General features: G+C 59.6%; 52 protein-coding genes, 1 tRNA gene and 1 pseudogene (1 of these 54 cut by a window edge). 15 read left to right on the top strand and 39 right to left on the bottom strand.

The window, feature by feature from the left end; genetic code table 11:
- Positions 1-16: 16 nt before the first annotated feature.
- Entirely contained in the window at positions 17-1,030 is a 1,014-nt protein-coding gene (locus HB680_RS29520; RefSeq protein WP_213941841.1) for an ABC transporter substrate-binding protein, read from the bottom strand.
- A gap of 398 nt (positions 1,031-1,428) precedes the next feature.
- Between HB680_RS29520 and HB680_RS29525 the strand changes: the two genes are divergently transcribed.
- The 3 genes from HB680_RS29525 to HB680_RS29535 are packed head-to-tail and all read left to right on the top strand — an operon-like array spanning position 1,429 to position 5,464.
- Positions 1,429-3,027 carry an ABC transporter permease subunit gene (locus HB680_RS29525; RefSeq protein ID WP_213941842.1) on the top strand — a complete coding sequence of 533 codons (1,599 nt, stop codon included), beginning with the start codon at positions 1,429-1,431 and terminating at the stop codon, positions 3,025-3,027.
- Positions 3,024-3,839, top strand: a complete 816-nt coding sequence (locus HB680_RS29530; protein WP_213941843.1) for an ABC transporter ATP-binding protein — start codon at positions 3,024-3,026, stop codon at positions 3,837-3,839. The genes HB680_RS29525 and HB680_RS29530 overlap by 4 nt, the downstream gene beginning before the upstream one ends.
- A 14-nt stretch (positions 3,840-3,853) precedes the next feature.
- Positions 3,854-5,464, top strand: a complete 1,611-nt coding sequence (locus HB680_RS29535) for an arylsulfatase (RefSeq protein ID WP_213941844.1) — start codon at positions 3,854-3,856, stop codon at positions 5,462-5,464.
- Positions 5,465-5,582: 118 nt separating this feature from the next.
- Here the strand turns inward: HB680_RS29535 and HB680_RS29540 are convergent, their stop codons facing one another.
- Positions 5,583-6,656, bottom strand: a complete 1,074-nt coding sequence (locus HB680_RS29540) for a fatty acid desaturase (RefSeq protein ID WP_213941845.1) — start codon at positions 6,654-6,656, stop codon at positions 5,583-5,585.
- A gap of 100 nt (positions 6,657-6,756) precedes the next feature.
- Between HB680_RS29540 and HB680_RS29545 the strand changes: the two genes are divergently transcribed.
- Positions 6,757-7,761: an AraC family transcriptional regulator gene (locus HB680_RS29545; protein WP_213941846.1), complete on the top strand. Its 1,005-nt coding sequence runs from the start codon at positions 6,757-6,759 to the stop codon at positions 7,759-7,761.
- Between the two features lie 144 nt (positions 7,762-7,905).
- On the opposite strand, the gene HB680_RS29550 is transcribed toward HB680_RS29545, so the two are convergent.
- From HB680_RS29550 to HB680_RS29565, 4 genes are all read right to left on the bottom strand, one after another.
- Positions 7,906-9,138 carry a type II toxin-antitoxin system HipA family toxin gene (locus tag HB680_RS29550; RefSeq protein WP_213941847.1) on the bottom strand — a complete coding sequence of 411 codons (1,233 nt, stop codon included), beginning with the start codon at positions 9,136-9,138 and terminating at the stop codon, positions 7,906-7,908.
- On the bottom strand, positions 9,131-9,379 hold the full coding sequence (locus HB680_RS29555) for a helix-turn-helix transcriptional regulator (RefSeq protein WP_213941848.1): 249 nt from the start codon (positions 9,377-9,379) through the stop codon (positions 9,131-9,133). Before HB680_RS29555 ends, HB680_RS29550 begins: the two co-directional genes overlap by 8 nt.
- A 112-nt stretch (positions 9,380-9,491) precedes the next feature.
- Positions 9,492-9,857: a response regulator gene (locus HB680_RS29560; RefSeq protein ID WP_149658989.1), complete on the bottom strand. Its 366-nt coding sequence runs from the start codon at positions 9,855-9,857 to the stop codon at positions 9,492-9,494.
- Positions 9,858-10,042: 185 nt separating this feature from the next.
- Positions 10,043-10,729, bottom strand: a complete 687-nt coding sequence (locus HB680_RS29565) for a Crp/Fnr family transcriptional regulator (RefSeq protein ID WP_213941849.1) — start codon at positions 10,727-10,729, stop codon at positions 10,043-10,045.
- Between the two features lie 85 nt (positions 10,730-10,814).
- On the opposite strand from HB680_RS29565, the gene HB680_RS29570 reads away from it, so the two are divergent.
- Entirely contained in the window at positions 10,815-11,333 is a 519-nt protein-coding gene (locus tag HB680_RS29570) for an Mpo1-like protein (RefSeq protein WP_213941850.1), read from the top strand.
- 90 nt (positions 11,334-11,423) lie between these two features.
- On the opposite strand, the gene HB680_RS29575 is transcribed toward HB680_RS29570, so the two are convergent.
- The 6 genes from HB680_RS29575 to dibA all read right to left on the bottom strand — a co-directional run bounded on the left by HB680_RS29575 (position 11,424) and on the right by dibA (position 17,846).
- The gene (locus HB680_RS29575; RefSeq protein WP_213941851.1) at positions 11,424-12,413 is read right to left on the bottom strand and encodes a sulfate ABC transporter ATP-binding protein; all 990 of its coding nucleotides are present in this window, start codon (positions 12,411-12,413) and stop codon (positions 11,424-11,426) included.
- A gap of 3 nt (positions 12,414-12,416) precedes the next feature.
- Positions 12,417-13,289: a sulfate ABC transporter permease subunit CysW gene (cysW, locus tag HB680_RS29580; protein WP_054050211.1), complete on the bottom strand. Its 873-nt coding sequence runs from the start codon at positions 13,287-13,289 to the stop codon at positions 12,417-12,419.
- A gap of 13 nt (positions 13,290-13,302) precedes the next feature.
- Positions 13,303-14,121: a sulfate ABC transporter permease subunit CysT gene (gene cysT, locus HB680_RS29585; protein ID WP_123402746.1), complete on the bottom strand. Its 819-nt coding sequence runs from the start codon at positions 14,119-14,121 to the stop codon at positions 13,303-13,305.
- Between the two features lie 175 nt (positions 14,122-14,296).
- Positions 14,297-15,310, bottom strand: coding sequence for a sulfate ABC transporter substrate-binding protein (locus tag HB680_RS29590; protein ID WP_213941852.1), 1,014 nt, complete (start codon positions 15,308-15,310; stop codon positions 14,297-14,299).
- Between the two features lie 152 nt (positions 15,311-15,462).
- Positions 15,463-15,645 carry a sulfur starvation response protein OscA gene (gene oscA / locus HB680_RS29595; protein ID WP_054050217.1) on the bottom strand — a complete coding sequence of 61 codons (183 nt, stop codon included), beginning with the start codon at positions 15,643-15,645 and terminating at the stop codon, positions 15,463-15,465.
- A 275-nt stretch (positions 15,646-15,920) separates the two neighbouring features.
- Positions 15,921-17,846 carry a phosphodiesterase DibA gene (dibA, locus tag HB680_RS29600; protein WP_213941853.1) on the bottom strand — a complete coding sequence of 642 codons (1,926 nt, stop codon included), beginning with the start codon at positions 17,844-17,846 and terminating at the stop codon, positions 15,921-15,923.
- Between the two features lie 147 nt (positions 17,847-17,993).
- On the opposite strand from dibA, the gene desA reads away from it, so the two are divergent.
- Both desA and HB680_RS29610 read left to right on the top strand, forming a co-directional pair.
- Positions 17,994-19,178 carry a delta-9 fatty acid desaturase DesA gene (desA, locus tag HB680_RS29605; RefSeq protein WP_123515975.1) on the top strand — a complete coding sequence of 395 codons (1,185 nt, stop codon included), beginning with the start codon at positions 17,994-17,996 and terminating at the stop codon, positions 19,176-19,178.
- A 285-nt stretch (positions 19,179-19,463) separates the two neighbouring features.
- Positions 19,464-20,453 (top strand): sensor domain-containing diguanylate cyclase, encoded by a 990-nt coding sequence (locus HB680_RS29610; RefSeq protein ID WP_213941854.1) that lies wholly within the window; start codon positions 19,464-19,466, stop codon positions 20,451-20,453.
- 127 nt (positions 20,454-20,580) lie between these two features.
- On the opposite strand, the gene HB680_RS29615 is transcribed toward HB680_RS29610, so the two are convergent.
- The 3 genes from HB680_RS29615 to gabD all read right to left on the bottom strand — a co-directional run bounded on the left by HB680_RS29615 (position 20,581) and on the right by gabD (position 24,851).
- Positions 20,581-21,795: a response regulator gene (locus HB680_RS29615; RefSeq protein WP_213941855.1), complete on the bottom strand. Its 1,215-nt coding sequence runs from the start codon at positions 21,793-21,795 to the stop codon at positions 20,581-20,583.
- Between the two features lie 137 nt (positions 21,796-21,932).
- The gene (gene gabT, locus HB680_RS29620; protein WP_134419251.1) at positions 21,933-23,210 is read right to left on the bottom strand and encodes a 4-aminobutyrate--2-oxoglutarate transaminase; all 1,278 of its coding nucleotides are present in this window, start codon (positions 23,208-23,210) and stop codon (positions 21,933-21,935) included.
- 198 nt (positions 23,211-23,408) lie between these two features.
- Entirely contained in the window at positions 23,409-24,851 is a 1,443-nt protein-coding gene (gabD, locus tag HB680_RS29625) for an NADP-dependent succinate-semialdehyde dehydrogenase (RefSeq protein ID WP_054050229.1), read from the bottom strand.
- 348 nt (positions 24,852-25,199) lie between these two features.
- On the opposite strand from gabD, the gene HB680_RS29630 reads away from it, so the two are divergent.
- The 3 genes from HB680_RS29630 (at position 25,200) to HB680_RS29640 (ending at position 28,195) form a co-directional block, all read left to right on the top strand.
- A tRNA-Arg gene (locus HB680_RS29630) sits at positions 25,200-25,276 on the top strand.
- 579 nt (positions 25,277-25,855) lie between these two features.
- Positions 25,856-26,878 (top strand): hypothetical protein, encoded by a 1,023-nt coding sequence (locus HB680_RS29635; protein ID WP_213941856.1) that lies wholly within the window; start codon positions 25,856-25,858, stop codon positions 26,876-26,878.
- Between the two features lie 1,023 nt (positions 26,879-27,901).
- Positions 27,902-28,195 carry a DUF3077 domain-containing protein gene (locus tag HB680_RS29640; RefSeq protein WP_213941857.1) on the top strand — a complete coding sequence of 98 codons (294 nt, stop codon included), beginning with the start codon at positions 27,902-27,904 and terminating at the stop codon, positions 28,193-28,195.
- Between the two features lie 277 nt (positions 28,196-28,472).
- Here the strand turns inward: HB680_RS29640 and HB680_RS29645 are convergent, their stop codons facing one another.
- The 5 genes from HB680_RS29645 to HB680_RS29665 all read right to left on the bottom strand — a co-directional run bounded on the left by HB680_RS29645 (position 28,473) and on the right by HB680_RS29665 (position 32,356).
- A complete protein-coding gene (locus tag HB680_RS29645; protein WP_083471387.1) occupies positions 28,473-28,745 on the bottom strand; it encodes a hypothetical protein in 273 nt (90 codons plus the stop codon).
- A gap of 20 nt (positions 28,746-28,765) precedes the next feature.
- A complete protein-coding gene (locus tag HB680_RS29650; RefSeq protein WP_213941858.1) occupies positions 28,766-29,386 on the bottom strand; it encodes a hypothetical protein in 621 nt (206 codons plus the stop codon).
- The gene (locus HB680_RS29655; RefSeq protein WP_213941859.1) at positions 29,383-29,964 is read right to left on the bottom strand and encodes an RNA polymerase sigma factor; all 582 of its coding nucleotides are present in this window, start codon (positions 29,962-29,964) and stop codon (positions 29,383-29,385) included. The genes HB680_RS29650 and HB680_RS29655 overlap by 4 nt, the downstream gene beginning before the upstream one ends.
- Before the next feature lie 17 nt (positions 29,965-29,981).
- Positions 29,982-31,706 (bottom strand): VWA domain-containing protein, encoded by a 1,725-nt coding sequence (locus HB680_RS29660; RefSeq protein ID WP_213941860.1) that lies wholly within the window; start codon positions 31,704-31,706, stop codon positions 29,982-29,984.
- 89 nt (positions 31,707-31,795) lie between these two features.
- A complete protein-coding gene (locus tag HB680_RS29665; protein WP_213941861.1) occupies positions 31,796-32,356 on the bottom strand; it encodes a YbhB/YbcL family Raf kinase inhibitor-like protein in 561 nt (186 codons plus the stop codon).
- A 141-nt stretch (positions 32,357-32,497) separates the two neighbouring features.
- Between HB680_RS29665 and HB680_RS29670 the strand changes: the two genes are divergently transcribed.
- On the top strand, positions 32,498-34,027 hold the full coding sequence (locus HB680_RS29670) for an FAD-dependent oxidoreductase (protein WP_213941862.1): 1,530 nt from the start codon (positions 32,498-32,500) through the stop codon (positions 34,025-34,027).
- A 110-nt stretch (positions 34,028-34,137) separates the two neighbouring features.
- Here the strand turns inward: HB680_RS29670 and pgaD are convergent, their stop codons facing one another.
- The 11 genes from pgaD to HB680_RS29725 all read right to left on the bottom strand — a co-directional run bounded on the left by pgaD (position 34,138) and on the right by HB680_RS29725 (position 48,310).
- A complete protein-coding gene (gene pgaD, locus HB680_RS29675; RefSeq protein WP_213941863.1) occupies positions 34,138-34,665 on the bottom strand; it encodes a poly-beta-1,6-N-acetyl-D-glucosamine biosynthesis protein PgaD in 528 nt (175 codons plus the stop codon).
- On the bottom strand, positions 34,662-36,017 hold the full coding sequence (pgaC, locus tag HB680_RS29680; RefSeq protein WP_213941864.1) for a poly-beta-1,6-N-acetyl-D-glucosamine synthase: 1,356 nt from the start codon (positions 36,015-36,017) through the stop codon (positions 34,662-34,664). Before pgaC ends, pgaD begins: the two co-directional genes overlap by 4 nt.
- Before the next feature lies 1 nt (position 36,018).
- Entirely contained in the window at positions 36,019-38,016 is a 1,998-nt protein-coding gene (gene pgaB, locus HB680_RS29685) for a poly-beta-1,6-N-acetyl-D-glucosamine N-deacetylase PgaB (RefSeq protein WP_213941865.1), read from the bottom strand.
- Between the two features lie 12 nt (positions 38,017-38,028).
- Entirely contained in the window at positions 38,029-40,509 is a 2,481-nt protein-coding gene (pgaA, locus tag HB680_RS29690) for a poly-beta-1,6 N-acetyl-D-glucosamine export porin PgaA (protein WP_213941866.1), read from the bottom strand.
- A 234-nt stretch (positions 40,510-40,743) separates the two neighbouring features.
- Positions 40,744-42,249: a YdgA family protein gene (locus tag HB680_RS29695; protein ID WP_213941867.1), complete on the bottom strand. Its 1,506-nt coding sequence runs from the start codon at positions 42,247-42,249 to the stop codon at positions 40,744-40,746.
- A 310-nt stretch (positions 42,250-42,559) separates the two neighbouring features.
- Complete coding sequence (locus tag HB680_RS29700; RefSeq protein WP_123409399.1) at positions 42,560-43,195, bottom strand: NADH:ubiquinone oxidoreductase subunit N; 636 nt, start codon at positions 43,193-43,195, stop codon at positions 42,560-42,562.
- Between the two features lie 82 nt (positions 43,196-43,277).
- The gene (locus HB680_RS29705) at positions 43,278-44,726 is read right to left on the bottom strand and encodes an efflux transporter outer membrane subunit (RefSeq protein ID WP_213941868.1); all 1,449 of its coding nucleotides are present in this window, start codon (positions 44,724-44,726) and stop codon (positions 43,278-43,280) included.
- Complete coding sequence (locus HB680_RS29710) at positions 44,723-45,610, bottom strand: HlyD family secretion protein (RefSeq protein WP_123516005.1); 888 nt, start codon at positions 45,608-45,610, stop codon at positions 44,723-44,725. The genes HB680_RS29705 and HB680_RS29710 overlap by 4 nt, the downstream gene beginning before the upstream one ends.
- Positions 45,607-45,816, bottom strand: coding sequence for a DUF1656 domain-containing protein (locus tag HB680_RS29715; protein WP_054050271.1), 210 nt, complete (start codon positions 45,814-45,816; stop codon positions 45,607-45,609). Before HB680_RS29715 ends, HB680_RS29710 begins: the two co-directional genes overlap by 4 nt.
- Positions 45,813-47,885, bottom strand: coding sequence for an FUSC family protein (locus HB680_RS29720; RefSeq protein WP_213941869.1), 2,073 nt, complete (start codon positions 47,883-47,885; stop codon positions 45,813-45,815). Before HB680_RS29720 ends, HB680_RS29715 begins: the two co-directional genes overlap by 4 nt.
- Positions 47,882-48,310, bottom strand: a complete 429-nt coding sequence (locus HB680_RS29725) for a MarR family transcriptional regulator (protein WP_213941870.1) — start codon at positions 48,308-48,310, stop codon at positions 47,882-47,884. The genes HB680_RS29720 and HB680_RS29725 overlap by 4 nt, the downstream gene beginning before the upstream one ends.
- A 195-nt stretch (positions 48,311-48,505) precedes the next feature.
- On the opposite strand from HB680_RS29725, the gene HB680_RS29730 reads away from it, so the two are divergent.
- Positions 48,506-48,703, top strand: a complete 198-nt coding sequence (locus HB680_RS29730; protein WP_169372202.1) for a hypothetical protein — start codon at positions 48,506-48,508, stop codon at positions 48,701-48,703.
- On the opposite strand, the gene HB680_RS29735 is transcribed toward HB680_RS29730, so the two are convergent.
- The 4 genes from HB680_RS29735 to HB680_RS29750 form a co-directional block, all read right to left on the bottom strand.
- On the bottom strand, positions 48,700-48,981 hold the full coding sequence (locus HB680_RS29735) for a type II toxin-antitoxin system RelE/ParE family toxin (protein WP_169372203.1): 282 nt from the start codon (positions 48,979-48,981) through the stop codon (positions 48,700-48,702). The two genes, HB680_RS29730 and HB680_RS29735, sit on opposite strands and share 4 nt — an antisense overlap.
- Positions 48,971-49,216: a type II toxin-antitoxin system prevent-host-death family antitoxin gene (locus HB680_RS29740; RefSeq protein WP_133840022.1), complete on the bottom strand. Its 246-nt coding sequence runs from the start codon at positions 49,214-49,216 to the stop codon at positions 48,971-48,973. The genes HB680_RS29735 and HB680_RS29740 overlap by 11 nt, the downstream gene beginning before the upstream one ends.
- A 145-nt stretch (positions 49,217-49,361) precedes the next feature.
- Positions 49,362-49,607 carry a DUF2789 domain-containing protein gene (locus tag HB680_RS29745; protein WP_213941871.1) on the bottom strand — a complete coding sequence of 82 codons (246 nt, stop codon included), beginning with the start codon at positions 49,605-49,607 and terminating at the stop codon, positions 49,362-49,364.
- A gap of 117 nt (positions 49,608-49,724) precedes the next feature.
- Positions 49,725-50,186 carry a YbaK/EbsC family protein gene (locus HB680_RS29750; protein ID WP_213941872.1) on the bottom strand — a complete coding sequence of 154 codons (462 nt, stop codon included), beginning with the start codon at positions 50,184-50,186 and terminating at the stop codon, positions 49,725-49,727.
- 197 nt (positions 50,187-50,383) lie between these two features.
- On the opposite strand from HB680_RS29750, the gene HB680_RS29755 reads away from it, so the two are divergent.
- The 3 genes and pseudogenes from HB680_RS29755 (at position 50,384) to HB680_RS29765 (ending at position 52,519) form a co-directional block, all read left to right on the top strand.
- The gene (locus HB680_RS29755) at positions 50,384-50,917 is read left to right on the top strand and encodes an NfeD family protein (protein WP_213941873.1); all 534 of its coding nucleotides are present in this window, start codon (positions 50,384-50,386) and stop codon (positions 50,915-50,917) included.
- Positions 50,918-50,919: 2 nt separating this feature from the next.
- The gene (locus HB680_RS29760) at positions 50,920-51,678 is read left to right on the top strand and encodes a slipin family protein (protein WP_054050285.1); all 759 of its coding nucleotides are present in this window, start codon (positions 50,920-50,922) and stop codon (positions 51,676-51,678) included.
- Between the two features lie 467 nt (positions 51,679-52,145).
- Positions 52,146-52,519: pseudogene (locus HB680_RS29765) on the top strand (DUF6124 family protein).
- Positions 52,520-52,782: 263 nt separating this feature from the next.
- On the opposite strand, the gene HB680_RS29770 reads toward HB680_RS29765, so the two are convergent.
- The 4 genes in view from HB680_RS29770 to HB680_RS29785 are tightly spaced (at most 43 nt apart) and all read right to left on the bottom strand, a layout consistent with a single transcriptional unit that may run on beyond the window.
- Positions 52,783-53,727: a sulfotransferase family protein gene (locus HB680_RS29770; protein WP_213941874.1), complete on the bottom strand. Its 945-nt coding sequence runs from the start codon at positions 53,725-53,727 to the stop codon at positions 52,783-52,785.
- Positions 53,715-54,500, bottom strand: a complete 786-nt coding sequence (locus HB680_RS29775; protein ID WP_213941875.1) for an aspartyl/asparaginyl beta-hydroxylase domain-containing protein — start codon at positions 54,498-54,500, stop codon at positions 53,715-53,717. Before HB680_RS29775 ends, HB680_RS29770 begins: the two co-directional genes overlap by 13 nt.
- A 15-nt stretch (positions 54,501-54,515) precedes the next feature.
- Positions 54,516-56,033: a TolC family protein gene (locus HB680_RS29780; RefSeq protein WP_213941876.1), complete on the bottom strand. Its 1,518-nt coding sequence runs from the start codon at positions 56,031-56,033 to the stop codon at positions 54,516-54,518.
- A gap of 43 nt (positions 56,034-56,076) precedes the next feature.
- Positions 56,077-56,527 carry the 3' end of an Ig-like domain-containing protein gene (locus HB680_RS29785; protein ID WP_213941877.1) on the bottom strand. The gene runs 7,190 nt beyond the window's last position, so 451 of the gene's 7,641 nt are visible here — the last part of the coding sequence; the start codon falls outside the window, past its right edge — the gene reads right to left on this strand; it ends in the stop codon at positions 56,077-56,079.

Below are 56,527 nucleotides of genomic sequence, written 5' to 3' on the forward strand. Positions count from 1 at the left end.
CACAGGCGCTACAGATTCAGAGTTTTGCAGCAGCCAACTCCGGCACCACCCAATCCGTCACCTTGAACGGCTTGCGAATCAACTTCTGCTGCGAAGCCAAATCCACCGCATCCTGCAGTTTCCCCAGGAACACCGGGTCAAGCGTCGACGGGAAAATCTCGCTCAACTTTTGATCCTTCAGATCCTGAGTCAGGATCAGCGGCGGATAACTCGCCAGCCCCGACACCAACTGAATGTACGCGTCCTTGTTGCTGTCCTGGGTCAGCCACTCCACCGCTTGCTGCTGCGCCTTCAGCAGTTTTGCGACGACATCAGGATGCTCATCGACAAACTTGCCCGTGCCGACCAACACCGCCTGCACACTGCCCGCGCCCCCCAGATCCTTGGTGTTAAGCGGCAGCTCGGCCAGGCCCTTGGCTTGCAACGCCGTCAGCCCGGAACTGCCCCACGACGCATCGATCTGCTTGGCCGCCAACGCCGCCACCGCGCCGTTGAAGTCCAGATTGATGACCTTCACATCTTTTTCGCTCAACCCCTGGCTTGCCAGCGCCGCATCGAAGGACAGCTGCGTGGCGGTGCCGCGGAAGATCGCCACGCGTTTACCCTTGAGGTCTTGCAGGGTCTTGATCCCCGAGCCGGGCACCACGCCCAGATACTGTTTCACGCCCCGTGCGGAGGCGCTGAGCAGCCGCGTATCGAGACCATTGGACTTGCCAATGATCGCTGCCAAATCCCCCAGGTAAGCCAAGTCCACCTGACCATTGGCGAACGCTTCGTTGATCACCGGTCCTGCGCCCTTGAAGAAACTCCACTGAATCTTGATGCCCTGATCGGCGAAGGCTTTTTCGTAGATCTGCTGGTCACGTAATACGTCCGCGATCCCGCCGCCGCTGTGCTGGGTGCCGGCGCTGAGGTCGGGCACGGCGATCCGGATTTCCTTGAGTTCGTCGGCGTGGGCAGTGAACGCCAACAACCCCGCCAACGCCGGTATGGCGAACAGACTGATGACACGTTTGAAGGGACGATTCATGGGTGCGGCTCCTGGTGGCGACGGCGTTGAGGAGCAGAACGTAGGCTGAATAGGGCTCAGCACTTAAATACTATAAATTCACATTTTTATAGCTTTTTGATCTATGCCAGTTAACGCGTGGCTCTCGGGTGGGTATGCATAAACAGCATCGAAAATATTCTTCGAATGCATTGGATGCGTGTGGGCTGTAGGCCTTAAATGGCTTGGCTTATCTCTCAATAGCATTGATTTAAATTTTTATAGATCGATTTTGCATACACCGAGCCCCTGTGGGAGCGGGCTTGCTCGCGAAAGCGTCGGGACAGTCGACATCTTCATTGCCTGACACACCGTCATCGCGAGCAAGCCCGCTCCCACAAGGACAGGCCAGTTTTGCAACCCGACAACGGAGGTCATCCATGGCCCGTGTTTCCCTTCTCAGCCTGCCGCTGCTTGCGCCGCCGCTCAACGGCCAACGCCTGTGGCCGAGCCTGAGCCAACGCCTGTTGCCCTGGCTGTTGCCGATCAGCCTGTTCGCCCTCTGGTGGCTGGCCAGCCGCAATCACTGGATGAGCGAACAAATCCTGCCAGCGCCGTCACTGATCTGGAGCAGCGCTGTCGAACTGTCCCAAGGCGAGTTATGGAGCCATCTGTGGATCAGCCTGCAACGCTTGTTCTGGGGTTTGCTGGCCGGGGTCAGCGCCGGTGCAGTGTTGGGGGCGACGCTGGGTTTCAGTCGGCGCCTGGAGCGTCTGGTCTTCCCGACCTTCGCCGGGTTGGCGCAAGTCCCGACCCTGGCCTGGATTCCGTTGTTCATGGTGTTCTTCGGCATCGGCGAAGTGCTGAAACTGGTGGTGCTGGTGAAGGCCATCGTGGTGCCGGTGACGTTGCACACCTTGGTCGGCGTGCGCGACGCGCAACCCAAATTACGCGAAGCCGCTGCCGTGCTGCGCTTGCCAACCCGTTTGTTGATTCGGCGCCTGATATTGCCGGCCGCACTGCCCGCGTTCATGGCCGGCGTGCGGTTGGCACTGGCGGCCGGTTGGACCTCGTTGCTGGCGGTTGAGCTGCTGGCCTCCAGCGAAGGCATCGGTTACCTGATGGTCTGGGCGCGGCAGTTGTTCATGCTCGACATCGTGTTCGTGGTGATCGTGGTGATTGGTTTGATCGGTGTGGCGATGGATCGCGGCATCGGCCTGCTGGATAAGAAACTGGTGCACTGGCCGCACCCGGCGACTGCCGAGATTCGGCGCGGACCTCGGTATGAAGGCTGGCAACGCCTGCAACCCTGGCTGCTGCCATTGGCATTGCTGGTGCTGTGGCAAGTGACCACGGATCAGCAGTGGGTCGACGCGAATATTCTGGTCAGTCCGCTGACGGTTTTGCAAACCACTTGGCACGGCTTGCTCGACGGCACTTTGATCGGCGGCATGGCCCTGAGCCTGGGCCGCACCCTCGGTGGTCTGTTGCTCGGGGGCAGTCTCGGATTTGCACTGGGCCTGCTGCTGGGCTTGTCGCGCACCAGTGAACGGGTGCTCGGCCCAACCCTCGCCGCCATCCGCCAGATCGCAATTTTCGCCTGGGTGCCGCTGCTCACCGCGTGGTTTGGTTTGGGGGAATTGGCCAAGTGGGTGTTCGTCGCCCTCGCCGCGTTTTTCCCGCTGTTCATCGCCACCCAACGCAGCGTCGCCAACCTCTCGCCGCAGCTCAATGAAGCCGCGCAAGTGCTGCGTCTGAACCTCGGCCAGCGTCTGCGTCGTTTGGTGTTGCCGGGGGCGGCGCCGGGGATTTTCGCCGGCCTGCGCCTGAGCCTGATCTACGCCTGGCTCGGCACCATCGGCGCTGAATATTTCATGCCGTCCAATGGCGGCATCGGCAGCCAGATGATCGGCGCGCAACAACTGCTGCGCATGGACCTGATCATGGCCGGCATGCTCCTGGTGGGCCTGACCGGCGCCCTGCTCAACCTTATTGGCCAACGCCTGGAAATCCGCGCGACCCGCTGGAGACACGCATGAACGCACCGATTGTCAGCTTCAACCACGTGGGCAAATCCTTCGATGTCGATGGCTTTGAACTGGAGGCGATTCGCGAATTCAACCTGGAGATCGCCGAGGGTGAATTCGTCGCCATTGTCGGCTCCAGCGGCTGTGGAAAATCGACGCTGCTGCGCTTGCTGGTGGGGCTCGATACGCAGTTTCGCGGACAGATCACCGTGGACGGCAAAGCCGTTACCGGCATCGGTGGCGAGCGCGGCATTGTGTTTCAGGAACACCGTTTATTTCCGTGGCTGACGGTGGCCGACAACATCGGCCTGGGCCTGGTCAACGAACCGTTGAGCGTCGAGCAAAAGCAAAAACGCGTGAACGATTTCATCGAACTGGTCGGCCTTACCGATTTCACCCGCGCCTACCCGCACCAGCTCTCCGGTGGCATGGCGCAACGGGTGGCGATCGCCCGAGGGCTGGTCGCCAGCCCACGGATTCTGCTGCTGGACGAACCCTTCGGCGCCCTCGATGCCTTGACCCGCCAACAGATGCAGGACGAGCTGTTGGCGATTCGCAGTCGGGCGAAAATCACCACAATCCTGGTCACCCACGATGTGGAAGAAGCGATCTTCCTCGCCGACCGCGTGGTGGTGATGGAACCGCGCCCCGGACGGATCAAGCAAGTGGTCGATATCGCCCTGCCCCATCCGCGCCAGCGCAGCAGTTTCGACTTCCACCAATTGCGCGAAGAGCTGCTGCACGAACTCACCAGCGACGACCACTACCAACCCGCCGTGCCGGTGCAGATCCGCGATTTGCCGCTGTCCTTCATTGCCTGCTGAACAGGAGACTATTGATGCCGCAACGTCCCAACTTTCTGGTGATCCTGGCCGATGATCTGGGCTTTTCCGATATCGGCGCATTCGGCGGCGAAATCGCCACGCCGAACCTCGATGCCCTGGCCCACAACGGCCTGCGCCTGACCGATTTCCACACCGCACCGACCTGCTCGCCCACCCGTTCGATGCTGCTCACCGGCACCGACCACCACATCGCCGGCATCGGCACCATGGCCGAAGCGCTGACCCCGGAATTGATCGGCAAACCGGGTTACGAAGGTCACCTCAACGACCGGGTGGTGGCGTTGCCGGAACTGCTGCGCGAGGCCGGTTACCAGACGTTGATGAGCGGCAAATGGCACTTGGGCCTGACCGCGGAATTGGCACCGCACGCCCGTGGTTTCGAGCGTTCGTTCTCGCTGCTACCGGGGGCCGCCAACCACTATGGTTTCGAACCGACCTACGATGAACACACGCCGGGCCTGCTGAAATCCACCCCGGCGTTGTACATCGAGGACGACACTTTCATCGATGAACTGCCGAAGGACTTCTATTCCTCCGACGCCTTTGGCGACAAGCTGTTGCAGTACCTCAAGGAGCGTGATCAGACCCGGCCGTTCTTCGCTTATTTGCCGTTCTCCGCGCCGCATTGGCCGTTGCAGGCGCCAGCGGAGGTGGTGGAAAAATATCGCGGGCGCTATGACGCGGGTCCGGAAGTGTTGCGCCTGGAACGCCTGGAAAAACTCAAATCCCTTGGCTTGATCGATGCCGACGTAGAACCCCATCCACTCATCCAGTTGAACGCGCAATGGGACGCCTTGAGCGACGAACAACGGCAAATTTCTGCGCGGGCCATGGAGGTTTACGCGGCGATGGTCGAGCGCATGGACTGGAACATTGGTCGCGTCGTCGACTACTTGCGCAAGCAGGGGCAACTGGACAATACGTTCATCCTGTTCATGTCCGATAACGGCGCTGAAGGGGCGCTGCTGGAAGCCTTCCCGAAATTCGGCCCGGAGTTGCTGACCTACCTGAATCAGCATTACGACAACAGTCTGGACAACATCGGCCGCGCCAATTCCTACGTCTGGTACGGGCCGAGCTGGGCCCAGGTCGCGACGGCGCCGTCACGGTTGTTCAAGGCATTTACCACTGAGGGCGGCATTCGCGTGCCGGCGCTGGTGCATTACCCGCAGCTGTCGCTCAAAGGGCAGATCAGCCATGGGTTTGGCACGGTGATGGACATCACGCCGACGATTCTCGACCTGGCCGGCGTGCGCCATCCCGGCAAGCGCTGGCGTGGCAAGGACGTGGCGGAGCTGCGTGGCAAATCGTGGCTGGGGTTTCTGTCCGGCGAGACGGCGCAGGTGCATGACGAACACACGGTGACCGGGTGGGAGTTGTTCGGACGCCGGGCGATTCGGCAGGGGCAGTGGAAAGCGGTTTACATCCCAGGGCCAGTAGGGCCGGCAACCTGGCAGTTGTATGACTTGGGGAGTGATCCGGGGGAGATTCATGATTTGGCGCTGTTGCGGCCGGACAAACTGACTGCGCTGATTGAGCATTGGCAGAAGTATGTAGATGAGACTGGAGTGATTTTGAGTGAGTCGCCGTTTCAGCCGGATTGATGTTGTCTGAGCGACCGCTTTCGCGAGCAAGCCCGCTCCCACATTGGATCTTCAGTTAACACAAAATTTGTGAACACCCGATATCCCTGTGGGAGCGGGCTTGCTCGCGAAGAGGCCGTCAGACCCGCACACCGTCTACCGGTTGGCCCTGAACTTCCTCTTTGCGAACAAACCGATTCGCCCGCCCAAACGTCCCGAAATCATTGAACCGAACCCCCATCTCACGCATGACCTTATGCGCCACCGGCACGGTCATCTGGCGGATGTAAAACGGTTCCTTCACCACAAAATGATGAATCCCGTGGCTGCTGCCGAAGTTGAAGCAGAACGCCTGCATCGGCCACATCCACCACGGGTTCAGCACTTGGGTTTGCTGGATCACGTTGCCCAATTCGACGTCACCGTAGTAGTGCATGTTCGAGCTGACAAAGTGCAGGCAAAACGTGCGCAATACGTTCGGCCCGATGATCACCACCGCCGCGATGTCGATCACCTGCATCACCGACAACGTGGTTGCTGACCATTCGATCGGCGTGCCCAGCAAAGACACAATGCCATTGACCGCGTGGAAACCGAGAAACACATACCACGCGCCCCAATGCACCAACGCCAGCGGCGCGTAGACCTTCAAGGTGCGCTTGATGATGCTGAATTTGTGCGCCCAGGTCTTGGCCCGCAGCATGCGAATGAACGCCGACATCACGTTGTCGCCCACCATCAGCAGCCGGGCGAAGCCCCAGGGTTCGCCGTTGGTAATGGCGCGTTCTTCCATGTCGGTTTCGGTGCCGGACACTTTGTGGTGATTGAGGTGTAGATGCCGGCGAATCCACGGGTTGATGGTGCTCGGTCGCGCTAGCCAGACCAGGCCCATCATCAGGTTGTGCGGCAGCCGCTGTTTGCGGAAATACATGCTGTGGATCAGGTCGTGTTCCAGTTCGTGGGTCAGCGAGGCGAAAAAGGCGTTGAGCAACAGGCACACCCACCCAGCCATGTGCCCCGTGATGTAGAGCGCTGCCGAGCCGATCATCCCGGCCAGCGCGAAGGCCAGAATGCCCGCGCCCAAGGCGTCCTGATGGTTGAGAATCGGGTAGCGTTTTCGCAGTTCAACGCCTCTGGCCAGCACCAATTCGCGAATATGCGCTGATCGTTGGGCTGCATTCAGTCGCTGGGGACTTGCAGAAGTACCGTCCATGCTTCCATCCTCTGGTTATTGATGTTCGCATCCTGCCTTGTGAACCCTCACAACGTGGTAGCCGTGAACGCCAACCTGTTGACCGGAAGCGCCAATCAGCATGACTGAACCGACCTCCCTCGCCAGCTGGACCCGCGCCCTGCGCAAGCAACTTGATGCGTTGGGCCTCGACAGCACCGCCCTGTGCCAACAGGCGGGGCTTGACCCGCAATTGATGGACGACCCTAACGCCCGTTATCCGTTGTCCAACACCACACGCCTGTGGGAAATCGCCGTGCAGGTCAGCGGCGACCCGGCGATTGGCTTGCGGGTGTCGCGTTTTGTCAGCCCGACCACGTTCCACGCGCTCGGTTATGCGCTGGTGGCCAGCGGCAGTCTGCGGGAAGTGTTCGAACGGATCGTGCGTTATCACCAGGTGGTCAGCGATGCGCTGGAACTGGAATTGACTCGCGGTGAGGATCGCTACCGTTTTCGCCTGAAAGTCCCACCCGGCAACCCGGCCCCGGCCTTCGAAGCCATCGATGCCTTTGCCGCGATCTACGTGCGCACCTGCCGCAATCGCCTGGGCCGCGACTACGCCCCGCTGGCGGTGTACCTGCGCCGCCCGGAACCGGCGGACTCGCATCAATGGCACAAAGTCTTCCGCTCGCCGGTGTACTTCGCCGCCGACGAAGATCGCCTGGAGTTCGCCCTGGTGGACTTCGAAAGCCACCTGGACGACGCCAACCCGGAATTGGCCGAACACAATGAAACCGTGCTCAAACGCACCCTGGCCCAGCTCAAACCGCTGACCTGGGAGCGCAAGGTACGCGACGCCATCGAAGAACAACTGCCCGAAGGCGAACCCAGCGCCGAACACATCGCCAAGACGCTGCACCTGAGCTTGCGTAGCCTGCAACGGCACCTGGCAGATGAGGGCTGTCGCTTCGACACGCTGCTCAACGAAAGCCGCGAAAACCTGGCGCTGCTGCACCTGCGTGACCCGCAGTGTTCGTTGAGTGAGATCAGTTATCTGCTGGGGTTTGCCGATACCAGCAGCTTCAGCCGCGCGTTCAAACGCTGGACCGGGATGACACCGGGGCAGTTTCGGGATGGGTTGCGCTGACGGGTTTGGGAAATGTGTTGTCTGTTGCGGCCTCTTCGCGGGCAAGCCTCGCTCCTACAGGTCAACGCTGTATTCACGACTGACGAATATCCTGTAGGAGCGAGGCTTGCCCGCGAAGGCGATCTTCAAATCACCAAAACTCTCTCAGTTTTTGATCAGACTTCGTGCCACGCCAGATTTCCACTGCTCCATCATCGCTTCGCCAACTTCAGAAAAACCGCTGTTGGCCTTGATGTAATGAGCCATCTCAGTAATCGCCACATCCATCCCGTGGGCGACTTGCTGCAGCAATTCATTGCAGCGGCCTTCGGTCAAGTTGCAGGCTGACCGACCAAACCGCATGAGCATTTTGTATTTTGGCCAGGCCTTCGAACCACCCAATAGCAAAGCCATGCTGTCAGTCTTGATGTAAACCGAAGTGGTGACGATGTCGTAGGCCGGCGCAAGGCTGATCTGTGCATCGGCACCGCAATGTTCATAAAGCACGCCGAAGTTCTTGAGGTGGGCGTCGCCATTCTTGAGACCGGATGACAGCGCGACGATCTTGAAAAAAGACTCAAGTGCCTGATTGAGCAACGGGGGAGAAACGAATTCTTTGATTTGTTTCGCAGCACCTTCGTAAGAACCATCGTATTTGGCCCGCGAAGGCCAAGCGTTGAGCACACAGAAGTCTTCAAAGCCCAAATAGCCGTTGAGGTTCAGATCGAAGCGTTTGACGACGAGAAATTTACCGTGCTCGCTGAGTTCGAACTCCGGCACCTCAAGACCCGAATGCAACGCAGCCCGCATGCAAAAGTATTCATTGGCAGCTAGCTCAGGATATTCCTCCGGCCGAAATGCTTTGACGAGGTGCGTTGCCCCTCGATGGGTAAAACGGTCGGCAGTTGCCGCACTGTCACGGACAAGTACTTTCGGTTGCACGCCAGAAACGCCCGAATATTGACCATAGGTGTGCATCAGATCCTCAAACAAGCCTTGAGCACCGTCATGCACCAGCAGGTCTGAAAGGCTGGTCTCGGGTGGCCGGTCTGTCTCATCTTGTGCGTTTGCTATGCCCACTCGCCCTAGCTGATAAGGGCCGACTATGGCCAGCATCGCGAAGTCGTCAAACCCACGAACCGCTTTGCTGAAGCGGCGAATCAACTCGTCGCGCAAAGAGCCTTCCGGCAGATTCATTTCAAAAACCGGCGGTACACCTCGTTCCCATGTGTAGCTTTCAAGGCGAGTCGGCATGGTCAGCGAAACAGCATTTTCTTCTGGTGCGTCTTCACCATAGGTAAAGATCGAATCATCGCGAGACTGACCACGACCGAGGGCTCCCACCGCGGCACCGGAGACACTGATGTGCAACCGGTCCATTTCCTGCGGCTCAACCATGGAAGTTCACCTTTTTCAGTGTGTCCAGAGTCGGACGCTTCGATTGCCGAGGGACGGCCGTGAGTTCGTACCCAAAACCATTGAGAATTGCCTCAACCTTTCGAATACCGATTTCAGAGAGAGTGTTGTTCTCGATACCCGAGATCGTCGCACGGCTCATTCCGTACTGTTGCGCCAGTGCCTGCTGAGACAGCTTTCTCTCTTTACGCAATGTTCGGATCAGTTCACCAAGGCTTTCCATTTGTTAAACCTGCATCATATACAGTGCAAAATCCCACAGATTGTGGATATGCATTGTATTTAATGCAGTTACCAAACGAAGTCCAGTTCATTTTTTGACCAGACACTAGAAATCAGCGCCCCCGATCCCGCCGCAACAGCTTGCGCACCCGCGCCACCAGTTCACTCACGGCAAATGGTTTGAGCAGATAATCGTCCTCATGCAGCTCCAATCCACGCAAGCGATCTTCGATGCCATCCTTGGTGGTGAGGAACAGCACCGGGGTTTCGCCGAGTTTGCGGATTTGTTGTTGCAGCTGCCAGCCGTTGAGGCCTGGGAGCATGACGTCGAGGATGATCAGGTCGTATTCGCCGGACTCGATAAAGCGCCGGCCGTCCATGCCGTTGAGCGCCACATCCACCGAATAGCTCGCCTCGTTCAGGCCGTTGGCCAGCAATTTGGCGGTTTCGGGTTCGTCTTCCACTAACAGGACACGCATGGCACACCTCGATTGATCAGGGGTACAGGCTAGGCGCGTTTGGGCTGGTTGCCCATCACAAACTTCAACATATTCCCCTGTGGGAGCGGGCTTGCTCGCGAAGGCGGAGTGTCAGTCGGCATTGTTGGTGGCTGACACGACGCCTTCGCGAGCAAGCCCGCTCCCACAAGGTTCGGTGGTGGGCGTTAGATCGTGGCGAGTGCCCGCAACCGCTCGGCATCGAGGATTTCGATTTCGCCGTAGCCCAACCCGATAATCCCCTGCCCCTGCAACTCCTTGAGCAACTGGTTGGTGGTCTGGCGCGACAACGACAGCATTGACGCCAACTGTTCCTGGGGCAGTTGCAGCACTCGCCGAGGCTGGTCGATTTCGCCGTAGCCTTCGGCAATCATCAGCAGCCGATGAGCCAGGCGGGCCGGGGCCGGCATCAGGCTCAGCTGTTCGAGGCTGATGAAGGTGAGTCGCAGTTTGTGGCTCATCAACAGCGCCAATTGCCGCCAGTACACCGGTTGTTCATCGAGCAATTTCAGCAACGCCAACTGCGGGATATGCAGCAAGACGCATTGACCCACACCATAGGCATCGTGGGTCCGCGGCTGGCCATCGAACAGGCAGATTTCGCCAAACCAATGCGGCGCTTCGGCCAGACTCAGCAACGCCTCTTTGCCCTGTTCGCTCACCGACCCGATGCGCACCGCCCCCTCGAGCACCGCGTACAGGCCGCACGGCGGATCGCCGCGCTTGAACAGGCGCTGACCCGGCGACAGCCGCCGCACCCTGGCCGCTGCCAGCAGGCTATCCTGAAAGGGAGCGGGTAAATGACTGAACCACTGACCACTCATCAGACGTGGACGCCAGGCCTGCATATCCATGAAGTCTCCTAAAGATTGTCGCCTCGCTGACAGAGCAACCATCCGCAGCCGGGGCATGATCCGTCACCCTACAGGAGGAATAACAATGAAAAGCCTCGTTGACCATCTCAGTCAATACGCCGCCTACCACCGTGACCCACGCAATATCGCCAGCCACTTTATCGGCATTCCGCTGATTGTGGTGGCAGTGGCGGTTTTACTGTCACGGCCGCAATGGGCCGGAGGCTGGGTTTCGCCGGCGATGCTGCTGGCGTTCGCGTCGGCGTGGTTCTACCTGCGCCTGGAGTTGCGCCTCGGCGTGCTGATGACGGTGTTGTTGGGCTTGTGCATCTGGGCGGGTCAACTGCTCGCGCAGCAAAGCACAATGATCTGGCTGAGCAGCGGCGTGGGGATGTTTGTGATTGGCTGGGCGATTCAGTTTGTCGGCCATCATTACGAAGGACGCAAACCGGCGTTTGTCGATGATGTGACGGGGTTGATTGTGGGGCCGTTGTTTGTGGTGGCGGAGTTGGCGTTTTTGTTGGGGCTGCGGCATGACCTCAAGGAGCAGATTGAGGCGCGGGTGGGTGGGGTGAGAATTAATCCGAATCGCGCCGCCGCATAGGACGCCTTCGCGAGCAAGCCCGCTCCCACATTGGATTTGTGTACGACACAGATCCAATGTGGGAGCGGGCTTGCTCGCGAAGCTTTTGCTTTAGATATTGGCGACTTTCTGCCAAACCTTGGGTTTGAAGAACAACGTCTCACCCTTGGCCAACCCGACCAGACTGTCGTGATCCTTCACCACTTCGGCCTCGATCAACTCGCTCTGCCCTTCCACCTTCAACGTCACCCGGGTCGTGGCGCCCAGTGGCCGGATGTCCCGCACTTCAGCCGCGTGGTGATCCTCCAGCTCATGCCGCGACAGCGACACTTCGTGCGGTCGGAACAGCACGTGATTGTCGTCGCCCAGGTGCAGACGGTTCGAGTCGCCGAGGAAGTGATACACAAAATCGCTGGCCGGGTTTTCGTAGACGTCACCCGGTGAGCCGATCTGCTCGATCACACCCTTGTTCATCACCACGATGCGGTCCGCCACTTCCATCGCCTCTTCCTGGTCGTGGGTCACGAACACGGAAGTCAGGTTGATGTCTTCGTGCAGGCGCGCCAACCAGCGACGCAGTTCTTTACGCACCTTGGCATCCAGTGCGCCGAACGGTTCGTCCAGCAGCAACACTTTCGGCTCCACCGCCAAGGCGCGGGCCAGGGCAATCCGCTGACGCTGACCACCGGACAGTTGCTCCGGGTAGCGATCCGACAGCCAATCCAGTTGCACCATGTTCAGCAGTTCGTGGACTTTCACCGCGATCTGGCTTTCGCTCGGGCGCTGGTTTTTCGGCTTCATGCGCAGGCCGAACGCGACGTTGTCGAACACCGTCATATGGCGAAACAAGGCGTAGTGCTGGAACACGAACCCGACGTTGCGATCACGCACGTCGTGGCCGGAAACGTCTTCGCCGTGGAACACGATGCTGCCCTGATCCGGGGTTTCCAGGCCGGCGATGATCCGCAGCAGCGTGGTCTTGCCGCAGCCCGACGGGCCGAGCAGCGCCACGAGTTCGCCGCTCTGGATGTCCAGGCTGATGTCGTTCAGGGCCTTGAACGCGTTGAAATTCTTGCTGACGTTACGCACTTCGATCGACATGAATTATTCCTCCGCGGCGCTGGCGCGCAGGCGGTTAATACGGTTTTCGCTCCACTGCTTCAGCAGCAGGATGAAGAGCGCCATGATCAGCAACAGGCTCGCTACCGCGAACGCGGCCACGTGGTTGTATTCGTTGTAGAGGATCTCGACGTGCAGCGGCAGGGTGTTGGTCACCCCGCGAATGTGCCCGGAAACCACCGATACCGCACCGAACTCACCCATCGCCCGCGCGGTACACAGCACCACGCCGTAGATCAGGCCCCATTTGATATTGGGAACGGTGACGTGCCAGAACATCTGCCAGCCATTGGCGCCGAGCAGGCGTGCGGCTTCTTCTTCCTGGGTGCCTTGTTCCTGCATCAGCGGGATCAGCTCGCGGGCCACGAACGGCACGGTGACGAAAATCGTCGCCAGCACGATGCCCGGCAAGGCGAAGACAATCTGGATATCGTGATCCTGCAACCACGGTCCGAACAGACCCTGGGCGCCGAACATCAGCACATAGACCAGACCGGCAATCACCGGCGATACCGAGAACGGCAGGTCGATCAGCGTCACCAGCATGCTCTTGCCACGGAACGAGTATTTGCTCACGCACCACGCCGCGCTGACGCCGAACACCACGTTCAGCGGCACCGAAATCAGCACCGCGATGACGGTGAGTTTCAGGGCTGACAAGGCGTCCGGTTCAAAGATCGCGGTGAAGAACGCGCCCAAGCCGTTTTTCAGGCCCTGGGACACCACGATAAACAGCGGCAACAGTAAAAACAGGGTGAAGACCAGCCAGCACAGGCCGATCAGGATGCGCCGCGAGGTAGCACTGCCACGGCGAGCGGCGTTGGCCGAAGAGGCGGCCGCAATAGACGATTGGGACATGGTTCGCGCCTCCTTATGGGGTTTCGATGCGCCGCTGCAGCAAGTTGATCAGCAGCAACAGGACGAAGGAAACCACCAGCATCAACACGCCAATGGAGGTAGCACCGGTGTAATCGTATTGATCGAGCTTGACCATGATCAGCAGCGGCAGGATTTCGGTTTTCATCGGCATGTTGCCGGCGATGAAAATCACCGAGCCGTACTCACCGACGCCACGGGCAAACGCCAGGGCGAAACCGGTCAGCCAGGCCGGCAACAGCGCAGGCACCAAGATGTAGCGGAACACTTGCAACGGTTTGGCACCGAGGCACGCGGCGGCTTCTTCGACTTCACGAGGGATGTCGGCCAATACCGGCTGCACCGTGCGCACCACGAACGGCAGCGTGACGAAGGTCAGCGCCAGGGTGATGCCAAGTGGGGTGTAGGCGATTTTGAAGCCCATGTCCGCGGCGAACTGCCCGACCAGACCAGTCGGCGTGTACAGCGCAGTGAGCGCGATACCGGCCACGGCGGTGGGCAGGGCGAACGGCAAGTCGATCATCGCGTCGATGATCTTGCGGCCGGGGAAGGTGTAGCGCACCAACACCCAGGCCAGCAGCGTGCCGATGATGCCGTTGATGATCGCGGCGTACAGCGCGGTGCCGAAGCTCAACTTCAACGCCGCCAGCACCCGAGGCGCGGTGACGATGGCGTAGAACTGATCCCAGGTGAGCTGGGCGGCATGCACGAACATCGCCGCCAGTGGAATTAGCACAATCAGGCTGAGGTACACCAAGGTGTAGCCCAGCGTCAGCCCGAAGCCGGGTATGACGGGGGAGATACGACGCGACATAAAAGTCCTTGGTCAAAAAATCAATCAGCTAAACGCATTCATGTGGGAGCGGGCTTGCTCGCGAAGAGGGAGTGTCAGTCGATAAAAATGTTGACTGGTACTCCGCTTTCGCGAGCAAGCCCGCTCCCACATGTCATGCGCCTGAGCTTGAGGCTCGTGTGTGGCTCAAATCAGGTTACTGCGCCTGGTAAATCTGGTCGAACACGCCACCGTCATTGAAGAATTTCGGTTGGGCAGTTTTCCAGCCGCCGAAGTCTTTGTCGATGGTCACCAGGTCAAGTTTCGGGAACTGCTTGGCGTACTTGGCGGCTACGTCCTTGTCACGTGGACGGTAGAAGTTTTTCGCGGCAATTTCCTGGCCGGCCGGGCTGTACAGGTGCTTGAGGTAGGCTTCGGCGATTTGCTCGTTGCCCTTTTTCTCGGCGTTCTTGTCAACTACGGCCACTGGCGGCTCCGCGAGGATCGACAGCGAAGGCACGACGATTTCGAACTTGTCGGCGCCGCCATCTTCTTTCAGCGCCAGGAACGCTTCGTTTTCCCAGGCCAGCAACACGTCGCCCTGACCGTTGTTGACGAAGGTGATGGTCGAACCGCGAGCACCGGTGTCCAGCACCGGCACGTGCTTGAACAGAGTCTGGATGTAGTCTTTGGCCTTGGCCTCATCACCGCCGTTGGCTTTCAGGCCATAGGCCCAGGCCGCGAGGAAGTTCCAGCGCGCACCGCCGGAGGTTTTCGGGTTCGGGGTGATGACCGACACGTCATTCTTGACCAGATCGCCCCAGTCCTTGATGCCTTTAGGGTTGCCCTTGCGCACCAGGAACACGATGGTCGAGGTGTATGGGGTGCTCGCATCCGGCAGGCGTGTCTGCCAGTCGGCTGGCAAGGTCTTGCCGAGTTTGGCGATTTCGTCGATGTCACCGGCCAGGGCCAGGGTCACCACGTCGGCACGCAGACCGTCGATCACCGCACGCCCCTGTTTGCCCGAGCCACCGTGGGATTGCTGGATTTTCACGTTGTCGCCAGCGTGGTCTTTCTTCCAGAAGTTGATGAATTCGGCGTTGTAATCCTGATACAGCTCACGGGTCGGGTCGTACGACACGTTGAGCAGCTCGTAATCCTTGGCAACCGCGGAACCCGCAAAAAGGGCGCTGGCCAGCGCGGCCAAAGCGAAATGACGAATCGACGACATGGTGAAAGCTCCTGGAATTCTGTTGGTATTGGCTTTTCTTATGGGTTTCTGGAATTGCGGTTGCCTGTTACAAAAAGATCGCCGCCTTCGAAGGCTCCTACATCAATCCCCCGTAGGAGCTGCCGAAGGCTGCGATCTTTTGATCTTTCGCTTCAGCTCGGCTTGTTGGTCGGGTTCTGCAAGCGAAATTTTTCTTTGCGTTCGATCTGGACCACCTGGGCGTTGTGCACGGTGATTTCCACTGCGCCGAAACGCAGATCGCGCAATGCGCTCTGGATCTCACGCAAAATGGTTGCTTCGTCCTGGCCGTCAACGCTACGTAGGGATGCGCTCATGGTGCTGCTCCTTCGACTGAGAGGTTGCCTGGCAGTGGCGGCACTGCTTGCGGCGTGAGGGCAATAGTAGATAGGCGCGGATATTCTTAAAAAGACTATTTAAGAATGTTTATATAACCAGAAAGTATTATTTGATGGGACAAGGGGTTGCGGCGTGGTTAGCGGCCTCAGAAGCAAAAGATCGCAGCCTTCGGCAGCTCTACAGGGTTGATGTACATCCAGATATTCCGGATGCGCGCCATCCAATGCAGGAGCTGCCGCAGGCTGCGATCTTTTCAGGGTAAGCCGATTACTGGAGCCCGCGCCCAATCCAGTTGCTCCGCCGGCACCGGTCGTCCAAACCAATAACCCTGGCCCAGGTCGCATTCCTGTTCGAGCAAAAACCCCGCCTGCTCCACTTGCTCGATCCCCTCGGCGTGCACCTGCATGCCCATGCTTTTGGCCAGCGCGATGATCACCCGCACAATCGCGCCGTCATCTTCGTCCCACGGCAACCCGGCGACAAAACCCTGATCGATCTTGAGTTTCTGCACGGGCAATCGCTTGAGCCGCAACAGCGACGAATAACCGGTGCCGAAATCGTCGATGGCCAACCGCACGCCCAATTCCCGCAGGCGATGCATCTGCTCCAGCGCCACTTCCGGATCGTCCATCACCGCGCTTTCGGTGACTTCCAGTTCCAGATACGCCGGGTCCAGGCCGGTTTCGTGCAGCACGTGCGCCACCTGTTGATACAACTCGCGGCGGGCAAACAAACGCGAAGACACGTTCACCGCCACAAACGACAACACCACGCCCGCCTGCTGCCAGTGGCACATCTGCTGACAGGCCTGCTGCATGACCCAGGCATCGATCTCGGAAATCAGCCCGGTGCGCTCGGCGACGGGGATGAATTCTGCCGGCGAGATCAACCCGCGCTGCGGATGCTCCCAGCGCACCAGCGCTTCGACGCCAATCAAGCGGCTGGTTTTGAGGTCATGCACCGGTTGGTAGTAAACCCGCAGTTCCTCCAGCTCCAGCGCGCGGCGCAGTTCGAAAGCGATTTCGACCCGCTGCTGGGCATGGGCGGTCAATTCTTCGGTGTACAGCGCGTAGCCATCGCGGCCGGCGCTCTTGGCCTTGAACAGCGCCGAGTCGGCGTTGCGCAGCAGTTGCTCGGCGCCCAAGGCATCGCTGGGGAACAGGCTGATGCCGATGCTGGCGTTGATGAACAACTGATGCCCGTCGATTTCGAACGGCTGCTTGAGGCCATCGATGATCCGCTGCGCCAGCGCCGCAGCTTGCACCGGTTGCGGGCAGTTTTCCGCGAGGACGGCAAACTCGTCACCGCCCAGGCGCGCCAGGGTGATGCCCGGCACGAACAGGCCCTTGAAACGCTCGGCCACGGCCTTGAGCAACTGATCGCCAACGGTGTGCCCGAGGCTGTCGTTGATCATCTTGAAGTGATCCAGATCGACCATCAGCAACGCGCAGCCGCGTTTGTGCAGTTGCGCCGAGGTCAGCGCCTGCTCGACGCGATCGGTGAACAGCAGACGGTTGGGCAGGTCGGTCAGCGGGTCGTGGTGGGCCAGGTGCATCAGTTCATGTTCAGAATTCTTGATCGCACTGATGTCGGAAAACACCGCCACGTAATGACTGATGCGGCCCAGATCGTCATGAATGAGGCGGATGGTCTGCCATTGCGGGTAGATTTCGCCGCTTTTACGGCGGTTCCAGATCTCGCCGCTCCATTCGCCCGCGCTGCCGAGCATGGCAAACATCGCCTGATAGAACGTCGGCGGGTGATGGCCGGACTTGAACATACTGGGTTGCTGACCGAGTACTTCCTCACTCTGATAACCGGTGATCTCCATAAAAGCCCGGTTCACATGGACGATCAGGCCTTTGCTGTCAGTCACCAAAACCCCTTCGCGGGTGCAATCGAACACGGCGGCGGCCTGGCGCAGCCGTTCCCGGTCTTCACTGCGCTCGCGCAATTTCGCGCCGATGCCCAGGCAGCGAAACAATCGGGCCCGGGCGAGGAAGATTAATCCGGCGCTGAGCAGCACCCAGGCGTAACCGTTGATCAGTTGCCATCGCAACAGTTCGGTGGAGCTATCGAAGAAACTGTTCAATAAATAACCACTGAACTGGAGCCAGACTACTGAAAGCACCAGGTAAAGCAGCGCTGCACGCAAGGCATCGCGGTATGTGGCTGACATTCGGCCGTCCATGTCCCTACAAAAGGGTTGGAATTATAGGTTAAAGAAACATCCGGCCACTCTTATCTGAAAGGGCGACTGGTTTTATCTGTGGGCTTAGTGATAATGCAACGGCTGTTTTTTTATTTATCGAGGGCCCTATAGCCTATGTGGTACGAAGGTTTTCTCGGCTTGTCGCCCTGGTCACTGGTGGCAGTCACCCTGCTGATGACCCACGTGACGATTGTTGGTGTCACGGTCTATCTGCATCGTTATTCAGCCCATCGCTCCCTGGAGCTCAATGCTGGCCTGAAACATTTCTTCCGCTTCTGGCTGTGGTTGACCACGGCGCAGAACACCCGCGAGTGGACAGCCATCCACCGCAAGCATCACGCCAAATGCGAAACCGTCGATGACCCGCACAGCCCGGTCATCAAGGGCCTTTCCACCGTTTTGCGCAAGGGCGCCGAGTTGTACCGCGAAGAAGCGGAAAACCCGGAAACCCTGCGTATCTACGGCAAGAACTGCCCCGAAGACTGGATCGAACGCAACCTCTACAGCCGTTTCCCCCTGCTGGGCGTGGCGATCATGGGCGTCATCGACCTGCTGCTGTTCGGCACCATCGGTATCACCATCTGGGCCATCCAGATGATGTGGATCCCGGTCTGGGCTGCCGGCGTGGTCAATGGCCTGGGCCATGCCATCGGCTACCGCAACTTCGAATGCCGCGATGCGGCGACCAATCTGGTGCCGTGGGGCATCCTGATCGGTGGTGAAGAACTGCATAACAACCATCACACCTACCCTAACTCGGCAAAACTGTCGGTGAAGAAGTGGGAGTTCGACCTCGGCTGGGCCTGGATCCAGGTCTTCAGTTTCTTCCGTCTGGCCAAGGTCCAGCGTGTTGCGCCAATCGCCCACCGGGTCGAAGGCAAGGGCAGTCTGGACATGGACACCGCCATGGCCATCCTCAACAATCGCTTCCAGATCATGGCCCAGTACCGCAAATTGGTGATCGCGCCGCTGGTCAAGCAGGAGTTGGAGAAGGTCGATCACTCGGTCCGTCACCAGTTCCACCGCGCCAAGCGTTTGCTCTCGCGGGAAACCAGCCTGCTGGATGACAAGCACCATATCCGCATCCAGAACATGCTCGAGCACAGCCAGGCGCTGAAGGTAATTTACGAGAAACGCCTGGCCTTGCAGCAGATCTGGGTCAAGACCAGCTCAAATGGTCACGACATGCTTGCCGCGATAAAGGATTGGGTGCACGAAGCCGAAGCCAGCGGGATTCAATCCCTGCGCGACTTCGCCGATCAGTTGAAAACCTACTCCTTGCGCCCAGCTGCCGTCTGACCTGTAGCAGTCGCAAAACCTGACGACGCGTTCTTTCACTGAAAAAACGCGTCGCCAGTACCGCCCGGCGGGTGCCCCCTCCCTGGCCCCGTCAGCCGGGAACTAAGCTCCAAATCCCCTATCTCAAAGACACTTCGCCATCCAGGCGGGCCGAGACCTGTTATCAATTATTTCCCACCAAAGCGTGACAGCGCCTGCTGTGGCACAAGAAATAATCGATAAGGGGCCCACGTAGTGGCCGCTTTCGAAACCTCGAGCGGCGCACGCCCTTTGAGATCTGTGCCGATGGTCACTAAAAACCTACAAGACTCATCCCACCCGCAGTGGCCCGAGGCCGCGCAAACCCTGATGGCGCTCATGCATGCCCAAGGTGAAGTCGCACGCCTGAGCGAACGCGAACAACTCTTCAGCTCGCTGCTGGTCAGCGTCAACGCCGTGCTTTGGGCATTCAACTGGGAAACCCGTCAGGTGCTGTACGTCAGCCCGGCCTATGAACGGATTTTCGGCCGTTCCGCCGGCCTGTTGCTGGCCGACTACAACCAGTGGCGCGACAGCATTTACCCCGACGATCTGGACTACGCCGAGCGCAGCTTGGCCGAAGTGCTGGTCAAAGGCGCAATCGAAGACCGCGAATACCGCATCATCGCGGCCGACGGCCAAGTGCGCTGGCTCAGCGACAAATGCTTCATTAACCGTCAGGCCGAACCGGGGCAACCGGTGATCATCGTTGGCATCGCCGAAGACATCACCGAAAAGAAGCAGATGGAAACCGAGCTGCAACGCCTGGCAACCACCGACGTGCTGACCCAGAGCAGCAACCGCCGGCACTTCTTCGAATGCGCCCATCGCGAATTTGAACAGGCGAAGCTGCAAGGCGCGCCGCTGGCCTTCCTGTTGCTTGACATCGATGACTTCAAAGTCGTCAACGACAGCTACGGCCACCCGGCCGGCGACACCGTGCTGCAACACATCGCCGAAAGCGGTCGCGCGGCATTACGCCGGGGTGATCTGTTCGGGCGCATTGGCGGGGAAGAGTTTGCGGCGGTATTCCCGGGCTGCGCGCCGGACATGGCCATGCAAGTGGCCGAGCGCCTGCAACGGGAGATCCAGCGGTTGAGCTTCAGCCACGACGACCAGACGTTCGGCATCACCGTCAGCCAGGGCCTGACCAGCCTCACCGCCGAAGATGAAAGCCTCGACAGCCTGTTTGCCCGCGCGGATGCGGCGATGTATGAGGCCAAACGCCAAGGCAAGAACCGCATCATCTCGGCCTGAAGGCCCAACACAGAGCCCCATGTGGGAGCGGGCTTGCTCGCGAAGGCATCGTGTCAGTCGATATCAAGGGTGCCTGACACGGCGCCTTCGCGAGCAAGCCCGCTCCCACAGGGTATTAGTGTGATGGCTACTTCTTGCGCAACCGCATCAATTCCGGCAACCCAATCTTGAGCAACCGCGCCGTCCGGCTCTTGGCCAGTTCCTCAATGCCCTCATGCTCAGTCAGGCGCGCCAGTTGCGCGGCCATGTTCATCACCAGCGCTTCGCGGGAGTAAACCCCGCCACCGAGCTGGTAGACGGCGGCAATCAGCTCCCGCAGCTCCAGCGGCAGGCGCCAGCGGGTTCGCAGCGCCGAACCGTAGCCCGCGCCGAACTCGGCCAGTGCATCGCCGATTTCTTCCCATTCGTCCAGCTCGCCGCCGGCCTGCTTCCATTCCTGCAAGCAGCGCAGCAACGCCAAGTCACCGAGGCGATGCAGCATCCCCGCGCAATAGCAGCGCTCCTGATCCAGATCCAGCAAGCGCGCCAGGGTCCGGCCATATTCGGCGGTACGCAGCGACAATTCCCAATAACGCTCGGCATAGTCTGCCAAGTGCGAATCACTGAGCCGCGCGCAGCGCTTGAGTGCCAGGCCCAGAATCAGGTTCATGCTTTGCGCGGTGCCCAAGCGGTGCAACGCCTGGGACAGGGTTTGCACCCCGACGCCATGGTGCTGGGCGGCACTGTTGGCGGCAGCGATCAGGACGGCGGTGATTTGCGGATCATTGCGGATCTCGGCCTCCAGCAACGTCAGATCGAGGCCATTGGGATTCAGGCTGCGTTTGACCGCCAACTGCACGTCGGTCATCAGCGGCGCGCCGTCTGTCGATTCGCGTCGACGCTCTAGGTACACCGACAACGTCATGCCCGGCGACAGCGCAGGCACCTCGCAAGACACCTCTTCACCGGCGTTCAGCAGCAACTCCTGCAGACGCTGAGTTAGGTTTTCCATGTCGAGGGGTTTGGTCAGGTAGGCGGTGGGCGCCAAGGGCAAGGCTTCGCGCACACTGGCGCTGTCGTTGCGGCTACTCAACAAAATGAACGGCAACGGCGGATTGCGTTTGCGTTGACGCACACTGCGCAAGACGTTCAGCCCATCGATACCGGGCAATTCCCAGTCAACGATCACCAAGTCGTAAGGAACCTCCGCCAACCGCTCCATCGCATGCTGGCCATCGGCACACAGGTCCAGCCGTGCATCGCAACGCACATTCAACAACACCTGCTTGAGCAGGTCGCGGGACCAGGGGTCGGCCTCGGCAATCAGCACTCGCGGAACAGCGGGTAACACCACAGCGGTCATTCGTACACTCCAGCGGCAATGCTTGAACCTTAGTCAATGCTGGCCATTCGATACAGCGCATTTGTCCTCGTTGTGTTTCAAGACCATAAAAAAACCCGCCGAAGCGGGTTTTTTGTCGATCAGGTCACACTTCGCAATCAGAGCTCAGAGAAGCACTCTTCAATGATCGCCAGACCTTTGTCCAGTTGCTCGTCCGGCGAAGTCAGCGGTACCAGGACGCGCAGAACGTTGCCGTAGGTGCCGCAAGACAGCAGGATCAGACCCTTGTCGCGTGCCTTGGCCACTACCGCCGCCACGGCTGGCGCGTTCGGCTTGTGGCTGTCGCCGTCGACGAACAGTTCGACCGCGATCATCGCGCCCAGGGCACGGACTTCGCCGATCACCGGGTACTTGGCCTGGATGGCTTTCAGGCCAGTGACCAGACGCTCGCCGACAGCCTTGCAGCGATCCAGCAGGTGTTCTTCTTCAAACACTTCCATCACGGCCAGGGCCGCGGCGCAAGCGATCGGGCTACCAGCGTAGGTGCCGCCCAGGCCGCCTGGAGCAATGGCGTCCATGTATTCGGCTTTACCGCACACACCGGCCAACGGGAAGCCGCCAGCGATGGATTTGGCGAAGGTGGTCAGGTCGGCAGCAACGCCCATCTGTTCCATGGCGAAGAACGTGCCGGTACGGCCAGCGCCGGTTTGCACTTCGTCAGCGATCAACAGAATGCCGTGCTGGTCGCACAGAGCGCGCAGGCGCTTCATGAATTCTTTAGGCGCGACGTAGAAACCGCCTTCGCCCTGAACCGGCTCGATGATGATCGCAGCGATATCACGCGGCTCGGCGTCGTTCTTGAAGATGCGTTCGATGCTGGCGATCGAGTCGTCGATGCTCACACCGTGCAGTTCGTTCGGGTACAGCGCGCGGAAGATGCCGCCTGGCATCAGGCCCATGCCGGCCGAGTAAGGCACGACTTTACCGGTCAGGCCCAGGGTCATCATGGTGCGACCGTGGTAAGCGCCGGTGAACGCGATGACGCCGGCACGGCCAGTGGCGGCACGGGCGATTTTCACGGCGTTTTCAACGGCTTCGGAACCGGTGGTCACCAGCAGAGTTTTCTTGGCGAAATCACCTGGCACCTTGGCGTTGATTTTTTCGCACAGCTCTACGTACGGTTCGTAAGCCAGTACCTGGAAGCACGTGTGAGTCAGCTTGTTCAGCTGCGCGGTCACGGCGGCGATGATTTTCGGGTGCAGGTGACCGGTGTTCAGCACGGCAATACCGCCGGCGAAGTCGATGAACTCGCGACCTTCAACGTCGGTCACGGTGGCGTTCTTCGCAGACTCGGCGAAGATCGGGTGAATCTGGCCAACACCGCGTGGTACAGCGGCTTCGCGGCGTTTCATCAGGGATGCGTTAGTCTTGCTCATAAAGTCCTCATTCACCGCTCATCGGGCGGCGTGGTTCAAGGAAAATGCGGCGGGGAGGCAACTACGGCAGCATGCGATGATCGACTGCCACAGCGTTCCCGGCCACAGAGAAAATTCCATTTGAAGCGCAGAAAGGGACAGCGCTCTCGTGCCCTTTCTGCTTGAAGCAATGCCTTGCCCGGCTCTTGTCTTGCGAGCTTAGATGCCCAGGCAGAGGTATTTGATTTCCAGGTAATCTTCGATGCCGTACTTGGAGCCTTCACGGCCCAGGCCCGACGCCTTGATACCGCCGAACGGCGCGACTTCGTTGGAGATCAACCCGGTGTTGACGCCGACCATGCCATATTCCAGGGCTTCAGCCACACGGAACACACGGCCCAGGTCACGGGCATAGAAGTACGAAGCCAGGCCGAACTCGGTGTCGTTGGACATCGCGATCACCTCGGCTTCGTCTTTGAAGCGGAACAGCGGCGCCAATGGGCCGAAGGTTTCTTCCTTGGCCACGGCTGCGTTTTTCGGCACGTTGGTCAGGATGGTCGGTTCGAAGAAGTTGCCTTCCATGACCTTGCCACCCGCCAGAACGGTCGCGCCTTTGCTGATCGCGTCAGCAATGTGCTCCTGAACCTTGGCCACGGCTTTTTCGTCGATCAGCGGGCCAGTGGTGGTGCCTTCTTCCAGACCGTTGCCGATCTTGAGCTTGGCCACGGCCACTTTCAGCTTCTCGGCGAACGCGTCGTAGACCGAATCCTGAATGTACAGACGGTTGGCGCAGACGCAGGTCTGGCCGTTGTTGCGGTACTTGGAAATGATCGCGCCTTCGACGGCCTTATCCAGGTCCGCGTCGTCGAACACGATGAACGGCGCGTTGCCGCCCAGTTCCAAGGACACTTTCTTGATGTCCTTGGCGCATTCAGCCATCAACTGACGACCGATTTCGGTCGAGCCGGTGAAGGACAATTTACGCACGATCGGGTTGCTGGTCAGCTCACTGCCGATGTCGCCGGCGCTGCCGGAAACAACGCTGAACACACCGTTCGGGATGCCGGCACGCTGGGCCAGTTCAGCCAGAGCGAATGCGGAGAACGGAGTTTGCGAAGCAGGCTTGAGCACCATGGTGCAACCGGCGGCCAACGCAGGACCCGCTTTACGGGTGATCATCGCGGCCGGGAAGTTCCACGGGGTGATCGCTGCGGTCACGCCGATTGGCTGCTTGATCACGATCAGGCGCTTGTCTGGCTGATGGCCCGGAATCACATCACCGTAGACGCGCTTGGCTTCTTCGGCGAACCACTCGATAAAGGAAGCGGCGTAAACGATTTCGCCCTTGGCTTCGGCCAATGGCTTGCCTTGCTCGAGGGTCATCAGGCGAGCCAGGTCGTCCTGATTCTCGATGATCAGCTCGAACCAACGACGCAGCTTGTTCGCGCGGTCCTTGGCGGTCAGTGCACGCCAGGCCGGCAGCGCTTTATCAGCGGCTTCGATTGCACGGCGGGTTTCGGCAGCGCCCATCTTCGGTACGGTGCCCAGAATTTCGCCCGTTGCCGGGTTGTTGACCTTGATCGTCTGACCGTTGTCCGCATCGACCCAAGCGCCATCGATAAAGGCTTGCTGGCGGAACAACTGGGTGTCTTTAAGCTGCATGTCGGCTTTCCTTAACAGCACCGCGACCAGCGCGGAGCGAATTATGATTGTAGAAAGGCGCCTCAAAGGCTGCCGTCAGGGAAATCATTCACCGGGCTGAAGCACATAAATAGCGCACGGATTGGACTCGTGCGGTTCAGCACCCAGACAAGAGCGTTTGAAATCTCGAACGAATCCTAGGATCAATGCCGTGAAAGGACAATAGGCCGTTCGAAAAAAAGAACGAAAACGGCGCATTTGCCTATTTTTTCTGATCAACGTAGCAAACGGCTGTTACAGGATAGAAAAACACAGGCTATTCAGCAGCATGGACGCCCGCAACGCATATGAGTATCATGGCGCCCGCTTGCACCAGTAGCTCAGCTGGATAGAGTACTGCCCTCCGAAGGCAGTGGTCGTGGGTTCGAATCCCGCCTGGTGCACCATATAGAAGAAACGAGAAAGCCTCAGGCCCTTAGGGTTTGGGGCTTTTTTGTGGGTGATGGTATCCCAAGTGGACAATTCTGGGGGTTGATCAATGGGGCTTGGGTCGGTAGGGCAGTTGTCAACTTAGAGTTTACAACTGCCGTGAACAACCTCTCGCGAGTCCCCAGCAGCTTTCGGAAATCCGGAAGAGCCGCTTTTACCGTTGCGGTAACGATGCCCTTTTATCTTCAATATCCTTTCAATTTCAACGTTAAAATTTCAGTAAGCTGATGAAACTGTCGCTACCAAGATCTCGCGGGTTTCCGACCCCGTACCAGTTGATTAACGTCAGGGGCCCCAGCGACTTTCTGCGTCTACCCCGATATTCCGCATGAGTGCCAGACAGTGATTCACCGTATTCGTAGTGAATCCAGTCGGCCCAGCCCCAAAAACAAAAGTCCTTCTCCGGCCAGGAACTGGGGCTGGAGTCAATCCATTGTGCGGCACTCATACGATGCGATATGAGCTATAACCATCAGATAGACCCTTGGGGTCGTCTCAGTCCCTAGCAATCCCACCCGCCAACCATAGGTCTATGAATGCCGAAATTCCCTCTTACACCGATGATGGTTCAATACTTGGTGGGCCTGTGCTGCCTTAAGTCAGATCCCGATGCAGTCGATGTGACTATCGGCGATATGGTCTACGATCCCGCCGCCGACAAAGAGCGTGACGTCGATGTAACTGTCACCATCACTGAGTCCGGTGGAGTAACCCACGCGTTCAAAGCGTACGAGGTGAAGCGAGAAGGGACACCTCTGGACGTGGCTGAAGTGGAGCAATTGTGCATGAAGTTCATAGACATGCCGTCTGTAACTCACCGTTCTATTGTCTCCGCATCAGGCTACACAGCCTCTGCACGCAAGAAGGCAGAAACCCACGGCATAACTCTTTACGAATTCAAAGCGTGGACTAGACCTCTTCAAGAGCAATTCCCTGCGCTAACCATGCAAGGGACCGCACAGGAATGCTTTAGGATGTGCACTACCCTTCTGTGCTGGTCGCAACATCAGCTACAAATCATGGCTCCGCAAGCGACAGGTAATTCTACGGTTCTACCGACGGATAAGCTTTTAGACTCAAAGGGTAACGCGCACAGTACATACGCCACCTTTGAGCAATACCAAAACGAGCTACTGCTTAGATCGACAAAGTTACTTCTTTCAGTAATGCCTGGTCCCTCAACAATGGACAGTTTGCCGTTGGAAGATTCGAGCTCAATTGCTGCAAGTCCGGAGTGGCCACACAGTCATACACTTGATGTAACCAATGACGAAGTTTTCTTAGGAATCGAACCCGGCGTCTGTCGGATCGATTTAGTCACGATATCAGGACATCTTCAGTGGCAACGTAACACCAGTCAGGCCCTTTACTACGTGATTGATCACATCCCGAGTGGAGAAGCGTTTGCAGGTGCTGTGATCTCCAGCCCGCAAGGTGATGGGACCATGACTGCCCTGGTGTTTTCCCCCATAACACGTGCCATCGACATAAGGCCTATTCGACTAGCGAAGAAACACCAGAACAGCATCAGGAACCTCAAGCTGAAGCTTTCCGAGTAGTGCTTAAATCTGTTCCCGGGAGGCTAAGGATAATAAGCCTGTATCCCCACATGTATCCCCGACCAATCCGAAAGCCATCACCCCACAGAACACCACACCTCCAGCTCTTTGCTTGAGCCGGCATGCTACGGAATGTTTAAAAATCAATCTCAGCATCCGGCGGCATGTATGCCCACGTGTATGCCTAACCCAAACACAACTAGCTAAATCCTTACAAACCGGGACCCGCAGCGTTCGGTTCAAACGACGCCTGGGCACCATATAGAAGAAACGAGAAAGCCTCAGGCCCTTAGGGTTTGGGGCTTTTTTGTGGGTTAGCTTTGCAGGAATGGCTTCACCACCGACAGCATGTGACTTCTATAGCAAAAGACACAAGCCAATAAAAAACCCCTGAGCAGTCTCAGCGCCTTAGCGCATCAACCGACAGGGGCCGTGTTGACGGCGATTATATGGGGTGTGGACATCTCGGCAACTGCCGGTTGGTCCGATGCAACCGTCAAGGCAAACTTGACAGTTCGAATTGGCTACAGGCTTTAGACTCAGGCGCAAGTAGCTTTTCTAAATTTCTTGGGTAGTTTCTTGGACGGTTCTTGGGTAGTTTCTTGGGCAGTCAGCGGCCATTGCCGCTCTGATTGTCGCCATTGCCATTCACCCAATATCCGAGGTTGCAGGAGATCCGCCTGCACGATACCCTTCCGCCGTCGCTGCCAATTCAGCGACCGGGCTTGGTAACCCGAGAGTTGAGCGCAACAGCGCCCCCATCAAATTGCAGGCGTTTTTTTATGTCTGCAATTTTGAGTTATGGCGGCTGTGCGTGGGACGTCTTCGGGCGTGCCGGATTCCTTGACTCCCGGTTTACCAACCTGCGCACAGCTGCCACCCATTCGCTTGGTAACGAAAAAGTGGCAGTTCCACGTCAAGGAGCTAGACCATGCGCAATAGAAATCCGTACAAAACTCGTTTCATCCCTCTACGCGATTTTGAATCGCGGTCCCATCGCACCTCTATCACTGGAGGTGGCAAATGACCGATCCATCAGAGCTGAAAACCATCGGCTTGACGCCTGCCATCTACTGTTCAGATCACGCGGCGTTCCACGTCACTCGCGGTGTGCCGCTCGGCGATGCGCTAGCCATGGCTTCCGACTTTCTGTTCCTCGCCAAAGCCCTGTCCAAGGATGCTGCCTACGACAGAGAAAGCGATCGACACGCCTGGGCGGCTCATTATTTGACCGCGCTGAGTAAGGCGTTGGTTGATGATGCGGTGAAAGTGCTGACGCGAGAACCAGCGTCGCGGAAGGAAAAAACCAAAGAATAGCGGCGCCCCGCCATTCAAATTGCAGTTCCTGACAGTGTCAGGAACTGCAATCTAGAAGAATAGAGCTATTTACGTGCTGCTTTGCTCAGCTTCAATTTCATCAACGAGCGCATAAACCTCCTCAAACACTGTTTCGGCGGCAACATCAGGGCGTGAATCTCTACGGCTAGCGGCAACGGCCTCAGCTTGTACCTGATCAAGCGCCTGCTGCGAGCTCATAATGACGAGGGCAGAGCTGACAAGCAGTCATTGTCAGGAACGGGGTTAATGCGATTTTTCATTCAGTCGTCCAATCAAACTCGTCATATTCCTCATCGTCCTCGTCCCCCTCCTCAAACACCTCATCCTCAACAGTGTCCTCCTCAGGGGCGACTCCTTCCTGCTTGTTCAGCAGAAATTCCTTACGACTCTCAGCAATGGCCCGCCTCAACTCCTCCCCTTTATCAGGGCAGTTGAACATTTGGGCGATGCGATCGATTTTTTTCGCCACGGCTTCCTCCAACGCATCGGCTATGCCCCGATAGTGCGCGCTTTCGGGGGTTGTTGCCAAATTGGCGGAGGGTCTTTGGCTCAGTTTTTCTTCAAGGCCTTGAGTCGGGCTGTGAGGTTTTCGTCAGGAAAACGCTGGTGCAAGGTCTTCAACAGTTCATCGGCGGCTTGGGTTTGACCGGTGTTTTGCAGGCGAATCACTTCGTGTAATTGATCATCGAGGGTTTTCACCGGAGCAGCCGCGCGTTTGCTGACCTTGGCTTCGTCAGCCATTCCCGCGTTGATCGATTCGCTCTGAGCGGGCGCGGCGAAATCGGCCATTGGTGCTGCGGGTGCTGGTGCGGATATCGCGCTGGCGGGGGCGGACAACGAACGCGCAATCGGTGATGGGGCTTCTTTCTTCGCCGCAAAGGATGATGTTTTAGGCGCAGGGGCGGAGTCGAACTGTGGCTCTTGTTCCGGAGTTCGCTGTACCAACGTCAACATCAGCGCGACGCCGACGAGGCTGGCAAACGCCACCTGCCAACGGGGTTTCTGGCAAGCCTGAGCCCAACGCTGCCAAGCACTCGGTTTGCGTACAGGCGTTTCCCGATGTGCAGCGGCCAGGATGAAGGCATCAAGATGCGCCGGTGGGCCATCGTTGCTGTGTTCACGATAGTGCTTCAACACTTCGTCTTCTTTTTCAGGACGGGCGTCAGTCATGTCAGTACCTCCTCGGCCAGCAGCCGACGCAGTTTTTGCTGGGCGTAGCGCAAGCGGCTTTTGACGGTTTCCAGCGGTGTGTCGGTGAGGGTGGCGATTTGGGGCAGGTCGAGGTCGCCGTGGGCGCGCAGCAGGAAGACTTCGCGCTGGTCGGCGGGCAAGGTTTGCAGGGCGGTTTCGAGGCGCTGGGTGTCGCGGCTCAGGCTCAGCAGTTGCTCGGGGTCGGCGGCGTTGTCGATCACGGCGTGGGCCTGTTCGTCGTAGCTGTCGTGCAAGGGGTTGTGGATGCCATGTTTGCGCCAGTGGTCGATCAGTCGGTTGCGGGCAATCTGGTAGAGCCAGGTACGAAAATTCGCCCGGCCTTGTGGCTGACTGGTGCTGCGGATCAGGCTCAGCCAGGTGTCCTGATAGACCTCCTCGGCGAGTTCGGCTTTGCCGCTGAGGCCGAGGAGAAATCGATAAAGACCCTGGCGATGGCGGGCGTACAAGATCTCGAACGCCGGCCCGTCGCCCGAGCGATAGCGCGCCAACAGCGATTCGTCGCTGCTGGCGTCGGTGCTCAATTCAGGAGCAGTCATATCAGCGATGATCCCTTTCACTCGATCCGGTTGGCATTGGACACCTGATTCGATGCCGTGGAAGTCCGCAGGCTCTGCGCCAATTCGACCAATTGCACAAACTCCGCGCGCAGGCCGAAGCGGTCATCGCCCCGAGCGCCACGGGCCAGGGCTTCGGTGTCTTTGAGGCTGAAATCACCGGTGTAGCGGCCGTCCTTCAATTGTTGAGAAAACGCCGCCACGGCTGCCGCAAAGCGCAGGTCATCACTGGCTTTACTAACAGAACCGCTGCCAATAGGCCGCTCGATCAACCGACTATTCCCACCTTCCGGCGACTGATATCGCACACGCAACATCGCCATTTCCCCGGATTTACCGGAAGAGACTGACGGAGAAGCACCATACCTCAACGGCTCCAGCCAACCCTTCTCGCCCACAGGGACAATTTCATACAACGCCGTCACCGTATGCCCTGACCCGATTTCGCCAGCATCCACCTTGTCGTTGTTGAAATCCTCACGCTTCAACGCGCGGTTTTCATACCCCAGCAGACGATATTCACTGACCTGCACCGGGTTGAATTCCACTTGCAGCTTCACGTTTTTCGCCACCACATCGAGGGTCGAGCCGAGTTGATCCACCAGCACCTTGCGCGCTTCACGCAGGTTATCGATGTAGGCGTAGTTGCCGTCGCCGGCGTCGGCCAGTTGTTCCATCAGATGTTCATTGTAGTTATCCACACCAAAACCCAGGGTGGTCAGGGAAATGCCGGTCTTGCGCTTATCCACCGCCATTTGCTTGAGGCTGTCGAAGTCGCTGATGCCGACGTTGAAGTCACCGTCGGTGGCCAACAGGATGCGGTTGATGCCTTTGGGGATAAACGCCTGTTGCGCCATCTGATAAGCGAGTTCGATGCCCGATGCTCCAGCAGTCGAACCGCCCGCCGTCAGTTGGTCGATGGCTGTACGAATCTTCGCTTTTTCTCGTCCGGAAGTCGGCTCCAGCACGACGCGGGATTCGCCTGCGTAGACCACCAGCGACACCCGATCCTGTTCGCGCAATTGATCGACCAGCAATTTCAGGGTGCTTTTGACCAGCGGCAAACCCTCGCGGCGGTCCATCGAACCGGATACATCCACCAGAAACACCAAATTCGCCGGAGCCAATGACGCCACCGCGCGATCCGAGGCCTTGATGCCGATGCGCAGCAAGCGGGTATGCGGGTTCCACGGCGACGGCGCCAGTTCGGTGGTCACGCCGAACGGCGAGCCATCGGTGGGCAAGGCGTAATCGTAGGGAAAGTAATTGACCATCTCCTCCAGCCGCACCGCGCCTTCGGGTGGTAAACGCCCTTGATTCAACAAGCGCCGGACGTTGGCGTAGGCGCCGGTATCGACGTCCGCGCTGAAGGTCGAAACCGGCGCTTCGGCCACGCTGTGGATCGGGTTGTCCGCCAACGCCTGATATTGCTCGCGTTGCTCATCACGATAACCGGGCGGAGCGGATTCAGACATTGGCGCAAAGATAGCGATCGGCGCCGCCCGCACACTGCGCTTGGCCATCACGGCATCCGCCATCACCGTCGCAGGCTGCACCAACACTTCAGTTTTCAACTCACCTTGGGCCGGTCCCGGTGAAGATGACGGCGGCGCCACGACAGCAGAATCAGATTTGGACGAAACGCCACAACCAGCAACGGCCAGCAGCAACCCAATGGCGAAACCATGGGCGGCCGGACGGAGAAAATGCAGAGGGAGGGACATGGGGGCTGACCTCAGGAGGAAATTGATCCATTCATCCTCTGAGACGGACAGCCCGCCCGGTTCGGGTTAAACCGCGCTGAAATAAATCTTCAGCGGTGATAACGCCGCACCACGCTGCTGTTGCGCAGCACGTGATCTTTGATCTTTTCCAGCAGTTGCGCGCGGGTCAGGCCGGCCGGCAAGGCGTCCGGGGCCAGGTCCAGGGCATAAATCTGAATGATGTAGTGGTGCGCGCTGTCGCCGGCGGGCGGGCAAGGGCCGACATAGGTCGTGGTGCCTTTGACGTTGGTGCCGCCGACGCCTTCGAGGGCGTTTTTCGCGCCGACACCCGCCGGGATCTGGTGGGTGGTCGCCTTGATGCCGTAATGCACCCAGTGATCGACGCCCTGGCCTTTCGCGCCGTCGGGGTCGTGCATGACGATGGCGTAGCTGAGGGTGCCCGCCGGGCCGGCGTTCCAGTTCAGGGCCGGGGACTGGTTGTGCCCGCCACAATTGGGCGCATCGCTGGCAGCCGCCGAAGTAAACAATCGATCGTCCGTGACACCGGGGATATTGAGGGTGAAACGCTCCTGGGCCTGCACGGGCAATTGCACGCAAAGGGCGACTGCAACGGCCGCCAGCCAAGGGTTCAGAGAGGTCAATCGGGTCATTACCGGAGCACCTTGTGCGGGTTGGGCCGTCGTCGGCTGGCAGACTATAGCCGGACCGTTCGCGCCGTGGCAGTGGCAATTGAGCTGAACCTCGGGATAAGGGCCAAACTCAATAGATAAACACCTGCCTGGAGAGTGCTCATGGCACTGCACCGCGTTGCCCGTTTCGCCGACGTGCCGGAAAACCGCGGCCTTGAGGTCCGGATCGCCGACACCAAAATTCTCCTGCTGCGGGTTGGTGATCAATTGCGCGCCTTTCAGGGCGAATGTCCACACGCCGGGGCGCCGCTGGCCGAGGGGGCGTTGTGTCACGGGCGGTTGATCTGTCCGTGGCACAAGGCGGCCTATCGAATCGAAGACGGTGCGTTGTGCGAGCCGCCATCCCTGGACGGTCTGAAGCGCTACCCGTTGGAAATGCGCGAAGACGAAGTCTGGGTCGACGATCAGCCGATGGTCGATGCGCACACGCCGCCAGCGGACGATGAGCGCACCTTTTTGATCGTCGGCGCCGGAGCCGCAGGCACCGCAGCGGCGGCCGCATTGCGCGAAAAAGGCTTCGGCGGCCGGATTCAACTGATCGACCGCGAAGCCGACGCCGGCTACGACCGAACGGTGCTGAGCAAATTCGTGATCGCCGGGGAAATGCCGCCGGAAGAAGTCCCGCCCCTGCGCGACGAGGCGTTTTATCGCAAACAACGCATAGAACGCATCCGCGGCGAAGTGGCGAGCCTCAACGCGCAGGACAAAACCTTAACACTCGCCGACGGACAAACACTGAGCTACGACGCGGCGTTGCTCGCCACTGGCGGCATCCCCAAACCGCTGGAACTGCCCGGCGCTGACTTGCCACAGGTGTTCCTGCTGCGCTCTAAAGATCAGGCAACGAAGATTCTGGAAGCCGCCAAACCCGGGCAAAAAGTCGTGATCATCGGTGACAGTTTTATTGCCTTGGAAGCGGCTTCGTCCCTGCGCCAATTCGGGCTGAAGGTCACGGTGCTGGCCCGGCATGCCGTGCCGTTCGCGGTGCAGTTCGGCGAGGCCGTGGGCAAGGCGATTCGCGCCCTGCATGAAGCCCATGGCGTGGTCTTTCACACCGAGGGTGAAGCCGCGTCCATCGAGGGAACCGGCAAGGTCGAAGCGGTGCTCCTGGACAATGGCCAACGTTTACCGGCGGATCTGGTGCTGGTCGGCATTGGCGTCGCCCCAGCCACTGCGGTGTTTGCCGACCTGCCCAAAGAGAAAGACCAATCGCTGAAGGTCGACGGCGGGATGCGTTTGGCCGACGGGCTCTGGGCCGTCGGCGATATCGCCACCTTCCCGCTCAACGGCCAGCCGCAACGGATCGAGCACTGGCGTCTGGCGCAGCAACAGGCGCGGATCGCAGCCTCGAATATGCTCGGCGGCGACGAGCATTATCTCGACGTGCCGTATTTCTGGACCTGGCACTTCGGCAAAAACTACGACTACCTGGGCCAGGCCGAGCGTTGGGATGAGGTGGAGTTCAAGGGTGATCCTGACCATCCACCGTTTATCGGGCTGTTCGGCAAGCATGGGGTGGTGGTGGCCGCAGTGGCCTGCGAAGAAGAGCGGGCGATGGCGATGCTGGCCGAGCGGATGAAACAGCCGCTGCCGGTGGATGAGGCGTGGCGGCTGGTTCGTGACCTGAGCTGAATTTGATTGCTATGCGCCCACCGTAGGAGCTGCCGAAGGCTGCGATCTTTTGACCTTCAAGATCAAAAGATCGCAGCCTTCGGCAGCTCCTACAGGGAGGTGTGTTTGCGTCAGAGATGGATTACCGGTTCGCGATTGTCGTCATCCTCAGCCGGCAAGCGAATCACCAACGGATGCTCCAGCGGTGCCAGCGGCGACGCTCGCTGTGCTTGATCAATCGGGAAGTAGTGCGTAATCACATGGCTGACGTCGCCGTCCTGATCGTTGTGAATCGTCATCGAGCCAGGCGTGCGCAGCTTCTCCAACCGATCGCCGCTCAACTTGAAGCTCTTGCTCAAACCATGATCGTCCACCACCGGCGCCGGCAGTCGACGCTGGGCGAAGCTTTTGCTTTTGCGATGTTGATAACGCGCCCAGGAAATCAGGATCACCGCGTTCAACACCGCCACCCACAAATAAATCTGCAAGGTGCCGAGCGCGTCGAACACCGACGCATCGATGCGCGGCCCGTCGTGGGTGTCCACCAGCGGCCACAACCCGCGCACCAGCAGATAAAGCAGACCGATCCAGGCCAGCACCGTGAAAAAGGCATCGATCACGACCAGAAAAGGCCGCTGCCGGGTTCTGATGATTTTCATTTGATGACCTCTTCCTCTTCATCATTCAGCGGTTTGATGCCCCGGTCCGGGCTGACCCAACGCGCGCGTTTCTGGTGTTGGCCGAACAGCACTTTGGGAAAACTGACCAGGGTGGTGAGCAAGCTGATGAGCCAGAACATCAAGGGATACCAGACGACCCAGAACATGGTTTTGCCCAGGCCTTTTTCATAACGCCGGTCGATCAGAATGCTGACCGCAAATTGCACCAGGCAGACCATCGCCAGCAGCAACCCGGTAAAGGCCGGTGGCAGCAAATGATCCACCGCGATCGCCGAAGGCATGTCGACAAACTTGCCCACGCCCCAGAAGATCACCGACAGCAGAAACGTGAAGGCCCAACCGGTGGACAGGCAATATTCGAACAGCAGCGGCCACAAGTAGCGATGGCGGTATTGCCAGATGCCACGGATGTTTTTGAACAACACTTCGGCGCCGCCCTGAGCCCAGCGCAGACGCTGCTTCCACAGGCCGCCGAGGGTTTCCGGCATCAGAATCCAGCACAGGGCGCGGGGCTCGTAGAAGATGCTCCAGTGGTCCAGTTGCAGCTTCCAACTGATGTCGATGTCTTCGGTGATCATGTCCGGGCTCCAGTAACCGACCCGGTTCAGCGCCGAACGCCGGAAAGCGACGATCACGCCAGAGACGGTAAAGATCCGCCCGAACACCCGTTGCGTACGCTTGATCAAACCAATGATCGACGAAAACTCACCGACCTGAACCCGTCCCACCAACGTCGAACGAGTGCGGATGCGCGGGTTGCCGGTCACGGCGCCGAGGCGTGCGTTATCGAGCATCGGCGCGACCAGATACGCCGCCGTGTTCGGCGCCAACAGCGCGTCACCATCAATGCACACCAGATACTCGCTGCGTGCCGCGATGGCGCCCATGCGCAGGGCCACGGCTTTGCCCTGGTTTTCCGCCAGGTGCAGCACCCGCAGGCGAGGGTCTTGCGCCGCCAGTGCGTCGAGCACGGCGGCGGTGTTGTCCTTGGAGCCGTCGTTGATCGCGATCACTTCGATGTTCGGGTAATGCTGGGCCAGCGCCGCGTGAATGGTGTCGGCGGCGTTGTCACCTTCGTTGTAGCAAGGGATCAGGATCGAAATCAGCGGCTCGCCGGCCAATGGCGGCGGCAAGGTGTCGTCCTGCCACGGCCAGTGACGCTCCCAGTGCAGCCAGAAATACAGGCCACCGGCGATCCACAGCCCGGACATGAACAGCGGATAAAAGAACACGAAGTCCATCAGGAATTGTCCGGTAACCAGGAAGATCAGCCCCAGGGGTATCCCGAGGACAATCGCCAGTACCAGCAGGGCCAGCAGTCTATCCAGCATGTTATGGATTCCACTTGTTGGAGAGCGCGGGCCGCACGGTGTTCAGGTCCGGCTGGTTCTCGAGGAAATTGTCCGGGTAGTAGCCGAAACTGGTGGCGCCCTGACGTTTGAGGCGGCCCATCCAGTCGCTCAGCTGCGCGCCGTCGATGTCGGAATCGGTGTGTTTGGTCCAGTCCTTGGCCTGCAATTCGAACACCGTGCGGTTGAGCGCACCGGGACGCGCCTTGACTGTGGCAACCAACGCTTCAAGCCATGGCCCGGATTGCGCGTGGCTTTGTTCTTCCATCAGCGGCATGGCCATCGGCGCCGTCCAGTCGTAGGTGCCGAGGAAGTCGTCGAGGTTCTGCGCAAACCAGGCTTCGCTCTGCGGATTGAGCATCGGTTCGGCAAAGATATTGCGCGCGGTCAGCACCTGCGGGCCGCGAATGGCGCGGACCTTGGCGGTGAGTTCATTGGTGAAGTCGATCAGGTAGCGACTCTTGAACCGGGTCCAGCGTTGCAGCGTGGCCGGGTCATCACGCAACGCGGCAATCGAGCCCGGCAGGCCGTTGGCCGCGTACACCTTGAGCGCTTCGGGGCTCGCGTCTTCGAAGTCCGAGAGCACCGCGTCGTCGTGATAAAGGATGCCGTCGACTGAGGTCAGGCGTGCGACGTCTTCGTAAATTTCGCCGATGACACGCCGCACGTTCGGGTCGAACGGCGACAGGCGTTTGTACTGGTCCGGATCCACCGAGGTGGCGCCGGTATTCGGGTCCCAACGGGTCACGCGGGGCAGTTTCGAATCCAGAGCAAAACTCAGCACCGGCATCCAGGCGAAGACTTTGACGTGGGCGCGGGTACGCAACTGCCAGGCCACGCGGTCGAAGATGTCGGCGCGCACCGGCAGGTGACGGTTGGGGAAGTACAACGAATGCACCAGGCCATCGCCTTGCGGGTCGGCGAAGGCTTGCAGGAATACGGTGTTGGCGCCCATGTCGGCCATGCGCTGGATCAGTTTGCCGAGGTTGATTTCCTGCTGCGCCGGGTCGGCGTCGTAGACGTTATCCAGGTCCACATGCACCACGCGCATCAGCGATTCGGCTTGCACCGAAACGATGCTGTTAGCGAAGTGCTCGCCGTCCGGATCCGAGGCCACCAGGAAGCGCGGGCTGCTCATCAGGTTGTCGAGGGCATCGAGGCCGTCGTCCAACGTCAGGGCCATTTTATAGCCCTGCTCGCTGACCACTTGCAGCGAACTGCCGTCCGCCGCGCCGTACGGCCAAACCCAGATGCGCGGCTTGTAACCGGTGACCTTGCGGATTTTCTCGGTGATGGTCGCGACGTCACTGCGCATCCGCGCCTGGAACTCGGCCTCAGTTTCGTAGCGCCCGGCGACTGCATCGTAGCGGCGGGTCGCGGCGGCCGGTTGCAGGTTGCCTTGGGGGTTGGCCAACACGCCTTTGTGGCTGGCATCGGTGTGCGCTGCGATTTCCACTAGCCCGGATTTGGAGATTTCGCGGATCTGCTCCCAGGTCAGGAAGTCCGAACGCTGACGCGGTGTCCCGGCGAAATCCACCGGTTGGTTCAGCGGCGTATCAATCCACACGCCGACCGGCGCCAGCAAGGCGTGCCAGTTGTAGGCGCGCAGCACCGGCAGTACGCGGGTGTAGAAGCTTGAATAGCCGTCGTCGAAACTCAGCAGAATCGCCTTGGGCGGCAGCTCCGGACCACCGTTGCGCGCGGCGATGATCTGGTCGACGGTGACCGGTTTGTAGTTGTTCTCCCTTAACCAGGCAAGCTGCTCGATCATGCGTTCGGTGCGCACCGCCACCACTGCTTGATCGGGGTCGCGGTCTTCGACGTCGTGGTAAGCGATGCCGAGCACGTGGTTCTTCGGCCACGGGGTTTCGTTGGCCGGCACCGGGCGCTCGGACGGCGGCGTAAACGCCGGGGCTTGCTGGGCGCAGGCGCTGACCAGCAGCGCTCCCAGCAGAAGGATGAAACGCGAGATAAAAGGCATCTTCAAACTCTTCTAGAAGCGGTAAGTGAGGTCGACGAGCAGGCGCAGATCGGTTTCGCGGTCGCCGTCGTAGGGCCGGTTGATCACGGTCAACAAGCCGCCCACCTCGAACACGTCATTCCAGCTGTAGCGCTGGCCGTAGCCCAGCAGGCCGATACCGCCGGTACCGTGATCGCGTTGGCTGTAGGTGCCCGCACCAGCCTGGAACTGCTGGCTCCAGGACGTTTCGTAGCGGCGATACAGCACGTGATTGACGTTCACCGTCGGCAGCACGCTGAAGTCGGATTTGGGGTTGAAGTACGGCACGTCCTCGGAGGCGGAGTTGTGGCTGGTGCCGACTTCCAGGCCCACATCGACTTGCACTTTCGGCGCGGTGTAGACGCCTTCGCGCCCGGTGAGCAAGGCTTCGACGCGGTTGTTACCGTCGCTGAAATGCGAGGGGCTGACCGCCAGTTTCCATTCGCGGCTTTCATTGGCGCGCCAGCGGATGAAGCCGCTGCCGCCGTTGGCCGTGACGTCGCTGTTCAGTGCGCGTAACGGTGTGTCCGCCGAGAGGTAAGCGAGGCTGCCGCCGTACTGCCAGTGATCGTCGATGTCCCGGGCAATCGCCAGACGTGCGCCTTGCTTGTTGCCGTAACCGAAGTTGTGATTGGAGACTTCGGCTTCCAGGGTCATGTCTCGGGTGCGACGCTCGACACCAAGCCGTTGCGTGCGATCACGCCCGGTGCCTTCCTGGAAATCTCCCGTGGCGTAACCGACGCCGGCGAATACGCGCCAGTCTTCATCGATGGGCGGGCTGTAGAGCACGGTTTCGATCCCGAAATCCTTGCTCCCGGACACCGCACCGGCACCGCTGTCGCCGCCGCCATAACTCTTGCCGCCGTAGCTCTGCACCCGCAGTTCGGCCATGTCGTGCACGTCGCGCTGACGCTGCAAGCGCTGGACCTGACGGTTATCCGGGAAACGCGCCGCCACATCGTCGGTCAGCGCATCCATCTGCCGCCATTCCTGCAGGTCCATCGCGGTGTGGGCCTGGGCGACTTCGAGTCCCATGTCCCGCGGGACCATGCTCTCGGTTTCCTTGAGCTGTAATTCCGCGCGGCGTGGCCAGTCCCGGGCCAGGTACAAATCGGATTGGGCCAGGCGCAAACCGATATTGCCCGGCGCCTGATCGACCAACGTTTGTAAACGCTGCTCGCCGGACGGCAGATCGGCCCCGTAGGTCCCGGCCTGGGCGGCGAGTTGTTGGGCGTCCATCCATTCATCGTTGGGGTTGCCCACTGGCAAGCCCTTGAGTTCGACCCGTGGTTTCTGGGTTTTAGCCAGATCCTCGGCGACTGTGCGCGCTTCTTCAGCCTTGTCGCTTTCGAGCAGCGCGTAATAGAGCGCGGTGCTGTCTTCGAGGCGATCACCGACGTCGGCGTCCGGTGCAACCAGCACTTGGCGATAGAGGTCAGTGGCTATTTCTGGCTGACGTTGGTCGAGGTAGGACGACGCCACCCAGCGCAGGGCGTAGGTCGGAATCTTCACCCCTTCGCCGTTAAGTTTCTGGTATTCGCTGATCACCTCGGCGGTGCGCGCACGGGCCTTGAGGGCGCCCATGCGGTCGATGCGCCAACGGGTGACGTCGTCGTGGGCCGCCGGGTCCGGGGTCCAGGTGGCGAGCAAATGGTCGTAGTCGGCCAGCGCTCGATCGGCGATCACATAACGTTCTTTTTCGCTGCGGGTGGCCAGTTCCGCCAGGCGCACGCGCTCGGCGGCGAGGTCGCCTTCGATGCGTCGCAATTGCACCGGATCGATCAATCCCGGCCGTTGCCGGGCCAGGCGCAGGGCCGGTTCCGGCAGGCGCGCGCGTTGCAGGGCGAACACATATTCCCGAGCGACCTCGGGTTTGCTGCCAGCGCGAATAAAGGCCTGATCGTATTCGAACAGTGCGTCGTAGTTGTTGCCGGCGCGGGTCAAGGCATAGGCCAGCGCCAGGCGCCGGGACGGATCGTCCGGTTTGGCCGCCACCAACGCTTTGCTGCGGGTTACGGCTTCGTCAGGTTTGCCGGCGTCAGCCTGGGTCATGGCCAAACCGAGTTGCAGGTCCGGGTTTTGTGGCTCCAGCGCCAGGGCCTTGTTGTAAACCTCAGTCGCCGAATCCCAGCGCTTGAGGTTGCGATAAGCCCGGGCCGTGGCGGTCAACGCCTGAACCGGCAGCACGCGGTGGCGCCCCTGGGTTTCATAGACCTGCACCACTTCAGCGTCCAGCCCGGCCCAACTGGCGATCTGCAAATGGTCGCTGACCTGGCCGGTCGTGACTTGGCTCACCGGCACCTGACGCAGCACCGTCAGCGCCGGCGCGTAGTTCCCCGCCCGGGCATCGCGGACCATCTGGTCGTAAGGCGTGTCGGCAAACGCCAGCGCCGGCCAGAGCAACTGGCTGCACAACGCAACGCGAAACAACGGGCGTAAGCCACGATGAATAAAGGGACCTGCAAAACGCGGCATTCGTCAGCATCCTTACATGGCCAGCCGGGTCGCAATGCCCCTCGCCCACTCGTAACGGAAAGCCGGGTCACAAGACCCAGCCAGCTTGTCGGGGCGCAGTCTTGCACGCGAGTTTGGTCAGCCATTCAGAACGCAATATTTATTCAGATTCGTGCCATTACTTGGCCCTGTTCAAATCCCGGACAGCAAAACGCCCGGCGTGTGAGGCCGGGCGTCGCGGTGTAACCCTTGGTTTTACTGGACTTGCCCAGCGCCGCCAAGTTTGCCCATCACGAAGCCGACAAACTGCTCGACGGTCATTTTCTGGCCGTTGAATTCCACCTGATTGTTGGCGTAATGCAGTTTGGTGACGACGTCGCTGCCTTCCAGCTTAGCCAGTTGCGTGCCCACGGCCATGCTGCTGAACATGTCGCTGGTGGCAGTTGCCTGATCGACGATGGTCTTGGCGTCGGTCTGGCCATCCGCTTGCGCCTGAAGGCTGAGCAGGTCAACCAGCATCGGCTTGGACACTTTGATGTTGATGTCCAACAGGGCGATCAACTGACGGACCAACTGATCTGGCGGCAGGTCCATGGAGGCCGGTTTGGTCAGGTCCAGCACCAGGTTGGCGCGGCTTTCACCGTTGGCGGTGTTGAACGACAGGTTTTCCAGCGCCAACTGTGGGCCGGCCGCCAGGAGTTTTTCAAGACCGGCCTTCACCTGCGTTTCTTCTTCCGGCGTCAGGTTCAGCTCGGGTGCTGGCTCACCGGCAGCAGCGGCTTCGGCGGCGGCCTTCTCATACGGTTGCAGTTTGGTCTGGTAAATCTGCATCAGCGACATGGTCGACGGGATGTCGAGGTTCTTCAGGCTCATGGCCATCTGAGCCGAACCGACGGTTTTACCGTTGAACGACACTTCGCCGACCTTGTAATCCGCACGCCCGGAAGCGCTGGTGCCGGATTCTTCGGTCTGGTTCTTCATTTCGAATTTGTTGACGCCCACCACCGACTGCTTGGGACCGAAAGTGGTCTTGCTGCTGGTCAGCTCGACGGTGTTTTCGCCGGTGTAGTAGCCGTAAGTGCTTTTGACCAGGTTGCTGGCCACGGTCAGGCCGTTCATCTCGACGGTGACCGGCGCCTGATCTTCCGACACGGTGGTCAGCTTGAGGCTGTCCATGTAGCCGTCCGCCTTGACCTTCTTGGCCTCGGCGCTGGCGGCGATGTCCATGTTCAACCCGGAAAACTTCAGGCTGGACTTGTCATCCAGGGCCACTTCCAGCGGCAGCAATTCGAAAGTGCCGTTGGTGGAATTGTCGTAGCCGATGTTGACCACGCCTTTGACTGGCGACTGGCCGTTGGCGGCAGCGAACCATTTTTCCGTGGTCGAAGTCTTTTCCAGCTCGAAGTGGTTGGTGGCCATGACCGGCAACCATTTCAACGACGCCAGGCGCGAGAACGGCAGCGGGCCGTGCTCGACACGATCGACGAAGAGCAATTCGACCGGCGCTTCACCAAACATCTCGCCTTCGCCCTTGAGGCGGTAATGCGCGGTGCTGCTGAACACACCACGTTCCACGGACACCAATTCCAGAGACGCCGTGCCGTTGGAACCCACCAGCGCGGCTTGCAGCTCTTTGTTGGCGTCAGCGACGGAGGCGTTGAGCACGCCTTCCAGTTTAGTGCCGGTGTACCAGGCACCGCCGGCGCTGATTGCACCGATGGCCACGACAATTCCAAGAAGCACGCCTGCTGATTTATTCATGAATTACCCGATCAATGTCCGTTGTTGAAAATGTGGTCGTCTTCCCTGAACCCATGACGGGTCGTGGTCACGACTGCGCAAAAGTGCGATGGAGATTAGCATTTGCGGGGCGAGAGGGCCCAATGATTAAAGGTGAAAGAGTGTCTATGGACCGCTCGTAAGGGTTGAGAGTTTCAGCGGTCGAGGAATCGCCTTCGCGAGCAAGCCCGCTCCCACATTGGATCGGTGGTGAACACAGGATTTATGTACACCAGAGAACAACTGTGGGAGCGGGCTTGCTCGCGAAGGCGCCGGTCCAGTCAACTACAAATCAGGAATACTGCACTTCAATCTCATCCAACTGATGATCAAAGCTTTTCAGCCGCGCCGTCCACGTATAGACCAGCACTTCAAAGTCCCGGTTGATCACCGCCCCGCCCGTCACTTCCGCGCGCGGGTCGCAGAAGTCCAGTTGATAGCGTTCGCGGGCCATGGCGTTGGCGACGTCGGAGAGTTCGCGGGCGTTGTTGAGCCAGTGCCAGCCCTCTTCCGTGACCTGTTTATCCAGGGCCAGGCATTGGGTTTTCAAGGCTTCGAGGCTTTTTTCCAGCGGCGTGCCGGTGAGTTCCCCCATGACTTCCTGGAACGTGCGCCCCGGTTGCCAGTAACTGCCCCAAAAATAGCGGTCGAACACGGTTTCGACCCGGCGCAGCGCAACCTTGGTGTCCCAAATCAGCACCAGGGTTTTGCCTTGTTCGAGGTGTCTTCGTTTGATGCGCGTGCCCTGGACCGAAGCCCAGGCGACCACGACGATGGACATCACGGCAATCAGTGCCGCCGCGCTGTCGAGGAACACCAGCGCCTTGTCGATCTGGTGGGCGAGCATGATGCCGTAGAAATAGGTGGCCGACAGCAACACCAATGCCGCAATAGCGCACCAGAAGCCGGGAGCATAAGGGTTTTTCATTATTAGAGTCCCCATGACCAACGCGAGCCTTGATTGATGAGATCGTCACGCGACCTCATCAAGTCAAAGCATAGCAACGGCCTCAGGGTTTGCCGGGTTGTGACGCTTGCGTTCGTCCGCTTTCCCAACCGCCGCCCAGGGCGAGGAATAAATCGATCTGGCTCATCGCGACCTGAGTGTTGGCCGACGCCAGTTGCGCCGTGACATCGGTGTAGGTGCGAGTGGCTTGCAGGTCCGCCAGGAACGACGCGCGGCCGGCCTGGAAGAAGCGGTGAGTCTGGTCCGCCGCCAGTTGCGCCGACTGCTCGGCATCGGCGAGAGCATCGCGGCGTTGCAGCAGCGCGGAGTACTGGGCCAGGCCAGTCTGGGTTTCGCGGATCGCGTTGAGCACCACGCCGTCGAAGTGCGCCAGCGCACCTTGGGTCGAGGCTTCGGCTTCGCGGATTCGCGCGCGGGAGCCGTTGGACGGCACGGTCCAGCTCAGCAACGGGCCGAAGCCCCAGCGATTGGTCTGCGGCTTGCCGAGGTTTTCCAGGGTGCCGACGGTGCCGATGGACGCGCCGATGCTGATGTCCGGGTACAACTCGCCAGTGGCGATGCCAATGCCGGCGGTCGCGGCGGCCAAACGGCGCTCGGCCTGACGCACATCCGGGCGGCGCTTGAGCAGCGTGGCGCCGTCACCGACCGGCAACAATTGCGCAATCTTCGGCAATTCGGCGCAGCTGTCGGTGCCAGCCGGCAGTTGATCCAGCGGTTTGGCCAGCAACATCGACAAGCGGAACAACCCGGCCTGGCGCGATGCTTCATAACGCGGCATGTCGGCGCGCAAGGATTTGAATTGGGTTTGCGAACGGGTGACCTGGGTTTCATCACCGCGCCCGGCATCGCGCAGACGCTGGGTCAGGGTGGTGCTTTGGGCTTGCAGATCGAGGGAATGCTGGGCGATTTCCCGCTCTTCATTGGCCGCGCAAACTTGGGTGTAGGCCCGAACCACGTCGGCTACCAGGGTAATGCGCGCCGTATCCGCCGCTGCTTGGGTCGCATCGGCATTAGCCTTGGCCGCTTCGATGCCGCGCTGCAAAGTGCCGAACAGGTCGAACTGATAAGACGTGGTAATCCCAATGTCGCCGACGTTGGCCACCGGTACTTTCTCCGGCAGCAGAAACGCTTCGCCGGACTCCTGCAAACGCTGGGCGCCCATCTTCACGCCACCGCTCCAGCCGCCCGCTGCCTGGGCTTCATCGACTTGCGCCCGAGCCCGGGACAAGTTCGCCGCCGCCACGCGCAGATCAGTGTTGGAGGCCATGGCCTGCTGCACCAATTGGTCGAGACGCGGGTCCTGATACAGACGCCACCAATCGCTCGGCACCGGTGCCGAGACCACGTCTTTGTCGTTCGGCAGCAGGTTGCCCTGTAAGTCCTCACGGTGCACAGCAGCCTCGTCCGGCAAGTGATAATCCGGCCCGACCACCTGACACGCCGACAGCAACAGGCCTAACCCGGCCACCGCCAAAGCCGAGGCTTTGCTCATTTCGCCGGCTCCTCGGTCTTGTCATCGATGATCGATACCGTCGCGGTGCGCCCGGCAATCATGCGGAAATCCGCCGGCACGTCGTCGAAGGCGATCCGCACCGGAATCCGCTGGGCCAGCCGCACCCAGCTGAACGCCGGGTTAACGTTGGGCAACAAGTTGCTGCCGCTGCTGCGGTCGCGGTCTTCGATGCCGGCGACGATGCTTTCCACATGCCCGCGCAAGCGAGCGCGGTCACCGATCACCCGGATATCCACGCCTTGGCCGACGTGAATGCCGTCGAGTTTGGTTTCTTCGAAATAGCCGTCGATGTGGAATGAGTTGCTGTCCACCACCGACAACACCGGCCGTCCGGCGGTCACGAATTCCTGAGCGCGAGGCGCACGGTCGTTGATGTAGCCGTCCACCGGGCTGCGGATGGTCGAGCGGTCGAGGTTGAGTTGGGCGCTGTCCACCGTCACCAACGCTTCGGACAAGGCCGATTGCGCACGGGCGACTTTCGACAGGCTTTCTTCCAGTTGCTCGCCCGGCACCAGGTTGCCGAGGCCACGGTTACGCTTGGCCTCGCGCTGGGCCTGGGCCAGGGTTTCTTCGCGATCCGCCACGGCGGCTTTCGCCTGGCGCAGGGCCAGTTTGAAACGGTCCTGGTCGATGCTGAACAGCACCTGGCCGCGCTGCACCAACTGGTTGTCGCGCACTTGCACTTGCTGGATCAACCCGGACACGTCCGGCGCGATCTGCACGATGTCGGCACGGATGTGCCCGTCCCGGGTCCAGGGCGCGAACATGTAATACATCACCATGCGCCAGACCACGACAACGGCGAAGCTCACGATCAGCAGGGTCAGCAGCACGCGACCAATGGTCAAAAAAGGTTTTTTCATGTCATCAGGTATCGACTGAGTGAGTCCACGGCGCCGAGCAGCAAAGCGTAGAGAGCCACGTTGAACAATGCCCGGTGCCAGACCAGACGGTAAAAGTGCAGGCGCGTGAGCACCCCGTGCACCAACAGGTAAAACAGGTAGGTAATGCCCATCAGCACCAGCAACGTGGGCAGGAACACCCCGCTGATATCCAGATCACCGATCATAAAGGCGCTCCATCGATGCCATGGGGCAGTGGTTCTTCGGGTTGTGGTGTGCCGACGAATTCAACCCCGGGCAACAAGGCCAGGCGCAGACCGCTCAAGGCGTGCAGCAAATGCAGGCGGGCGCCGTCATCGCACTCGATGTTGAGGGCGCGACGGGCGCGGTCCATGGTCATCAGCAACGGACTCGGCGCCGGCAAACGCTCGCCGGCCTTGAGGCACGCCTTGAAGTACTCGCCGACTTCCGTCACCACTTGATGCAGCAACACTTGCGGCACGCCGAGCACGCGCGGCGTGTAGGCCAGCAGGTCGAGCAGGTTCAGCGCCACCCGCACTTCCCGTAGCGCGACGCCGGTGTCCTGGCCGATCAAACCCAGACGCGGCAAGTGCTGCATCAGCCGATCGAGCATCTGCACGCCCAACTTGCGGTGTTCGGACAAGGTCGCCGGCTCGGTCAGGCTGACGATGTCGCGCCAACTGAAACGGGTCAGGCGCTTGGCCGCCAGTTCCGCACCGAATGGTCGGGCAATCAGGGTCCAGATAAACGCGAACAGCAAACCAATCGGCCCGGCGAGGTTGGAGTTCGAGAAACTGAGGAAATCCGCGTCGTAGGCACCCTGGATGCTGATGAACGACGAGGTGTTCACCAGCGTCAGCAACATGCCCAGGTAAAACTGCGGCTTCACCGTCAGGGTGCCGATGCAGATAAACGGCACAGCAAACGCCAGCACCAGCATCGGGAAGTCATGCAGATTCGGCAGGACCAGAAACAGGTAAAGACTGGCGAACAACACCGACATCGCCGTCCAGAAAAAGAAGCGGAAAATCTGCGGCGCCGGGTCGTCCATCGAGGCGAAAAAACTGCACGCCACCGCCGCCAGAATCACCGCGCTGCCGCCATCGGTCCAGCCGAGCAAAATCCATAGCACCGAAGCGACGATGATCGCGCTGACCGTGGACATTGCCGAATAAAGCATCAACCCACGGTCCAGAAACGGCGTCAGGCGACCGAGGCGCCAGTGCCGATACACCGCGCGCCAGTTGTCCTGGCTTTCGCACTGGATGGCGTATTGCAGGCTGCGGCAGTCCTGCCACAAATCGATCCACTCACCGAGGCGATACAGCGCGTTGGAGAACAGCAATTGCTTGCGATCCTCCAGCGCTTCGGCACTCGGTTGCAGCGCTTCGAGCTGATCTTTCAGCGCTTGCCAGCGGTCGAGGTCGGCGTCTTTGTGGTTGAGCCATTCGGTGGTCGCTTCGAGCAGTGGCGCAAACTTATCCACAAGCTCAGGGGTGCGGCGCTCAAGGGCGTAGAGCGCATCATCGAGGGCATCGATCACCGGCAGCAGGTGGATCATCCGTCCACGCAATTCCTTGGTGTTACGCACCGTTTGCGGCCGCGCGCCTTCGTGGGGCAACTGGCCGATCATCAGTTCCAGGCTGTTGAAAGTGGTGACCATCGCCGCACGCAGGGCGCTGACTTCTTCCGGCTGCACGTTGCGACTGAGAAAACGCAGGCTGTAAGTCGAAGCGTCGGTGAACCATTTATTCACCGAATCGTTGAACACCGGTGCCAATCGCCGAGGCCAGAACATCGCGCCGACCACCGCCGCCACTGCGATACCCAGGAAGATTTCTTCGGTGCGTGCCTCGGCGATGTCCCACACCGCCAGCGGGTTATCCAAGACCGGCAGGGCAATCAGCGGCAAGGTGTAACCGGCCAGCATCAAGGCGTAACTGTTGGCAGTGCGCAGGTGCAGGGACAGGAACAACAACGTCCCGGTCCACAACGCGATGATCACCACCAGCACCCATGGGCTCTGGACAAACATCGGCACAAAAAATACCGCCGCCGCCGCGCCCATGAACGTGCCGACCGCGCGGTACAGCGCCTTGGAACTGGTCGGGCCAACGAATGGGCTGGAAACGATATACACCGTGGCCATCGCCCAGTACGGACGCGGCATCTGCATCAGCATGGCGATGTACAACGCGATCATCGACGCCGCGAAGGTACGCACACCGTAGAACCAGTCCCGCGCCGGGGGAACGCCTGTCCAGAAACCGCTCAAGGCTGGATCACCAGCGGGGGATTGGCGGCTTCAAAGGCCCGCAATACACGCAGTGCGGCTTCCAGATCACTCTGGTCGATGCCTTCCAGCACTTCATGACGCAGACGCACCAGCTCGACTTCAACCGCTTGCACCAACTCCCGACCGGTGTCGGTCAGGCTCAGGCATTTGGCGCGGCGATCATGGGCATCTTCCGTCCGGCGCACATAACCGGCATGACACAACTGATCGAGCAAACGCACCAGGGACGGACTCTCCATCCCCGCCGCCTGCGCCACCGTCACCTGCCGCACACCCTCCCCCAAACGCCCGATCATCAACAACGGGACGGCGCAGGCTTCGGAGATTCCATAATTGACCAGCGTGGTCTGGCAGATCTTCCGCCAATGCCTGGCGGCCACCACCATGGCACTGCTGATGTTCATCTGGAGAGCGTCGAGGTTCTTTGGCACGGGGGAATGACACACTGTTAGTTTGCTAACTATCAATATCGCATTCGAGGGAAAGGGTGGTCAAGTTTTGAAACAAATTCGTTGAAGGGCATCACGCATGGTCCAGACAGGAATCGCCGTAGCATTCGGAACCGCATAACGCCCTACGTCCTGACCGAGGCTGAATCAATGACTAAAATCTCTGCATCAAAACTCGATAACACCTTGGATCCCGCAGTTTCAAAGCACTACCTCAGTTTCCTGCAAAGAAAAGTAGACAAGGCAAGGTTATCGCTGAAGGGCGAATGCTTCAGCAATGAAGAGATCGAAAGTGAATTTGCCGCGAGACGGGCGCAAGCGGCAAAGTCAGCAGGTCAGGCTAGTTAGCGCTGTTTTGCTCGGTCGTAGACAGCACTGCGCTCACGCTTGCCAACTGCCACCACGGAAACCACCACACGCTCATCAATAACCTCGTACACCAATCTGTACCCCGCCGACCTCAACTTGATTTTGTAGCAGTCAGGCATGCCGTGTAGCGAATCCGACGGCACTCGCGGGAGCTCGAGTCGCTCTGCCAGTTTCTTTTTGAATTGTTCGCGCAGCGTATGACCCAGTTTGTCCCACTCCTTGCGTGCGGACGGCAGGAACTCAAGCTTATAGGTCATCCAGATTTACCGGGATCGGTGTTTCATGCCTACGTGAGCGAACAATTTCCGCCAACTCAAGATCATCGAGGCGTTCCATCATGGATTCAAAAACATCGGCCGGAACCATATAACCCATGACGCGATTGTGATTCAGCACTGCCACAGGCCCGCCATGGGCGCCGTTCAGTACCGCTGATGGATTTTTCTTTAACTCAGACACGCTGACAGCAATGTCGGCCAGAACATTTTGCATAATTAAGACCTCAATTAAGGTCGTTATTCTGGTCTATTGATCCCCGCTGAGCAACTCAGAAAAAACTTACTGCACGGCCTTGGCCTCAGATTTTTTTACCACTCACCAGATTTTTTTACATTTCGCCCTTTTCTCCCAGATTTTTTTACACCCCTCGCCCCTTCCTCATCAAAACATCCAACTGATCCACCACCTCCGCCCAATCCGCATCCTCCAGAATCTCATCCCGCAAAAAATCCGCCTGGCTTTCGCTCCAGAAAAACGCGTCCGCCAAATGCAATTCAGGTTTAAGCGGTGAATGGGTAGCAATGAATTGGTCGATGCTGACCGGGTCGTTGGCCAGGCCGAGTTGTTTGAACAGGGACGGCAGGCTGTGGGTTGGGGATTCCATGGTGGGCTCCGGGGTGGCTGAAAAATTGTTCGCGGGCAAGCCTCGCTCCTACAGGGATCGCGTTCTTCTGTAGGAGCGAGGCTTGCCCGCGAAGGCTATATCACTGACACCGTAAACCTAATGACTCAACTCGCAAACCTGCGCATGCGGCACCATTTTCAGAAACTCCGGCATGCTCATGTGCAGCAGGTTGTTGTGGTTGCCGGCTTCCAGGTAAATGTCTTTCTGCCGGGTCAGCAAGGGGTCGATGACCATGTCCATGCCATAGGATTCACCCAGCGCCGGCACTGCGCCGCGTTCGCAGTCGGTGAACAGGTGCGCCAGGGTGCTTTCCCGGGTGATTTGCCATTCGCCGCTGCCGCGGACTTTGCTCAGGTCCAGGTGACGGCTGGCGGGGAGCACGGCCATCAGGTAATGCCCGTGGTGGTCGTCGAGGATCACCGATTTGGCCACCCGTTCGGCAGGAATGCCCGACACGCGAGCTGTTTCAAGGCTGCTGGCCGAGTGCGGGTGGGTGACGATGTCGAATTCGCATTGAGCCTTGTTGAGGCTGTCCTGCACCGTTCTTGCCATACGCATGATGCACCTCGGTGTCCGTTGCAATCACAAACGGACGATGGTTAAAGCCGTTTTCTTCCACTGAAAGTCTAGGCCCGCTGGCGCCATCGCGCGGGAAATCTGCCCGCCGGAATCACGGAAAAACGGGTCAAAATTCGTACAACTCACAGCTCAGCTAAACTCTATAAAGAACCACCCCGACTCTCCCGGAGGGTCACGTGAACATTCGTTGCTGTGCAGTGGCGTTGCTGTTGGCCTTGAGCGGATCGGTTTTCGCGGCGGACAACGTTGTCCTGTTCGTTCCCGATCCCCTCGGCATGTGGCTGATCGTGTTTGGCATCGCCTTTCTGGTGGCCGAAGCGACCTTGCCCAATTACGGCGTGATCGGTCTCGGCGGCCTGGTGATGTTTGTCGCCGGCGCGGTGATTCTGACCAACACCGAGGTGCCCGCGCCGTTGATGATCGGCCTGGGACTGATCAGCGTTTTGTTGCTGATTTTCCTGGTGATCCACGCCCTGAAAACCCGCCCGCGCCGCGTCGTCAGTGGCGACGCCGGACTGGTGGGCAGCGTGACGCCGGTGATGTCGCTACAGCCCGACAGTGCCTACAACGGTTGGGTGCATTTGCAGGGTGAAAAGTGGCAAGTGCTGAGCACCACGCCGCTGCAACCGGGGCAGAACGTCCGGGTCGTGGGGCGCAAGGGCTTATTGCTACAAGTGGCCGCGGCTGACGCGGCGCCGGCTGGAGAATAACCATGGGCCTGCAACTGGGTTTTGCCGCGCTGTTGCTGTTGGTGATTGCACTGGCGGGGTCGACCTTTCGTATCCTGCGTGAATACGAGCGCGGCGTGGTGTTCCAGCTCGGGCGCTTCTGGCAGGTCAAAGGCCCCGGCCTGATCCTGCTGATTCCGGCGGTGCAACAAATGGTCCGCGTCGACCTGCGGACCATCGTCCTCGACGTCCCACCCCAGGATGTGATCACCCGGGACAACGTCTCGGTGAAGGTCAATGCCGTGCTGTACTTCCGTGTGCTCGATCCGCAGAAGGCGATCATTCAGGTCGAAGACTTCCTGATGGCCACCAGCCAATTGGCCCAGACCACGTTGCGCGCGGTGCTCGGCAAGCATGAGCTCGATGAATTGTTGGCCGAGCGGGAACGGTTGAACGTCGACATCCAGCAGGTGCTCGACGCTCAGACTGACAATTGGGGGATCAAGGTCGCTAACGTTGAAATCAAGCATGTGGACCTGAACGAGTCGATGGTGCGCGCCATCGCCAAACAGGCCGAAGCCGAACGGGAACGGCGGGCCAAGGTGATCCACGCCGAGGGTGAATTGCAGGCGTCTGAAAAACTCATGCAAGCCGCGGAAATGCTGGGGCGGCAGCCGGGGGCGATGCAGTTGCGGTATATGCAGACGTTGAGTTCGATTGCCGGGGACAAGAGTTCGACGATTGTCTTTCCGTTGCCGATTGAGTTGCTCAAGGGGATGGCGGATTTGTCGTCAAAGCCTTGAGGAAGATCAAAAGATCGCAGCCTTCGGCAGCTCCTACATACGGTGTTTCCAATCCGACACGGCGGTAGCCCACGTCCTGTAGGAGCTGCCGAAGGCTGCGATCTTTTGATCTTTCCTACAGACACCCACGTCCGGCAATCGCATCGGAGATTTCCTTCAAGTTGTAGCGGTGTTGGTGAACTTGTTCCGGTCCGGAGCCAGGTCTAGTCTGGCCTTGTCACTGAATAAACGGTGACACGGACGTGCAAGTCCGGGTAAAACGACCAACAATTCCTAGCCTATAGGCATTCAACGAGCGCTTTGTGCTCGCTGACTTCGCTTTATGGCGGCTGTGTGCGGGAGATCTTCGGATCTGCCGAGGTTTTGTTGGTGGGCCTTTTACTCGGTCTTGCACCCCGCACATAGCTGCCACCCTCATTTCGCGTGCAAGCGAACCGGGTCAGCATCTTTTACATAAGAGGCTAATCATGTTCAAAGCGACTCCTAATCCCCCAGATAACTCTGGAACCGATTCCCCCGAAGCGCTCGACGCCATAAAAATGAAAGAAGCCGCCGACCGCGCCTTCGCCCACTACTTCCCCCGACTGAAGAAAAGCGACCCAAGCACCGTAAATACCACCTCTTCGCCGTCGCCCCGGATGTCGACGATCCCGAAGCGATGCTGGCCAATGCTTCCGAAGACCTGCTGTCCATCAGCGCGATTGCGGCTAACCTGGCGGACGATGTGGAAGGCACACGCCGCTCCGTCGCCCTGGCGATCAGCCGTTTGACCGATGGCGTGCAGTTATTGGTGGAGCGGGTGATGGATCACCATGAGGCGATGGCTGAAGGCAAGGTTTAGCCGTCAGATTTGAGGTGAATTGAAGGCCGCCTTCGCGAGCAAGCCCGCTCCCACAGGGGGTTCCGGTCGTGCACACCATTTGTGTTCACCGAAGATCCACTGTGGGAGCGAGCCTGCTCGCGAAGAGGCCATAAAATTCAACATCAATAGTGACTGACACACCGCTTTCGCGAGCAGGCTCGCTCCCACAGGGGATTCCGGTCGTGCACACCATCTGGGTTCACCGAAGCTCCACTGTGGGAGCGGGCTTGCTCGCGAAGGCGTCAGACCTGCCGACCATTTTCCAACGCCTGATACGGCTCGCGCGCCCAACACTCCACCCGCTCAAACAACAGCGCCGAGGCCTCGCGGCGCTTGTCATCACTGTCCCCTACAAACACTTCCGAAGGCTGTTTGGCATGCCGCCCCACCGCCGCAAACACCTGCTCTCGCTGCAAATCATCCAACCCGAAGAACCCGGCCAATCGCCCCGCCATGGCCCCCGGCAATTCGCTGTAATTCACCGCCACCCCTCCAAACTCCCGGCATTGCGCCAACCCCGTCGACAGCAATCGCCCCAGCCGCCGCGCGATGTAATCCTCGCGGCTATCAACGGGTAATTCATCATCCAACCCACTCGCCCCAATCATCCCCGGCACCATATGCATGCCCGCTCGTCGCAGATGGGAAACGGCAATTTCCAATGGATCGCGGTACACAAACAGCCAAGGCGTGTCGGAAAAACACTCGCGCAACAAGGGCAGTTCAGCGATGTTCCACGCATCGAGTTTGATCACCAGCCGCTGCTCCAAACCGCAACGACGCTGGCCATAAGCAGACAACAACCCCTCAATCGCGGCCCGCCGCTCGACGGCAGGCAAACCACTGCGCAGCAAAGCATCCAAGGTTGGTGGTTCACTGATAACGATGTGATCATCGAGGCGCGCCAGCATCTGACTGATCAACGTCGACCCACACCGCGAAGCGTGAAAGATAAACGCGCTTGGCGCCAAACCAGGACTCTCGGCCTGCCAGTCACCCAGCACAGCCAACGGCGTTTGCCGACGAAACGCCTGGTTGAACGGCAACCGCAGCGCATCGTCCACGGCCTCGCGAAAAAACGGCTGATGCAGCGGCGTATCACCGAACCAACACCAATCCACCTGCCATTCGCCGGCCTGCTGCCAGATCCGAATCGGCAACCAGCCTTCCAGGTTCAGGCGTTCCATTGTTCATTCCATTGGCGACGGCCGTTGCGCATCGCCGTCCGCAGTTCTTCGCGGGAAAACACCAGGCCTCGCTCAGCCGCCAGTGCCAAGGTGCGGGTGATAAAAACCTCAATGTCCCGCAAGCCCTGCAACGTCTGCGATAGCTGCGGATCGCCCGCCACTAACCGCTGAAACTGCAGCAAAGCCCCTTCGCTGACATCAGGCGCAGGCGTTGTCGGAAGGCCCTCAATAATCGCCTGTTCCAACCAAGGACCAGGACGGCAATCGAGCACCAGATGAACCCGCGCCGAACTGTCGCGATTGTCCACGCGATGGGGCCGCGACAGGTCGAGAAACCAGCATTCCCCCGCTGCCATCGGCATGCGCTGGCCGTCGAGCATAAAGTCCACATGCGGCGGGCTTAAAAGAGGAATGTGCAGACGCAAATCGGCGTCCGGCTCGCCCAGGTCATAGTCGCGGTGTTCATGAATTTGTCCGCCCGGCCCAAGCCGCAACAGACGAGCCGAGACGATGTCCAGCGGCAGGTCGCGCAAGCCTTGCTGCCACCGCACATCTCGCCGCCAAGGCGCACGCAATAGCGGTTCACCGAGGCCTGGCGACAGTTCAGTCAACGCATCTGTCGCCGAAATCAGCGCCACGCCGCTCCAGTCGCCAGTGAAGTACGCCGTGTTGAAATGACCGTGCCATGCGTCTTCGCCAATCGCCGCCAGCGCCTGCAACAGCAACGGTAGATCCACCGTTACTGGCAGGCGAGAGAACGCCGCGCGGCTCATCACTTCGCCAGCAGGTTATTTGGCCGGAGCTTGAGGGGGCGTCGGCACTGCAATGTTGCCCGACGCCCACGCGGCTTCACGATTGGCCAACGCGGTGGCGATGGACTGGACTTCGGTGGATTGCACTTCATCCGGCATCGGGTCGAGCCCGGCGCTGGCGAAGATCTGGCCATAGGCGTTGCGCAGATCGGCGTAGGACAGGTCCCGACGCAAATCCGCCTGCAAGGTGTTCAGTTCGCCCTGGATCAGATCCAGTTCGCCGAGGCCGGCCGCCTGATGACGGTTACGCAACTGCCCGAGAATCTGCCCGTCGATGCTCGACAGTTCCTGATTGGTCTGGAATTGATGCAGCGCTTCCTGGTAGTTGGCGTTGGCGACATAGAGCTGCGCCAGCACCGCGATGGACATCGCCTGACGCCGGGCCTTGGCGACTTCTTCGCCGGCCTTGGCCACGTTGATCGCCGCCGGAGCGGAAATCACGTTGAACAGGTTCCAGGTCAGCTTGACCCCGTAGTCGGCCCACTTGTCGTTGACCAAAAAGGAGTTGCTGTCGTAATGCCCGCCGGCCGAAAACTCCAGCCCCGGCAACAGCCGCAGCATGGCTTTACGGGTTTCGGCGGTGCTGATGCGGGTCTGGTAATCCTGCTCGCGCAGTTCCGGACGGCTGGCCAGGGCTTCGTGTTCGAGGCTGGCCATGCCGACTTTCAGTTGCGGGATCGCGTAGTCGTCCGGGGTCGCCAGTTTCAGGTCGGTGCCCATCGGCAGGTTGATCAGGGTCGACAGTTCAGTCTTGGCCAGGGACAACGCGCGGCGCTGCTCCTGCAACTGACGGGTCGCCTCGATCAGCGAGCGTTGATAACCCAGCGCCACGACCGGGTCGCCGATGCGCTGTTCGCTCATGCTCTGGCTGTTGCTGCGGGCGGTATCGACCCGCGCCATCAGGCTGTCGATTTGCGTGAGCAGGCGTTCGGCAGCCACGGCGCGCCAATAGGCCGAGCGCACGTCCTGAACGATGGTGTTGATCACCTTGCGCCGGCGTTCCTGAACGATCAGGCGCTGGTCGCCCTGCTGCTTGGCGCTGATGTAACTGACGCCGAAGTCGAGAACGTTCCAGACCATGGTCAGGTCGGCCACGCGACGGTCACGGTCCTGGGACGTCGACGGCTCCAAAGACTGGGTGCCGGTCAGCACGCTCTGGCTGCTGGAGGCCCCCTGGTTGCTACGCCCGACGTAGCCTGCATCCAACGCCATGCGCGGCAGCATGTCGAAACTGGCGAGGTCGAGTTGGCGTTTAGCCAAGGCCTCTTCCATGATCTTGAGCCGGCCTTCGAGGTTGTATTTCACCGCACGGGCCATCGCCTGGTGCAAGGTCAGCGGGCCATTGAGCGGCTCCTGACCGGTGAACATGTTTTGCATGTCGCTTTTGGCACGCTGCTCACTGACGCTACGTTCAATCGGCTCACTTTTGACCGCACATCCGCTGATCGCCAGTGCCAACAGGCTGGCACCGAATAACTTATGACTTCTTTTCATCCCTGGATCGCCCCTAGGTGCCGCACTGAATTATGTGTGTGTTTCAAGCCTGCATTTCGCTGATGCCGGCTTGTTGCAAAGCGGCGGCCAGGCTGTTCACCTGCCGCTGCTCGGTGTCTTTGAGATCTTGTAATTGCTGACTCAGGGTCGGCGCGCCAAATACGCCGCGCAGTCCTTGGGAAACATCCCCGCCCCTGATCGAATGATTGCTGAAGGAATTCAGCGAATCGCGCTCGGCGCCGGTGTCCTGATTGAACAGGCTCGCCAGCGTACTGCTGCCGAACACCCCGCCATCGCCGCCACCAAACCCGAGGAAGCCGTGGCCCGAACCATCGCCAGTGCCGCTGTCGCTGCTGCTGAACACCTGGGCAATAAAGCTCGGCGCCAGTGCCCCGCGATTGATGAAAATATCGCCCAATGGCCGGATGCCGTCCCCCAGCACCCGATCTTCGAACAGCGGCGCAAAGGTCAGCGGCGAGGCCAGCGTGCCGGTT

Origin of the sequence: Pseudomonas sp. dw_612 (assembly GCF_018449725.1) — a bacterium.
Classification (GTDB): domain Bacteria; phylum Pseudomonadota; class Gammaproteobacteria; order Pseudomonadales; family Pseudomonadaceae; genus Aquipseudomonas.

Bases quoted from the DNA above. Each gene is read 5' to 3' on its own strand.
- HB680_RS29540 (WP_213941845.1), bottom strand. From the start codon at position 6,656: ATGGACGGTACTTCTGCAAGTCCCCAGCGACTGAATGCAGCCCAACGA.
- HB680_RS29710 (WP_123516005.1), bottom strand. From the start codon at position 45,610: ATGAAAAAACCTTTTTTGACCATTGGTCGCGTGCTGCTGACCCTGCTG.
- HB680_RS29740 (WP_133840022.1), bottom strand. From the start codon at position 49,216: ATGCAAAATGTTCTGGCCGACATTGCTGTCAGCGTGTCTGAGTTAAAG.
- HB680_RS29590 (WP_213941852.1), bottom strand. From the start codon at position 15,310: ATGTCGTCGATTCGTCATTTCGCTTTGGCCGCGCTGGCCAGCGCCCTT.
- HB680_RS29735 (WP_169372203.1), bottom strand. From the start codon at position 48,981: ATGACCTATAAGCTTGAGTTCCTGCCGTCCGCACGCAAGGAGTGGGAC.
- HB680_RS29550 (WP_213941847.1), bottom strand. From the start codon at position 9,138: ATGGTTGAGCCGCAGGAAATGGACCGGTTGCACATCAGTGTCTCCGGT.
- HB680_RS29555 (WP_213941848.1), bottom strand. From the start codon at position 9,379: ATGGAAAGCCTTGGTGAACTGATCCGAACATTGCGTAAAGAGAGAAAG.
- HB680_RS29775 (WP_213941875.1), bottom strand. From the start codon at position 54,500: ATGAGCCGCGCGGCGTTCTCTCGCCTGCCAGTAACGGTGGATCTACCG.
- HB680_RS29695 (WP_213941867.1), bottom strand. From the start codon at position 42,249: ATGAATAAATCAGCAGGCGTGCTTCTTGGAATTGTCGTGGCCATCGGT.
- dibA (WP_213941853.1), bottom strand. From the start codon at position 17,846: ATGTCAGCCACATACCGCGATGCCTTGCGTGCAGCGCTGCTTTACCTG.
- HB680_RS29610 (WP_213941854.1), top strand. From the start codon at position 19,464: ATGGTCACTAAAAACCTACAAGACTCATCCCACCCGCAGTGGCCCGAG.
- HB680_RS29575 (WP_213941851.1), bottom strand. From the start codon at position 12,413: ATGTCGATCGAAGTGCGTAACGTCAGCAAGAATTTCAACGCGTTCAAG.
- pgaC (WP_213941864.1), bottom strand. From the start codon at position 36,017: ATGCTGGATAGACTGCTGGCCCTGCTGGTACTGGCGATTGTCCTCGGG.
- HB680_RS29715 (WP_054050271.1), bottom strand. From the start codon at position 45,816: ATGATCGGTGATCTGGATATCAGCGGGGTGTTCCTGCCCACGTTGCTG.
- pgaB (WP_213941865.1), bottom strand. From the start codon at position 38,016: ATGCCTTTTATCTCGCGTTTCATCCTTCTGCTGGGAGCGCTGCTGGTC.
- HB680_RS29570 (WP_213941850.1), top strand. From the start codon at position 10,815: ATGAAAAGCCTCGTTGACCATCTCAGTCAATACGCCGCCTACCACCGT.
- HB680_RS29665 (WP_213941861.1), bottom strand. From the start codon at position 32,356: ATGACCCGATTGACCTCTCTGAACCCTTGGCTGGCGGCCGTTGCAGTC.
- HB680_RS29615 (WP_213941855.1), bottom strand. From the start codon at position 21,795: ATGACCGCTGTGGTGTTACCCGCTGTTCCGCGAGTGCTGATTGCCGAG.
- HB680_RS29670 (WP_213941862.1), top strand. From the start codon at position 32,498: ATGGCACTGCACCGCGTTGCCCGTTTCGCCGACGTGCCGGAAAACCGC.
- HB680_RS29535 (WP_213941844.1), top strand. From the start codon at position 3,854: ATGCCGCAACGTCCCAACTTTCTGGTGATCCTGGCCGATGATCTGGGC.
- HB680_RS29745 (WP_213941871.1), bottom strand. From the start codon at position 49,607: ATGGAATCCCCAACCCACAGCCTGCCGTCCCTGTTCAAACAACTCGGC.
- oscA (WP_054050217.1), bottom strand. From the start codon at position 15,645: ATGAGCGCATCCCTACGTAGCGTTGACGGCCAGGACGAAGCAACCATT.
- HB680_RS29530 (WP_213941843.1), top strand. From the start codon at position 3,024: ATGAACGCACCGATTGTCAGCTTCAACCACGTGGGCAAATCCTTCGAT.
- HB680_RS29525 (WP_213941842.1), top strand. From the start codon at position 1,429: ATGGCCCGTGTTTCCCTTCTCAGCCTGCCGCTGCTTGCGCCGCCGCTC.
- HB680_RS29560 (WP_149658989.1), bottom strand. From the start codon at position 9,857: ATGCGTGTCCTGTTAGTGGAAGACGAACCCGAAACCGCCAAATTGCTG.
- HB680_RS29660 (WP_213941860.1), bottom strand. From the start codon at position 31,706: ATGTCCCTCCCTCTGCATTTTCTCCGTCCGGCCGCCCATGGTTTCGCC.
- pgaD (WP_213941863.1), bottom strand. From the start codon at position 34,665: ATGAAAATCATCAGAACCCGGCAGCGGCCTTTTCTGGTCGTGATCGAT.
- gabT (WP_134419251.1), bottom strand. From the start codon at position 23,210: ATGAGCAAGACTAACGCATCCCTGATGAAACGCCGCGAAGCCGCTGTA.
- HB680_RS29700 (WP_123409399.1), bottom strand. From the start codon at position 43,195: ATGAAAAACCCTTATGCTCCCGGCTTCTGGTGCGCTATTGCGGCATTG.
- cysW (WP_054050211.1), bottom strand. From the start codon at position 13,289: ATGTCCCAATCGTCTATTGCGGCCGCCTCTTCGGCCAACGCCGCTCGC.
- HB680_RS29780 (WP_213941876.1), bottom strand. From the start codon at position 56,033: ATGAAAAGAAGTCATAAGTTATTCGGTGCCAGCCTGTTGGCACTGGCG.
- pgaA (WP_213941866.1), bottom strand. From the start codon at position 40,509: ATGCCGCGTTTTGCAGGTCCCTTTATTCATCGTGGCTTACGCCCGTTG.
- desA (WP_123515975.1), top strand. From the start codon at position 17,994: ATGTGGTACGAAGGTTTTCTCGGCTTGTCGCCCTGGTCACTGGTGGCA.
- HB680_RS29725 (WP_213941870.1), bottom strand. From the start codon at position 48,310: ATGAACATCAGCAGTGCCATGGTGGTGGCCGCCAGGCATTGGCGGAAG.
- HB680_RS29770 (WP_213941874.1), bottom strand. From the start codon at position 53,727: ATGGAACGCCTGAACCTGGAAGGCTGGTTGCCGATTCGGATCTGGCAG.
- HB680_RS29565 (WP_213941849.1), bottom strand. From the start codon at position 10,729: ATGGATATGCAGGCCTGGCGTCCACGTCTGATGAGTGGTCAGTGGTTC.
- HB680_RS29655 (WP_213941859.1), bottom strand. From the start codon at position 29,964: ATGACTGCTCCTGAATTGAGCACCGACGCCAGCAGCGACGAATCGCTG.
- HB680_RS29650 (WP_213941858.1), bottom strand. From the start codon at position 29,386: ATGACTGACGCCCGTCCTGAAAAAGAAGACGAAGTGTTGAAGCACTAT.
- HB680_RS29705 (WP_213941868.1), bottom strand. From the start codon at position 44,726: ATGAGCAAAGCCTCGGCTTTGGCGGTGGCCGGGTTAGGCCTGTTGCTG.
- gabD (WP_054050229.1), bottom strand. From the start codon at position 24,851: ATGCAGCTTAAAGACACCCAGTTGTTCCGCCAGCAAGCCTTTATCGAT.
- HB680_RS29635 (WP_213941856.1), top strand. From the start codon at position 25,856: ATGCCGAAATTCCCTCTTACACCGATGATGGTTCAATACTTGGTGGGC.
- HB680_RS29640 (WP_213941857.1), top strand. From the start codon at position 27,902: ATGACCGATCCATCAGAGCTGAAAACCATCGGCTTGACGCCTGCCATC.
- HB680_RS29520 (WP_213941841.1), bottom strand. From the start codon at position 1,030: ATGAATCGTCCCTTCAAACGTGTCATCAGTCTGTTCGCCATACCGGCG.
- HB680_RS29545 (WP_213941846.1), top strand. From the start codon at position 6,757: ATGACTGAACCGACCTCCCTCGCCAGCTGGACCCGCGCCCTGCGCAAG.
- HB680_RS29730 (WP_169372202.1), top strand. From the start codon at position 48,506: ATGACTAAAATCTCTGCATCAAAACTCGATAACACCTTGGATCCCGCA.
- HB680_RS29760 (WP_054050285.1), top strand. From the start codon at position 50,920: ATGGGCCTGCAACTGGGTTTTGCCGCGCTGTTGCTGTTGGTGATTGCA.
- HB680_RS29750 (WP_213941872.1), bottom strand. From the start codon at position 50,186: ATGCGTATGGCAAGAACGGTGCAGGACAGCCTCAACAAGGCTCAATGC.
- cysT (WP_123402746.1), bottom strand. From the start codon at position 14,121: ATGTCGCGTCGTATCTCCCCCGTCATACCCGGCTTCGGGCTGACGCTG.